Below are 55870 nucleotides of genomic sequence, written 5' to 3' on the forward strand. Positions count from 1 at the left end.
TGAGCGCCAGACGCAGCGTGCGGCCGAAGCCAAGCGCATCGATCCGCTGGCCGGTGCCCGCGCTCCCAGCCGTGGCGATGCCTTCGAACAGCTTCTCACGCGCCCTGCCGCGCACCATGACGGCATGGGGGGTCCGCCAGAGATGGGTGAGGATGAGCGGCTGGCCCAGCGCGCGCAGCGTGCGCACCATCTCCAGCGCAGCGTGCGCGGGCGTGGCGAAGTCGCTTATCTGGCTGATCAGGATTGTCGAGGTCGCCGCCAGGTGCTCGATCAGATCGGCACGGTGGCGCAGCAGCGACGGATCGCCAGCATAGCGCTCCGCCAATTCGACGACCGCTCCTGCCTGTTCCGCGCGGTCGGCAAGCGCCAGAACAGCGTTCGCATCGGTCATGCCCGGGTCGGCGATTATGACGGCGCGGGCCCCCGCATCGATCGCCGCCACCCCACGTGTCGGCCAGTCCCCTTCCCCGGCGATCAGCATCGCCGTGGGGGAAGCCTCCTCCGTTTGCATGCGGAAGGAGACCGGCAAAGTGGCAAGCGTTTTGCTCAGCCGTTGCTGCAGACCAGGCGCTTCGGCGGCGATCGTCAATGGCACGGTCATGACAGCTCTCCGATAGCGGTTGCGCTTGCCTTGTTGGCGACGTCGATCGCGAAGTCGAAATCCTCAGCGACCGTGTCGAGCGTTGGCGCCGCACGCCTGTCTCCATGGGCGGCGGCGTGAAGCGCGCGCCATTCATCAACATAGCCGTTGCGATCAAATGGGCCGATCTGCCGGATCGCGCCGGATGCATCGGTGATCGTCGCCACCGCGGACCCGCCATGCACATAGGACGGCGTGAACCGAATGCGCAGCACCTGCGCATCGGTCACCGCCTCCAGGTCCCAATAGGCTTCGCCATGGAGGTGCATCGTTCCTGCGAGCTGCACCGCGCGGCCGCCTGCCTGGCCAGCGATCAGATAGCCAAACGGCGCAAGTTGACGTGCCGACCATATCTCCAGATCGCGCCAGTCCGGCAGAAGGCCGCGGACGAGCGGGAGGTCATGGACCGCCAGCCCCAGGATAAGGCTGTGGAACATCTGGCGGATCACCTCCGGCGTCATCTCGCCGGGCATGGAGAAGGCCATCTCGGGACGGCCGGTGACTTCAGTCGCCCAGTTCTCGAACCGGTCGTTGAGCGGCAGCACGATGCTGGACCGGATGCTGCGTACCCGCGCAGGGAAATCGCCAAGCGTCTCCTGCACCGCCCTCCATGCCGGGTCGAACACATGCATCGCGCCAACGATCACGGGGATACCCGTCTCCGCTGAAACATCCGCAATCGCCCGCGCTTCCTCCGCGCTGTTGGCTAGCGGCTTTTCGCACAGCACGGCCTTTTTACCCGCGCGCATCGCGGCGATCGCCTGCGCGGCATGGAACTGCTGAGGGCTGCATATGGCGACGACATCGACCGCCGGATCGGCAAGCATCGTTTCCAGCGAGCCGGTATGGCGCGCACTGGCGCCGGCCGCCACCGATGCCGCCAGATCGACATTCACATCCATCACGCAGGCTGGCGTGAAGAGATCCGGAAGATGAGCGAGCGTCGGCAGGTGAATGGCCTGCGTCACTGGTCCGGCCCCTGCGAAGCCGACGCCGAGGGCTTTGGTCGCGCTCATGCCGTGGCTCCGGTGAAATAGGGATGAGAGGCGAGGAAGTCGTAGGAGGACTGGCTGCTTTCCAATGGCGACGGCAGGTGCGGCACATCGACCTCGACGACGAACCAGCCATCAAAACCGGCGGGCAGCGCGTCGAACACGGCGTCGAAATTAACGATGCCCCGGCCCGGCTCGGTCCAGATATGGCGGGTGCCAGTCGCCGTTACATAATCATCTTCATAACGCATCACCTGACGGAACCCGGCGGGATCGACATCTTTCAGGTGCAGCCCCACCATTCGGTCAGCATAATCGGCGATGATCTGTTCGGGCGCCATCCCGGCCCAGAGCAGATGACCGGTGTCAGGTCCAAAGCCCAGGCTGGACCCGGCCGTCATATCGAGCACAGCGCGGGTTTCCTCTTCGGTCTCGACGATCATGGCGACATGCGGATGAAGGGCGAAGCGCACGCCCTCCGCAAAGCCCGCATCCGCAAGGAGGCCGAGTGTTTCGGCCATCCGCTTCGTCCGTTCCGCCGACGCATTTTCGCCCACGGCGGGGTTGGCGAAGCGCGCCATGTCGATGTTGCCCGCGACGAAGGTGCTATCGACGCCGAGCGCCGCCAGCGTTCCCGCATGCGCCTTGGCCTGTTCGATGATTGCGCTCTGCTTCTCTGGGCGATGGAAATCGCCCGCGAAGTAGCCGGGCGCCGGAGCAAAGCCGAACTCGTCCAGTATCGCCTTGTACTGCGGAACCGCCATGCCCGCGGGCACATCGGTATGAAGGGCGCGAAATCCTGTTTGCGCAAGATCCGCCAGAGCTTCGCGCAGATTCTGTTCGGTGACGCAGGGCCCCATGGGGCCGAACACCCAGGGTAGCGGATTGATCGCAAGGCGCTTCAACGAATATCCTCCCGCAGACGTACTCTGCTGCTTCCCTCCAACTTATAGTGATGCTAAAGATTTAGGAAAGCTATAAATTCGATGGCGGAAACGGTAGTGAGACGGAATGAGCAAGCGCGGACCCTATGCGAAAGGACAGGAAAAGCGGGATGAAATCCTGCGCGCCGCGGTCGAGATTATCAGCCGCGACGGCTATCGCGGCGCCTCGCTCAGCCAGATCGGGCGGAGCATCGGCATCGATAGCGCACACATCATCTACTATTTCTCATCGCGTGAAGTGCTGCTGCAGGAAGTGCTGCGCATCTGGGACGAAGGCAATGCCGCCCACACCGCAGCAGACGCGGATATCTTTGCATGGATGGTGGAAGCGGCCCGGCGCAACACGAACACGCCGGGCCTGGTCCAGCTTTATACCGCCTTCGCAGCCGAAGCCGCCGATCCAGCGCATCCGGCGCATGATTTCTTTCGCGCGCGTTTCACTGCGCTGCAGGGGTACATCGCAGACGCAATCCGCAAGCGGCAGGTCGCAGGCAACGTCGCGCCGGCACTCGATGCCGATCATGCCGCGATGATGCTGATCGCGCAGGCCGACGGCCTTCAGGTGCGCTGGCTGGTCGATAGGTCGATCGATATGGCGGCTGCCCTCGCAACCGAGATCGATCTCCTCCTTGGGAACGGGGGCGGACGAAAATGAGCGACCCATATCGTGCCTTGTTCGATGGCAGCACGCTCGCCGGATGGCGAGCCATTCCTCGCGTCTACGGCGACTGGAAGCCCGGCGGCCCGGCGGTAGCCGACCTGATGAAGCAATATGGGATGGAGACGCCGCCCCATCCGGAGGCGCATCCGGCGGTCTGGCAGGTCGAGGACGGCGCGATCGTGGGCCGGCAGGCGAAACTCGGCTATGGCGGCTATCTCCTGTCCGAAGAAACGTTCGGCGATTTCGAACTGCTGCTGGAAATGCGGCCTGATTGGCCCGCCGATACCGGCGTGATGGTCCGGCGCCAGCGCGAGACCTGGGCAGGCTTCCAGATCCTGGTCGATCACCGGCCTTCGGGCAGCATTGGGGGTTTCTACGGCAACGGCCTCGCGGGCTTTTCCGCCGTGCCATTCGCCGTGGATGCGGTGCTGAACCCGGACGGTAGAGCGGCCGGCCTCAGGCCCGACGATCCGGCCACCAGCGTGGAACCGATGACGCCGGACAAGATCGCTCGCCTTTCCCATGCCGCGACTGTGGACGATTTCCTTGCCGTCTGGCGTTGGGGGGATTGGAACGAGCTGCGCGTCCGCTGCGTCGGCGGCGCGCTGCCGGTGATCACCACCTGGGTGAACGGCCTTCGCATCGCGCAGGTCGATGCCGGGGCGGTGCAATCGCCTGGCTACGATCCCGTCGCTGTCGCCGCTCTGTTGGGCGAGCGCGGCCACATCGCCTTTGAAGTGCATGATCATGACTCGCATTTTGGCGAGGCGCGCTGGGGACGCAATGCCGCCTGCCGCTGGCGGAACATCAGGATCAGGGAGCTCTAGATCAGTGACGAACGACAGAAATGAACGGCGCCTGCGCTTCGCTCTGATCGGTGGAGGCCCCGGCTCCTTCATTGGCGGCGTACACCGTATCGCCGCCGAACTGGACCGCGAGATCGAACTGGTCGCGGGTGCCTTCAGCAGCGATGCCGATCGCTCGGCGCAAGCGGGCGCGGCGTACCGGATCGATCCGGCGCGCGCCTATCCGGACTTGGCCACCATGCTTGCGGCGGAAGCCGCGCGGCCCGACGGCATAGATTTCGTGACAATCGCCACCCCCAATCACCATCACCTGCCCGCTGCACGCGCCGCGCTGGAGGCGGGGATCGCGGTGATGAGCGACAAGCCGGCTACCGCCACGCTGCAAGAAGCGCGCGACTTGGCGGATATCGTCGCCGGCGCTGCCGTGCCCTATGCGCTGACATACACGTATTCCGGCTATCCGCTGGTGCGCGAGGCACGAGCCCGAATCGCGGCGGGTGAGATCGGGCAGGTGGTCAAGGTGATCGTCGAATATTCGCAGGGCTGGCTCGCCGGCGCGGTCGACAGCAAGCAGGCGGCGTGGCGGCTCGATCCCGGCCGCGCGGGGGCCGGCGGATGCATCGCCGATATCGGCGTCCACGCCTTTCATCTGGCGGAGTTCGTCACCGGGCTTCACGTGACGCAACTGCTCGCCGATCTGGGATCGGTCGTGCCCGGCCGCACGCTGGACGACGACGCCCAGTTGTTGCTTCGTTTCGATAACGGCGCGCGCGGCGCGCTCCTGGCCTCGCAGGTCATGATCGGCGAGCGTAATGGCCTGCGGCTGCGCATCCACGGCACGCGCGGAGGGATGGACTGGCGACAGGAAACGCCCAACAGGCTGGTCATCCACCATGGCGATGGCCGGACCGAGATCGTGCAAGCGGGCGACGCGTCGCTGGGTTCGGACGCGATGGCAGGCCTGCGCACGCCAGGGGGACATCCGGAAGGCTATCTTGAGGCCTTCGCCAACCTCTATCGGGATTTCGCCACGCTGCTGCGCGGCGGCGCGGCCCCGCTGCTGCCGGGCATCAGCGATGGCCTGCGCGGTATGGCGCTGATCGAAACCGCCGTTCACGCCAGCCGCGAGGATAGCGGCTGGGTGCATCTCATCGTCTGAAGGAACACTCTATGCGCACGATCAAGGGACCGGGCATTTTCCTGGCGCAGTTCATCGGGAATGACGCGCCGTTCAACTCGCTGGACGCCATTGCGGATTGGGCGGCAGGCCTGGGCTACAAGGGGCTGCAGATTCCCTCCAACGATCCGCGCTTCCTGGATCTTGCGAAGGCTGCGGACAGCCAGGACTATTGCGACGAGATTGCGGGCAAGCTCGCGGACAAGGGCCTGTCCATCACCGAATTGTCGACGCACCTGCAGGGCCAGCTGGTCGCGGTGCACCCCGCTTATGACACGCTGTTCGACGGGTTCGCCGCGCCGGAGGTGAGGGGGCGGCCCGATGCGCGCCAACAATGGGCCGTGGCGCAGTTGAAGCTCGCCGCACGGGCCAGCCGCCGGCTCGGCCTCGCGGCCCACGCCACATTTTCAGGGGCGTTGGCATGGCCCTATTTCTACCCTTGGCCGCAACGGCCGGCAGGCATGATAGAAGAGGCCTTTGATGAACTGGCACGCCGCTGGCGGCCGATCCTTGACGCGTTCGATGAAAATGGGGTGGACTTGTCATTCGAGATCCATCCCGGCGAGGATCTTCACGACGGCGCGACGTTCGAGATGTTCCTTGATCGCGTCGATCACCATCCGCGCGCGAACATCCTCTACGACCCCAGCCATTTCGTGCTGCAGCAGCTCGATTACCTCGCCTTCCTCGACATCTATCATGCGCGGGTAAAGAGCTTCCACGTCAAGGATGCCGAGTTCCGCCCTTCCGGGCGCGTAGGCGTCTATGGGGGCTATCAATCATGGGTGGACCGACCCGGTCGCTTTCGCTCGCTCGGTGATGGTCAGGTGGATTTCAAACAGATATTTTCCAAGATGGCCCAATATGACTATCCGGGCTGGGCGGTTCTTGAATGGGAGTGCGCGCTGAAACACCCACAGGAAGGCGCTGCCGAAGGTGCGCCCTTCATCGCAAGTCACATCATCCCGGTCACCGACCGAGCGTTCGACGATTTCGCCAAAGGCGGTTAAGAATTGCGCTGTGCGCCCTCTACAGCGAGGGTGAGACCGGAACCGCGTGCATAAGTTATCATGGGTTCATTCAGCGCGGAGGATCGCGCGCAAACAATGGCCGGTTCAGGCGATGAGGCGCCAACCTATCACCGCCAGTATCACGGCCAGCAAAGGTTGAAGGACGCGATCGGAAGCTCGGGTCGCCAGCAGCGAACCGATGATTATCCCCGGGATAGATCCGATCAGCAGGTTGAGCAGCAGCCAGCTATTCACATTGCCGATCCACAAATGGCCCAGGCCCGCGACCAGCGTGAGCGGCACGGCATGGACGATGTCCGTCGCCACCAGCCGCTGCAGACGCATGCGGATGGGATAGAGCGCCAGCAACAGCGTAGCCCCGATCGCTCCCGCCCCGACGGAGGTCAGCGTTACCATCGCCCCCAGCAACGCGCCGGCCGCCACCGTCATTGCGGGCTGGATCCGTGTGAAGCGGTCGGCCGTGCTGACGCGGCGGGCAAGCGCCCATCGGTGAAAACGACCCCGCAACAAGGTCGCGATCGCCGTTGCGATCAACACCGCGCCCAGCGCCGTGGTCACGATGCCGCTCTTGATCTGTTCGACATGCGCCTGTGACAGGATCAGCAACGTGATGAGCGCGGCGGGCAGACTGCCCATGCACAGCCGCTTGACGACCTCATAATCGGGTCCGCCGTCCGGGCCGCCATGGCGATGGTGGATCGCGCCACCCACCGATTTCGTGATGGCGGCGAACCACAGATCGGTGCCGACCGCTGTTGCGGGCGCGACGCCGAACAGCAGAATGAGTATGGGCGCCATCAATGATCCGCCGCCAACGCCCGTCAGCCCGACCATCAATCCGACGAACAGGCCTGCTACCCCGTGCAGCCAATCCATATCGTGCCCCCGTTCGCCCTATTGCAGGCGACGGCTTACGACCCCGCAGGCGGCGCATCCAGCCCCATGGCCGAGAAAATTTTCTCCTGCCGCGGGCGCCTGTCACATGGCCGCAAGGCCCGCCGCTCTCGACTTCCCTTCCCCGCCCCGTCTAAAGAAGGTGAATGATGAAGTTGTTCATAGGCAATAAGGCTTATTCGAGCTGGTCGCTGCGCGGCTGGCTCGCCTGCAAGCTGAGCGGTCTGCCGTTCGAGGAGGTCGTGGTCCCACTCTATGACGAGGCGTGGGAAAAGCGGCGGGAGGGCGACGAATTCGCACCGTCCTCGGGCAAGGTGCCTATACTGTGGGACGGCGACGACACGGTGGTCTGGGACAGCCTGGCGATCATCGAATATCTGAACGAAAAAACCGGCGGCGAGAAATTCTGGCCTACGGACGCGGCTGCCCGGGCGATGGCCCGTTCGATGGCGGCGGAAATGCATTCGAGCTTTGCCGCGCTACGCCGCGAGCACAGCATGAACATCCGCCAGATCTACCCGGCCGTACCGCCGTCCGAAGCCGTGGCCCACGACATTGCCCGGATCATGCAGCTTTGGGCCCAGGCGCGCGCGCGCCATGGCGGCACCGGCGATTTCCTGTTCGGTGAGTTCGCCGCTGCGGACGTCATGTTCGCGCCTGTCGTGACGCGCTTCATAACCTATCAGCTACCCGTCGCCCGCTTCGCCGAAGCCTATATGCAGGCGGTCATCGCTCATCCATGGATGCAGGAATGGATTGGCGGCGCGCAGGCGGAGGAATGGGTGATCGACCGGTTCGAGGCTCCCGCGCAACCGGGCTGAACCCCGAAAGAAAACGAAAGAAAAAGGGCCTGAAAGCGGTTCGCCTTCGGCCCCTTGTTCTTTAATGCGACCGGCTAAAAATCAGCCGACGATTTCTTCCGGCTTGAAGAAATAGGCGATTTCGATCGCGGCATTTTCTTCGCTATCCGAACCATGGACCGAATTGGCTTCGATCGATTCGGCATATTCCTTGCGGATGGTGCCTTCGTCCGCATTGGCGGGGTTGGTGGCGCCCATGATGTCGCGATTGCGCTTCACGGCGTCTTCGCCTTCCAGAACCTGGACGACGACCGGGCCGGAAATCATGAAGGCAACCAGATCAGCAAAGAAAGGGCGTTCCTTGTGAACGGCATAGAAGCCTTCGGCCTGTTCGCGGCTCATGCGGATGCGCTTGGATGCGACGACGCGCAGGCCCGCTTCTTCCAGCTTCTTGGTCACGGCGCCGGTCAGGTTGCGGCGCGTGGCATCGGGCTTGATAATCGAAAAAGTGCGGGTCACGGCCATGAGGCTCAAAAGCTCCGGGTTGTTGGAATTGGCGCGCCCTTTAGACCGCGCCGCCCCACACCGCAAGGGGGCGTCGATCACCCGTGCGGGTCACGGCCCCTGTACCCATTTGCCTTGCTCCTGCCGCCAAAAGCGCGGAGTGACGCCATCCCGCCGGGATAACGCCCGCCAGCTTTCGCGCGCCGCATCGATGGAAACGGCGTCAAAGAAATAAAAGGCGCGTTCAAAATCCAGCGCCTCGTCGCGCCAATGACCGTCGGCAAGCGCAATATGACGCGCACCGTTGGCCGCGACGCAATCCTGCGCAAGCAGCACGGGCTGCACCGAATCCTGCCCCTGCCCCACGCGGCCATGGGCCAGGTAGCTTTCCGGCGGCCCCGCCCACAGGCCGGCGGAAATGCGGTCAAGCTGCGCCTCGTCCTGCGCCACCACCAGCAGTCGTTCGCCCAGACCGAGCACGCGCGCGGCGATGGCGGGCAGCACCCGATCGACGGGGTCTCGACTGAGCTGGTAGAAATCGACCTGCATCAGCGCTCAAACTTGTCCGCCACCAGCCGATCGATCAGGCGGACGCCATAACCGGTCGCGCCCTTGTCCCAGGTCGCGCCGGGCTTGTCCGCCCAAACCATGCCCGCAATGTCGAGATGCGCCCATTTGACGCCGTCATCGACGAAGCGCTTTATGAACTGCGCTGCGGTGATGGACCCGGCATAGCGCGCGCCCATATTCTTCATGTCGGCGATGGGGCTATCGATCAGCTTGTTATAGGCGTCGGACAGCGGGAAGCGCCAAAGCTGGTCGCCGCTCGCCTTGCCGGCTGCGATCAAATCCTCGGCCAACCCTTCGTCATTGGCGAAAATGCCCGCATATTGGTCGCCCAGCGCCACGATCATCGCGCCGGTCAGGGTGGCGAGATCAACGATAACCTCCGGCGCATAGGTCTTCTGCGCCCAGGTGATGACATCGCATAGCACCAGCCGTCCTTCGGCGTCGGTGTTGATCACCTCGATCGTCTGGCCCGACATGGACGTGACGATGTCGCCCGGCCGCTGGGCGTTGCCGTCAGGCATGTTCTCGACCAGGCCGCAGATGCCCACGACATGCGCTTTCGCCTTGCGCCCGGCAAGCGCCTTCATCACGCCTGCAACCGCGCCTGCGCCGCCCATGTCCCACTTCATGTCCTCCATGCCCGCGCCGGGCTTCAGGGAAATGCCGCCAGTGTCGAAGGTCACCCCTTTGCCGACGAACACGACCGGCTTGTCCGCGCTACCCCCGGCGCCGTCCCATTCCATCGCCAGCACGCGCGGCTCGCGCCTTGATCCTTGCGCGACGCCCAGCAGCGCGCCCATGCCAAGCTCCGCCATCGCCGCCTGGTCGAGGACGGTCAGCTTCACGCCCAACTGTTCCAGATGGCGGCAGCGCTCGACGAAACTTTCAGGATAAAGAATGTTGGCAGGCTCCGACACAAGCTCGCGGGTAAATGCGACGCCCTCGGCAACGGCGGCCAACCGCTGCCATTGCGCCTCGGCGCCATTGGCGACCAGGCTGATCTTCGTCAGCGTCGGCTTGGCCTTTTCCGGCTGCCGGGTGCGGTAGGTGTCGATCCGCCAGCCACGCATCAGAGCGCCGAACGCGAAATGCGCGGCCTTCTCGCCGCTCGTTCCGCCGAAAAATTCGATTGCGGCATGGCTTGCCCCGCTCGTCAGCAGCCGAGCGACAAGAGCCGCGCCCGCGCGTTCAAGGTCGGCCTCGGCGCCAGCGCCAGTGCCGATGAGCACGATGCGCATCACCTTGCCGCCCTCCTCCACGAAGCTTTCAAAGCTCGCGCCCGCTTCACCGGTAAACCGGGCAGCCGTCGCGCCTGCCGCCAAAGTCGCCGCCGCCGCAACGGGCAAGGCATCGAAGCCGCCCTTGGGAATGGCAAAGACCAGGGTGTCGGCGTCGGGACGCACCGGGCTGAACGCGATTTCCATCAAGGGTCCTTCTTCTTTTCTGATCGTTGAGCGCTGGGAACGCGCCATGTCAGATAATGTCGCTTGTCCCATCTGGCAAAGCCGTTCGACCGATTTCCCGCAAAAGAAGCGTGACGAAAGATTGCGGCGCGGGCAAAGCAATGCGATAGGCGGGCAATCAAGCGCCCCCGAAGAGGCACGATCCCCTTGCAGATTTATCCCCGTTCCTTGCGTGTGAAACATATGCTGGCCGCTGGCGCTGCGCTCGTTTGCATGGGCGCGGTCCCCTATGCGTCCGCGCAGGATTTGCAGACGCCGCAACCCCCGGCCGGCGCGCAGGATGCCCCCGCTCCCGCAAGCGACGAACAAATCGGCTTTGCCGCCGACAGCCTTGAATATGACAGCAATTCGGAAGTCGTCACAGCCAGCGGCAATGTCCAGCTGCTGCGGCAAGGCAACCGCCTGCGCGCTGACGAGGTGGTGTGGAACCGCACCACCGGCCAGGTCGAAGCGCGCGGCAATGTCTCGGCCACCGATACCGAAGGCAATATCGCCTATGGCGACCGGTTCCAGGTCACCGATACGCTGAAAGACGGCACCATCGAAAACATGCTGCTGGTGCTGCAATCGGGCGGCAGGCTGGCTGCGGCGCAGGCCGTGCGCACGAACGGCGTCTATACACTGCGCAAGGCCGCCTACACCGGCTGCGCGGTGGAAGACAGCGAAGGTTGCCCCAAGGAACCCACCTGGCAGATCAAGGCCGTCAAGGTCGTCTACGATCCGGTCGCCGCGCGCGTCAGATATCGCAATGCGAATATCGAACTGTTCGGCCTGCCGCTGATCCCGCTGCCGGGCTTTTCCCATCCGGTCGGCGATACAGGCGGCAGCGGGCTGCTGGTGCCCAACATTCGCTACGACCGCACCAACGGCGTTGAAGTCGCGCTGCCCTATTATATCAAGCTCGCTCCCAATCGCGACCTGACGATCACGCCGCATATCTATTCCGACACGCTGCCGATGCTGGAGGCGAATTTCCGCCATCGCTGGGATCGCGGCGCTTACCAGATCACCGGCTATGCCACGCATGCCACACGCGCCCCCGCCAGCAGCACCCTGCCCGGATCGACCACGCCCGCCGACACGGAAAAGGACTTTCGCGGCTATCTCGACGCCAGCGGCGGCATGCAGCTATCGCCGGAATGGAGCATCAACGGATCGATCCGTGTCGCCAGCGACCGCACCTTCCTGCGCCGCTACGACATCAGCCGCGACGACCGTCTGCGCTCAACCCTCGGCGCGCAGCGCATTGGGGAAAACAGCTATTTCTCCATCGCCGGCTGGGCGGTGCAGACATTGCGGAGCGGCGACCCGCAAGGCCAGACGCCGATCGCCCTGCCGGTCATCGACTATCGCCTGCGCCTTCTCGACCCGCTGCTGGGTGGGCGCATCCAGTTGCAGGCCAACGCGCTGGCCATCACCCGCACCGATGGACAGGATACGCAGCGCGCCTTTGCCGCGTTCGAATGGAACCTGCGCAAGCTGACAGGCATGGGGCAGGAGGTGAATTTCACCACTTATCTGCGGGGCGACGTCTATCATAGCAGCGACAATCTGCTGAACAATATCCCCCGCTATGCCGGCGATCCGGGCTGGAAGGCGCGGGGCATCGCGGCGGCGGCGATCGATGTCCGCTGGCCCTTCATCGGCAAAGCATTCGGCGGCGTTCAGCGTATTGCTCCGCGCGTGCAGATCGTCGCCGCGCCGCGGATCGCCAACCTCTCCGTCCCCAATGAGGACGCCCGCGCGATCGATCTTGAAGACAGCAATCTCTTCGCGCTCAACCGTTTCGCGGGCTATGACCGGTTCGAGGATTCAAGCCGCATCACCTACGGCCTGGAATACAGCCTCTCCGTGCCCGACCTCTCGCTCGAGGCCGTGATCGGCCAAAGCTATCGCCTCGACAATCGCGAAAGCATTCTTCCCGATGGCACCGGCCTGTCCGACCGCATGTCGGACATCGTTGGCCGCACGACCGTCCGGTACAAGGATTTCATCAGCCTGATCCACCGCTTCCGTCTGGACAAGGACGGGCTGTCAGCGCGCCGCAATGAGATCGACGCCACCGTCGGCACGCGCAAGACCTATGCGATGGTCGGCTATCTGCGACTCAACCGCAATGCCGCAATAGGACTTGAAGATTTGCGGGACCGCGAGGAGCTGCGCCTGGGCGGCCGTGTCCAGTTCGCGCGCTTCTGGTCGGTCTTTGGATCGACCGTCATCGACCTGACCGACCAGAAGGAAGATCCGCTAAGCGCAGCCGACGGCTATGAGCCCGTCCGTCACCGGCTCGGCGTCGCCTATGAGGATGACTGCCTGACGCTGGGATTGACCTGGCGGCGTGACTATGTGGCGGCCGGCGACGCGCGAAAGGGCAACAGCTTCCAACTACGGCTGGCTTTTCGGAATATCGGCATATAAGGATCAGCCTTCCCGCCATTCCGCTCAGGACCGGTTAAGGCGGACCGGCGCATCAGGCGCCGGACCGTATTGGAGAGTTTTGCCGACGATGCAGCCTGTCGTTTCCCCGTCTTCCCGCCTTGGCCAGTCCTTCCGGACCAGCGTGCGCGCCCTGCTTCTGTCCTCGATCCTGCTGGGGTCGAGCTTCAGCCATGTCACCGCGCAGACCGTCGGTGACGATGACAATGTCGCGACGCAGCAGCTGAACCTGCCCAAGGACGTGACCGTATTCGGCAAAGCCGATCCCAACGTCCGCAGGGCGACCGCAATCGTCAATGGCCGCATCATCACGGGCACTGACGTCGATCAGCGCCTGGCGCTGATCATCACGGCCAATGGCGGCAAGGTGGCGGCAGAGGAGAAGGAACGGCTGCGCGTCCAGGTGCTGCGCAACCTGATCGACGAAGCGCTCCAGATTCAGGAGGCGGCCGCCAACGACATCAAGATCGACAAGGCGGAAATCGACCAGAGCTATCAACGGGTTGCGGCGAATTTCCGCCAGTCGCCCGCCCAGTTCGACCAATATCTTCGCGCGCAGGGCAGCGCGCCTGCCAGCATCCGGCGTCAGATCGAGGGCGAACTGGCCTGGAGCCGCCTGCTTCGCCGCAATATTCAGCCCTTCGTTAACGTATCCGCCGACGAGGTGAAGTCGGTGGTCGACCGCATGAACGCGGCCAAGGGCAGCGACGAATACCGCATCGGTGAGATCTACCTGTCGGCGACCCCCGAAAATCAGGCGCAGATCGCCACGAACGCGCGCAACATCATCGAACAGATCAAACAGGGCGGCAGCTTCGCCGCCTATGCACGGCAATTTTCGGAAGCCTCGACCGCCGCAGTCGGCGGTGATCTGGGCTGGGTTCGCCCTGCCCAATTGCCGGACGAACTCGCGCAGGCCGCAAACGAAATGCAGGTTGGGCAGCTCGCAGGCCCCATCCCCGTTCCGGGCGGCATGTCGGTCATCTACGTCATGGACAAGCGCAAGGTGCTGACCGCCGATCCGCGCGACGCGCTGCTCAGCCTCAAACAGCTGTCGGTCAGCTTCCCGGCCGGCACGACCAAGGATCAGGCCAGCGCCAAGGCGGCGGCTTTCGCCGCGCAGACCAAATCGATCAAGGGCTGCGGCCAGGCCAATGAACTGGGCGGCAAGATCGGCGCAGACGTCGTGGATAACGATAATGTGAAGGTTCGCGACCTGCCGCCGCAGTTGCAGGACATCCTGCTTGGGCTGCAAGTTGGTGAAGCCACGCCGCCCTTCGGATCGATCAATGATGGCGTGCGCGTTCTGGTCGTCTGCGGCCGTGACGAAGCCGGGGGGGCTGCGGCTCCCAATCCTGACCAGATCATGGCTCAATTGGAAGAAGAACGGGTCAACAAGCGCGCTCGCATCTATTTGCGTGATCTTCGCCGCGATGCCGTCATCGACTATAACTGATCCCGGCTCGGCTCGCACGGAGCTGCCGCCCTTCGCGGTTTCGCTCGGCGATCCGGCGGGGATAGGCCCGGAAATCGTCGCGAAGAGCTGGGCGATGCGAGAGGCGCGCGGCCTGCCCGCCTTCTTCGCGGTCGGAGACGCGGCTTCGCTGCGTCGCGTCTGGCAAGGCCCGGTCACGCTCATCACGACGCCCGAGGAAGCAGGGGCGGTGTTCGATAGCGCCCTCCCCTGCCTGCAGGTTGCCGAGGCCGGAGAAATCATTCCGGGCACCCCCAGCCTCGATGGCGCGCGCACCGCATTTCAGGCGCTGGAAGCGGCTGTCGGCGTCGCCCGAACCGGATCGGCGGCGGGGATCGTGACGGCCCCGGTCGGCAAGGAACAGCTTTACGGCGTCGGCTTCACCCATCCCGGTCAAACGGAATTTGTGGCGGAGCGATGCGGGGTAGCGGCGCACAATGCCGTGATGATGCTCGCTGGCCCTTCGCTCAAGGTCGTGCCGGTCACCATCCATATTCCGCTTGCGGATGTATCCGCGGCTCTGACGATCGACCTCATCCGGGCGCGGGCGATCACCACGGTCAAGGGGCTGCAACGCAATTTCGGTGTCGCCAGGCCGCGCATCGTCGTCGCCGGACTTAACCCGCACGCCGGCGAAGGCGGGGCGCTGGGCCGTGAGGAAATCGACATCATCGGGCCCGCGATCAGGTCGTTGCGCGAAGATGGCATGGACATTGTCGGCCCGCTGTCCGCTGATGGCCTGTTTCATGCGCGCGCCCGTGAAACCTATGATGCGGTCCTGTGCATGTATCATGATCAGGCGCTCATCCCGCTAAAGACGCTGCATTTCGACGAAGGGGTGAATATCACGCTAGGCCTGCCGATTGTCCGCACCTCACCCGACCATGGCACCGCCTTCGGGATAGCAGGCACCGACAGCGCCAATCCCGGCGCGATGATGGCCGCGCTCAAAATGGCTGCCGAAGCCGCCCGGTCACGGATGGCGCATGGCGCCTGAGGCACAGCCAGTGCTACCACCGCTGCGGGACGTCATTGCGGCACACGGCTTGCAGGCGAGCAAAGCGTTGGGGCAGAATTTCCTGCTGGACGAGCAATTGCTCGACCGTATCGCTGCGATTCCCGGCCCCCTAAAGGACCAGCCCGCTTTTGAGGTCGGCCCCGGCCCCGGAGGCCTCACCCGCGCGATCCTGCGGGCGGGTGCGCGGCTTGTCGCGGTAGAGCGGGATCATCGCTGCCTTCCTGCTCTGGCAGAATTGTCGGAAGCATTCCCGCAGCAACTCCGCGTCATTTCCGGCGACGCGATGCAGATCGACGCGCGGGCGGAGGCTGGCGATAACGCCCACATTATCGCCAACCTGCCCTATAATGTCGGCACCGCCCTGCTGGTTGGCTGGCTTTCGACAGAGTGGAATCCGCTGCCCTGGTGGTCCTCGCTCACCCTCATGTTCCAGATGGAAGTGGCCGAACGCATTGTCGCAAAGCCCGGCGGCGACCATTATGGCCGCCTCGCCATCCTGTCCCAATGGCGCAGCGACGCGCGTATTGCGATGAAGGTCCACCGCAGCGCCTTTACGCCGCCGCCCAAGGTGATGTCCGCCGTGGTCCACATCACGCCCAAACCCGCCCCGGCAGACGTGCAGCTAAAACTGCTTGAACGGTTGACGGCTGCCGCCTTCGGTCAACGCCGCAAGATGTTGCGCCAAAGCCTGAAGGGGCTTCCCGGCGCACTGGATGCCTTGCACATTGTCGGCATCGATCCTCAACGACGCGCGGAAACCGTCAGCGTCGAAGAATTTGTGGAAGTGGCGCGAGTGCTGGGGCGCTCTTGATCGGGCAGGCTAGCAGGCGCGCACGGCGGCTTGCTAACCGCCAGAGCAAAAGACGCAGAAAGCCAGGCAAAAGCTGAAATTCAACCGTCAAACTGCCTGACGGCTCAGCGATAATGGCCCGATGCCATCTCCGCGGCTCCGCGTGAAAAAATCCGCTGCCATGAGATACAGGCGGCCGACCTAAACGACCCCGTCCCCCGAATCGTAAAATCCAGCCTCAGGGCGTTTCGGTTACCGGAGCCTTCGGCGCCGCCACGCCGTCCTTGGCGCTCAGCACCGTCGCGGGTGGCCCCTTCTCGATCGCCGCCGCCAGCTTGCCGACAGCCGCACAATCGGACTTACAGGCGTTGCGGGCCTGAACAAGATTTTCCTTGGCCTTGGCGACGGCGCCCTTTTCGACCATCGCTTCGCCCTGACCGACCAGTGCATTCACGTCAGATGGGTCGAGCAGCAGCGCCTCGCGATAAAAGCGGATCGCCTTGCCCTGAAGCCCCTGCGCGCGCGCCACCTCTGCCAGCTCAATATAGGCCGAGCGATTGCGAGGATCGATTACCAGCGCCGTTTCCAGTGCGTCGTTGGCCGCGCTCAAATTGCCCGCCTTGCGCGCAACCGCCCCGGCCTGCTGCCATTCAACCGACAGCGGCGAAATCTGCGTGTCCGGTCGCTGGGTCATGCCCACGCTTGACACGGTGGTCAGCACGGCGGCCAGGGCGATCGAAGCGGGGGTAAAACGCATGCACAACTCCAGCCATGTTTCAGGCGTTGATTCTTTCCAACTGTCGTCATTTTGGCGGGGCTTGTCCATCGCCTCTTTCATGCCGTGCGCGCAAGCCTGGCGAAATAGAAACCGTCCGTCGCATCATGGCCGGGTGTCAGCAGTAGGCCATCGCCATGGTCGCGACCTTGCCCAATGCCCAGCGGCTCTGCCGTCCATCCGTCATGACGTTTCAGGAACCCCCGCACCTGCCCTGCCCCCTCCCGGTCCGTCAGCGCGCAGGTAGCGTAAACCAGCGCGCCGCCCGGCGCCAGCAGGGGCGCGGCGAAATCCAATATGCGCGCCTGTTCCTGCACCAGCCGATCGAGCCGGGCGGGCGTCATGCGCCAGCGTGCCTCCGGGTTGCGCCGCCAGGTGCCGGTGCCTGAACAGGGCGCATCGACCAGCACCACATCCGCTCGGCCTTTCAGACCATCCAGCGCGCGCGCCTCATGCCCCTGGTCCAGCAACAGCGTCTCGATAAAGGTCGCCCCCGCCCGCTCGGCGCGCGGCGCGAGGCGAGAAAGCCGGGACCGGATCGTATCGGCCGCGATCAGCCGACCCCTGCCCGCCATCGCCGCGGCGAGCGCCAGCGTCTTGCCCCCCGCCCCGGCGCACAGGTCGATCACGGTCATGCCCGCCTCAGCCCCGCAGGCCGCCGAGATCAGCTGACTCCCGGCATCCTGCACCTCGACCAGCCCCTGCTTCCACGCATCGCTCTGCTCGACCGGCCAGCCTTCCGGCAAGCGTAGAGCATCCGGCAAACCGTCGATCGCAACCGCCTCAGGGAAAAATGTCGAGACCTGATCCGGCGTCGCCTTCAACCGGTTCACGCGCAAATCGACCGGCGCCCTGCCCAACAGTCCATCCTGCTCGACCGGCTCCGCCAGCAGCGGCGTCAGCCAACCCGGCACGGCGCCTGAAACGGCCCCCGGTTCATCGGGCGCAATTGGCGCAGGCGCATGAGGCGACCCGTCGAACAGCGCGGCGATCTCCGCCCGTTCACGCGCGAGGCCCACCATCGCCGCGCGACCGCTTTCCGGTCGATCCGCCGCCCGGCGCACAGCGTCATAGACATGATCGCGCACAGCCCGCCGATCGCGCGATCCGGCGTAGCGCCGTTCCTTGAAATAGCGGGCGATCAGCGTGTCTGCGGCGGGACCGCCATCACGCGCCGAAGCGATGATGGCGTCGAGCAATTCTATCGCGGCCTGCACCCGCGCCGCAGGCGTCATCCGACCAGGCTCTTAACGGGTCGGATAATTGGGCGCTTCCCGCGTAATGGTGACATCATGCACATGGCTTTCGGACAGGCCCGCATTGGTGATCTGCACGAAACGCGCCCGCTCCTGCAGGTCCTTGATCGTGCGGCTGCCGGTATAGCCCATTGCCGCCTTCACGCCGCCGACCAACTGATGAATAACATCCTTGGCCGGACCCTTGAACGGCACCTGGCCCTCAATCCCTTCGGGCACCAGCTTCATCTGGTCCTTGATGTCGGCCTGGAAATAGCGGTCGGCCGATCCGCGCGCCATCGCGCCGACGCTGCCCATGCCGCGATAGCTCTTATAGGCGCGGCCTTGATACAGGAACGTCTCGCCCGGCGCCTCTGCCGTCCCGGCCAGCAATGACCCGACCATGACGCATCCCGCGCCCGCCGCCAGCGCCTTCGCCAGATCGCCGGATGTGCGCAGGCCGCCATCGGCGATTACCGGCACGCCCTGCTTGGCTGCTTCGGCCGCAGCATCCATGACGGCGGTCAACTGCGGCACGCCCACGCCCGCGACGACCCGCGTGGTGCAGATCGAACCGGGGCCTATGCCGACCTTCACACAATCCGCGCCAGCATCGATCAGTGCCTTGGCCGCCTCTGCGGTCGCGACATTGCCCGCCACGACCTGAACATGGTTGGACAGCCGCTTTACCGCTTCCACCGCAACCGAAACCTGCTTGCTATGGCCATGCGCGGTGTCGATGACGATCAGGTCGCATTCGGCGTCGATCAGCGCCTCGCTCCGCTCAAGTCCCTTATCACCAACGGTCGTCGCCGCAGCGACGCGCAGACGGCCCGATCCATCCTTGGTGGCCTGCGGATAGGTGACAGCCTTCTCGATATCCTTGACGGTGATCAGGCCAACGCAATGATAGTCGTCATCAACCACCAGCAGCTTTTCGATCCGGCGCTGGTGCAGCAGGCGCTGCGCCTCGTCCTGACCGACGCCCAGCTTGACCGTGGCCAGATTGTCCTTGGTCATCAGCTCGCTGACCGGCTGGGCCGGATTCTCCGCAAAGCGGGTGTCGCGATGTGTGAGGATACCGACCAGCTTGCCGCTCTGCTCTACCACCGGGATGCCGCTGATCTTGTGCCGCTGCATCAGCATCTGCGCATCGGCCAGCGTGGCGGTCGGCAGGATGGTGATGGGATTGACCACCATGCCGCTCTCAAACCGCTTGACCGCGCGCACCGCATCCGCCTGCTCCTCGACAGACAGGTTGCGGTGAAGCACGCCGATACCGCCCAGCTGCGCCATGACGATCGCCATGTCGGCCTCCGTCACCGTATCCATCGCGGACGACAGGATAGGGATGTTCAGCTTGATCTGCTTGGTCACATAGGTGCTGGTGTCCGCCTGGCTGGGCAACACATCGGATTCGCCGGGCTGCAACAGCACGTCGTCAAAGGTGAGGCCAAGGCGGATATCCATGGAAAAAGCCACTTTCTGCTGGGGGACCGCGGACAAGCCCCCGGGGATTTGTGGCGGCCCATGTAACCATTTCGTGCCCAAACGGCCAGACCCCCGGAGCATTTTATTGCAGCGCGGCGAGCATCGGCTTTCCGGCGCCGCGATGCGCCGGGTTGGGCAGCGCGTAGATCACTGTCCTGACGCAAGCGATCCTCGCCCGTCGGCGGCAAATTCCGCCCTGCCCGCGATTTGACGGCCCCTCGCGAGCGGACGAAAAAGGGGCCCGACCATTGGCCGCGCCCCTCCCCAGGTCATTGTCGCGCCTTTACGCCCCGGCAGGCGTCGGGTCTCCGAACGGCCCCTTGCGCTTGCGCGTCTTGGGGATCGAAGAACCCGCCGTCGGGATCGCCGAAGGCTTGATCGTCGTGCCATCCTCGCGCGTGATCTCGCCCTTGTCGAGCAGCGTCTTGATCTCCTCGCCGCTCAGCGTTTCATATTCCAGCATCGCGTTGGCGAGCAGATGCAGCTGGTCCTCATGACCCTTCAGGATATCCTGCGCCCGAGCATAGCCCTGCTCCACCAGCCCGCGAATTTCCTTGTCGATCAGCTTCGCCGTCTCGTCCGACATATGGACGCGCTGGCTCTGCGAATAACCGAGGAAGGTTTCGCCCTGCTGTTCTTCATATTGCAGCGGACCCAGCTTGTCCGACATGCCCCATTGCGTGACCATGTCACGGGCCAGCTTGGTGGCGTACTGGATGTCGCCCGACGCGCCCGATGACACCTTGTCATAGCCAAAGACAATCTCCTCGGCCACGCGTCCGCCCATGGCGACGGCCATGTTCGCGTGCATCTTGTCGCGGTGATAGCTGTAGCTGTCCCGCTCCGGCAGGCGCATGACCATGCCCAGCGCACGACCGCGGGGAATGATCGTCGCCTTGTGGATCGGGTCGGACGCCGGTTCATGAACAGCGACGATGGCATGGCCCGCCTCATGATAGGCAGTCATCTTCTTCTCATCGTCGGTCATGACCATCGAGCGGCGCTCGCTGCCCATCATGACCTTGTCCTTGGCCGCTTCAAACTCGTCCATGGCGACCAGGCGCTTGCCACGCCGCGCCGCCATCAGCGCCGCTTCGTTGACCAGGTTGGCGAGGTCAGCGCCCGAGAAGCCCGGCGTACCGCGCGCGATGGTGCGCGGGTTGACGTCCGGCGCCAGCGGCACCTTCTTCATATGGACGGCCAGGATTTTCTCGCGGCCCTCGATGTCGGGGCGGGGCACCACGACCTGACGGTCGAAGCGGCCCGGACGCAGCAGCGCGGGGTCAAGCACGTCAGGGCGGTTGGTCGCCGCGACGATGATGATGCCCTCATTCGCCTCGAAACCGTCCATCTCGACCAGCAGCTGATTCAGCGTCTGCTCGCGCTCGTCATTGCCATTGCCCAGGCCCGCGCCACGATGGCGGCCGACAGCGTCGATTTCGTCGATGAAGACGATGCAGGGTGCGTTCTTCTTGGCCTGCTCGAACATGTCGCGCACGCGGCTCGCGCCCACGCCCACGAACATTTCAACGAAGTCCGAACCCGAAATGGTGAAGAAAGGCACGCCCGCTTCACCCGCAATCGCACGAGCCAGCAACGTCTTGCCGGTGCCGGGCGAGCCGACCAGCAGCGCGCCTTTGGGAATCTTGCCGCCGAGACGCGCGAACTTGGTTGGGTCTTTCAGGAACTCGACGATTTCCTGCAATTCCTCGCGCGCTTCGTCGATGCCGGCGACGTCATCGAATGTCACCTTGCCATGCTTTTCGGTCAGCAGCTTGGCCTTGGACTTGCCAAAGCCCATCGCGCCGCCCGCGCCGCCGCCCTTCTGCATCTGACGCAGCACGAAGAAAGCGATGCCCAGAATCAGCAGGAACGGCAGCGACTGGTAGATCAGGATCATCCAGAAGCTGGGCTGTTCCTCGGTCTGGCCGGAATATTTGACGTTAAAATCGTCCAGCAGCCCGGTCAGGCCCGGATCATTGACGGGCACGGTGTTGAACCGCTGCCCGCTCGATAGCGTGCCGGTGATCTTGTCAGGAGCGATGGCGACGTCCTTGACCTGCCCTTCCTGCACCTTGGACCGGAATTCGGAATAGGCGATGCCGCTGCCCGCCTGCGAAGCGGTGCGGCTGTCGAACATGGAGACGAAGAGAAGCAGCGCGACAATCACGCCCGCCCAAATCATCGCACTCTTGATCCAGGGGTTACCCTGCGGGTCCTTCTCGTCGTTCATCATCACTCTCTTTCACCTGGCAAGATAGGATGCTCCGGCGAAATCGCAAGCTGGGCGATCAAACCCCAGGGGGATCATCCGCCGACGAATTGCGACAGGGCGATATAGGCCAGGATCACCGCGACACCCGCCGACACACCACACAGCAGATAACCGGCGGAAAGCAGCATCGGCGGATGCGGCTGGGCCAATTTGCGGTTACGTTGCGCTGCCGAAAGGATCACGCTGGTCAGCACGCCATAGGTCAGCGCCGCAAATTCGAACATAACTCACTTTCCATGCTTGGAGGGCAGGCTCAATAAGCATGCACGCTATTAAGGAAAGGTCATTGCGCTGCAACATTTCGACGGAGCGAGGCTATCGCGCGTCAGCCCGTGGAACCTTTCCGTAACGACCTTCCAGAGCGGCCGCGGCAGTCAGCGATGGCCGTCCTCAGCGCCGAGCGGGAGCGAGACTCACCACCCATTCTTCGCCGCCCTCCAGCAGCGCGGACCCGATGCTGGCCTTTCTGCCCTGCGCCGCCAAACCAATTGCGCGATCCAGCGTGTCGCCGCGCGGCGAAGCACCCGGGTCGAATTTGGCAAGCATCCGCAACAGCAGCCGCCGCAACAGTTCGCGCGGAAAATCGGTGCGGTCCAGCAACCAAACGGCGCCTCTCGCGCGGACATGCCGGGCTTCCAGCCCATCCACAATCCAGTTCATCGCCTCCTCGCACTCGGCCAGCGCGGCTGCGCTGCGAACGGTTGCCTGCGGATCGATCCAGTCCGCTCCCGCCAGATGCCGGCGAATCATCGCACGATCGAAGCGCGTATCCGTGTTGGAAGGATCGTTGACGAAGGGAATTTGCCGCGACTGCGCATATTCCAGAAGCTGCGCCCGCCGCGCGCCTAGCAACGGGCGCAATATATGCCCCTGCCGCGCCCGGATTCCGGCCAACCCGCTGACACCCGCTCCACGATTCAGACGCATCAGCACCGTTTCCAGTTGATCGTCGGCATGGTGGGCGGTGAACAGCCAGTCTATGTTTCGTCTCGTCCGCCAAAGCTCCAGCGCCGCATAGCGCTGCAACCGCGCCCATCGCTGGACATTGCCGGTCAGGGGGTTGGCCGGGTGCAGCACTTCATGCGGGATGCCCCGATCGCGGCACCATTGGGCCACCATCGCCGCTTCGTCGGCGGACTCCTGCCTTAACCCATGATCGACCGTCGCGGCCTCCACGCGACCCGGAAAAACATGGGCAGCCAAATCCAGCAGCGCCATGCTGTCAGGCCCGCCGGAAACCGCGACGCCAAAACGCAGCTTGCCATGCTCGCCCGTCAAAGCCCGGACGGCCCGCCCCAGCAGCGCGTCGAGACCCGGCTCAACCGATGGCGGCGCGGCCATGCTGCTTTAGCTGCACTTCGCCTTGGCGCGGCCCTTGTCCATCATGCTCCGCTGCGTGCCCGACAGGCTCGCGCCATAGACCTGCTCCAGTTCCGCATAAACCTTGCATGCGTCGGCCGGCTTTTTCAGCTGCATCAACGCTTCGCCCAGCCATGTCAGACTGTCGGCGGCACGGTCGCCATTGGGCCGTTTCTGGTAATTTTCGTAGAAAGTGACCGACGCGAGCGCAGGCTTGCCATCGTCCAGATAGGCGCGGCCGAGCAGGTTGGCCGCACGGCTCGCCACCGGCGCAGAGCCATATTTATCGACCGTCGCCTTCAGCTGCGCCTGCGCTTCGGGATAGAATTTGGCATCCCACAACCGGAAGCCGTAAGTATAGGCGTCGCCAGCGGCATCGCCCGTCGATGGCCGCTCGATCGCCGCGACCGCTGCCTTGCGCGCTTCGCTGGCCGCGCCGTTGGCGCCCGGCGTGGGCCTCGGGGGCGTCGATGCCACAGGTTCTGTCGATACGCCCGGTCGCACGGGCGGCGGAGCCACCACTTCGGCGCGGCTCTGCGCCTCGGCCTTATATTTGTTGAACGCGTCTTCCAGCTGCCGGATCTTGAAGCTGTTTTCCTCAACCTGCCCGGTCATGGACGCAAGCTGCGATTCCAGCGCGCCCACCCGCGCCATCAGGTCGGAAACCGGCGAGGATGATGGCGTTCCCGGCGCAACGGTGGGGGGCGCGGGAGGCGTGATCTCCGCCTGCAGCGGCGCGCCTGCGGGAAAAACCTTGCGCTGCACGGCGCGCATTTCCTTTTCCAGCCGGTCTACGCGCACGTCCAGCGCGACATTCTGGGCCGCAGCTGCCGGTGCAATCGCAACCAGCCCCGGCGCACCCAGCAGCAAGGCGGTCGTCGCAAATAAGGCGTAACGCATGATCTTCCCCGACTTGAACATTTCCCCGGACGATGCGGCCATGAACCGCACCTCTCACCCTTAACCATAAGGCGATATTCGCCGCCGTAAAGCGCGACCTGCGACGGCTCAACACCCGATGGCGGCGTGTCCTTACTCTGGGGCGGCGGGCGGAGCGGCAGGCGCCGGAGCCGCCTCCGGTATAGCGGGCGCGACGCTTCCGGTGACGGGCTGGACCGGCGGCGCCTGCCTCGCGGCGGGAGCGGGCGATGGCGCAGCGGCGGGAGCGGCGGCAGGAGCAGCGCGCGCCAGCAGCGCAGCGGCGGAAACCGGAACGTCTGAAATCGTCCGGTCTGGCGCACCCAATGGCGCGACCGGCTTGCCGCCGACAGTCACCGCCAGGGCCTGCGGACGGCCGGTCAGGATCATCGGATTGCGGGCGCTGTCGGGCAGGGTAAAGCTCTCACCCTTCTTCATCAGCCCGTCCTTCAGGCGCTCGCCCGCTTCGTCATAGATACGCAACCAGACGTCATCGGTCGCCGTAAACACCACCGTCTGCGCCACTGGGGCTGGAGCAGGCGCACCAGGCGCGGGCCTGTCGGCAGCGGCGGGCCTCGCCTGCTCTGCCACGATCTGCTGCTCCGTGGGCGGCGTCAGCATCTGCGTACGCCAGATGGTAAACCCTGCAACCAGCAGGACAACGATCGCGGCCGCAGTCCACGCCAGCGCGCGGGAAGGCACGCGGGCCGGATCGGCAGGTTCAAAGGCTTCATAACGGTTGGCGCCCAAATCGGAATTGTGGACGGCGTTACGCACATCGGCGGCTATGGCCACCTCGTCCAGACCGATGGAGCGGGCATAGGCACGGGCAAAACCCACGGCATAGGGAATGCCCGGCAGGGCCGAATAATCGTCGCGCTCGATCGCTTCCAGCTGGCGTTGGGCGATGCGGGTGCGGGTCGCCACATCCTGTATCGACAATCCCTGCGCCTCGCGCGCGGCGCGCAGCTTCGCGCCGGGGGTGCTGGCCTGCGCATCCGACGCCACAGCGCCGGTTTCCAGTTCGGGTTGTTCTGCCATGCTGCTCCGCGATCTTTGAAGCCGGTCTTGTCTCATTCCGGTACGGGGATTGTCAACGCCGCCGCAGCGGCATACCGCCCATTTACCGGTTTAATTCAGTTCGATGCCCCGCTCGGTGGCCCATTGCGTCAATACGCCGCGCACATCGACCACCCCCTTGTCCAGCAGGTCGCGCATCAACGCCTGCAACTGCGCTGCGTCGATGGCGCGGATCATCGCCTTGACCGGCCCGACAGAAGCCGGGGTGATCGACAGCCGCCGCACGCCCAGGCCCACGAGCGCCATAGCCTCCAGCGTGCGTCCGCCCATCTCGCCACATACGCCCACCGGCACCTTATAGGCCTCGCATGTCCGCACCACCCGGTCCAAAAAGCGCAGGATCGCGATGCTGAGCCAGTCATAACGCTCCGCGAGCTTGGGATGCGCGCGATCCGCCGCGAACAGGAATTGCGTCAGGTCATTGGTACCGATCGACAGGAAATCCAGCCGGGGCAGCAGCAGGTCCAGCACCTCGGCCAGCGCCGGCACTTCCAGCATCGCGCCATAGCGCACGCCGGTCGGCACCTTCTTGCGCTGCGAAACCAGCCATTCGCGCTGATGCTCGACCAGAGCGCGCGCCTGCTCATATTCCCATGGTTCCGACACCATGGGGAACATGATGTTGAGTATCTTGCCCGCCGACGCCTCCAGCAGCGCGCGGGCCTGCGCCTTCATCAATCCATCGCGGTCGAGCGCCAGCCGCAACGCGCGCCAGCCCATTGCCGGATTGTCCTCCAGCTCCTCTTCCTCATCGCGCTGCATATAGGGCAGCGCCTTGTCGCCACCGATATCGACCGTGCGGAAGATGACGGGACGGTCACCCGCCGCATCCAGCACATCCTTGTAAAGCCGCTGCTGCTTTTCCCGCTGCGGCAGCGTTGCCGACACCAGGAACTGAAATTCGGTGCGGAACAGCCCGATGCCGTCCGCACCCACCAGATCAAGCGCCTGCGCATCTTCGCGCAGTCCGGCGTTGACCATCAGCTCGATGCGCTGTCCGTCAAGCGTCACGGACGGCAGGTCGCGCATGGCGGCGAACTCGGCGCGACGCTTCTGCGTCACATGCAGCCTGTTCTCGAACGCCTCGTCCATGTCGGGCGTAGGCCGGATCAGCAGGCTGTTGGCGGCGACGTCCATCAGGATCAGGTCGCCCTCATTCACCTGATGGCGGATATCGCGCACACGCCCCAGAACCGGGACGCCCATGGCGCGCGCGACTATGGTGACATGCGCGGTCAGCGATCCTTCCTCCAGGATCACCCCCTTCAACCGCCGCCGGTCATATTCCAGCAGTTCGGCAGGCCCCAGGTTGCGCGCGATCAGGATCGCGTCCTGCCGCAACCCCATCTGCGCCGCCGTGCCCAACTGGCCCGACACGATCCGCAGCAGCCGGTTCGCCAGATCCTCCAGATCGTGCATCCGGTCGGACAATAGCGGGTCATCGATCTGCCGCATGCGCATGCGCGTGCGCTGCTGCACCCGCTCGATCGCCGCTTCCGCGGTAAGGCCGCTGTCGATCGCTTCGTTGATCCGCCGCGTCCAACCCTCGTCATAGGCGAACATCTTGTAGGTTTCGAGAACCTCCTGATGCTCCCCCTCCATGCCGAATTCGACCGCGCCGGTCATGCGGTCGATCTGCTCGCGCATCTTGGTGAAAGCGGAAATGACGCGCTGGCGTTCGGCCTCGGTATCCTCGGCGACCGTATGTTCGATATGAACGCGCGGCTGGTGGAAAACGGCGTGCCCACGCGCCATGCCCATGACGAGTTGCAGGCCGTTCAGCATGATCGTGCCGGTATCATGCACCCGCGAATCCGCAGGCCCATCGTCGGCCAGTTCGGCATTAGCGATCAGTTCGGACAGCACCATCGCGACCGTCTGCAACGCCTCGATCTCTACCTCTTCATAACGGCGCGGTTCCACATGCTGCACGCACAGGACGCCGATCGCACGCTCGCGCCGGACGATCGGGACGCCCGCAAAGCTGTGGAACAATTCCTCGCCCGTTTCCGGTCGATAGCTATAGTCGGGATGCGCCGCTGCCTCGTCCAGGTTCAGCGTCTCCACATTGGTCGCGATCAGGCCGACAAGCCCCTCGCCCTTCGCCATGCGGGTGACATGTACGGCTTCCTGCTTCAGCCCGCGTGTCGCGAACAGTTCCAGCACGCCCTCGCGAACCAGATAGATGGAGCAGACCTCGCTGGAGAGCGCCTGGCCGATGATATCGACCACCTTGTTCAGCTTCGCCTGCGCGCTCGTGCGCGCGGCCATCACCTCCTGCAAACGGGTCAATATCTGGCGGGCGGCGGCGGCGGGCGTCGTGGGCATATGACAGCGCTATCAGATCGCGCGGTTCCTTTCCAAGGGGAAGTCAGGGTTAATGAAAGGGGAAATCCATCGAAATGATCGAAAAGCGGCAGGACACATTGCGGAAATAGAGCGCCGCTTCGTCTCCCCCCTTGGAAATGCACGCGATTGCTTGAAACAAGGGGACAGACGACATGACCATGATGTTGGAAAAGGACGCCCGCGAAGACCTGCTGGATCGCGGGTATTCCCGCCGTAACCTCGGCAAGATTGCAGCCCTATTGGGTGCGGGCGCAGCCGTGAACTCGATGCTTCTCCAACCCGCTCTCGCGCAGCAGCAGGCTGCGCGCGGGATAAAGGGCGCGGTCCGTATCGGATCGAACGAATGTTGGACCGGGCCTTTTCCTTCCGGCGTGGAAGCCGCGGCCCGCGCCGCCTCTTTCGGCAACTGGTATGATCCCGACAATTATAGAGGCGATCTCGTCTCAACGGTCGCCAAGGTCGAAGGCATTCCCGATTCGCATGTCATGCTGTGGCCGGGTTCCGGCGGGCCGCTGGTCAGCATCGTCGCGGCCTATTGCTCGCCGACCAAGGGCCTGGTCACGGCCGATCCGACGTTTGAATCCGCATGGCGCACGGCCGACTATATGAAGGCGCCAATCGCCAAGGCCGCCCAGCCCATGGGCAAGGGGCACGACGTCAAGGCGATGCTGGCCGCCAATCCCGACGCGGGCCTCTATTATGTATGCACGCCCAACAATCCGACCGGCACGATCACGCCGCTGGCGGACATCAAATGGCTGCTGGACAACAAGCCTGCCGACGCGATGCTGCTGGTGGACGAAGCCTATATCCACTTCTCCGACGCGCCCAGCGCCGTCAGCCTGATGGCGGGCCGCAAGGACATCATCGTCATGCGGACCTTCTCAAAGCTGTTCGGCATGGCGGGCGTGCGCCTGGGCCTTACCTTCGCCGATCCGGAAGTTCAGAAGCGCATCATGCTGTTCGGCCCCAGCGCGGGCGGCCTGTCGATCACCGCCATGGCGTGCGGCAACGCGGTCTATACCGAGTCCGCCCTTATCAAGGCGCGGCGCGATGAATGCGCCGCCAACCGGGCGGAAACCATCGCATGGCTGACGAAGAAGGGCATCGTCGTTCATCCGGGTAGCCAGGCGAACATGTTCATGATGGACTGGAAAAAACCCGCCAAGGACATGCAGGCCGCCATGCTCGCAACGCCTGAAAAGGTGCAGATCGGCCGCGCCTGGGCCATCTGGCCAACCGTTTCGCGCGTCACCGTGGGCTCGGCCGACGACATGGCCAAATTCCGGTCAGCAGTGGAAAAGGTGATGAAGGTCTGATCCTGCCGGCAGACGGGGTTTCAAGAAAGGGCGTCCGCTGATCCGGGCGCCCTTTCCCTGTCCCCTCTTCAGCGATCGGGGGAATTTCGATTCAGGCGGTCGCGGCGGAAGTTTCGCACAACTGCCTGAACTGCTCGGCCATCTGGTTCCATCCCGGATTGAATCCCATTTCCTCATGCTTCTTCATCGTTTCGGCATCCCAGTGGCGCGCCGTGGCGATGAAGCGCGTGCCTTCGCCTTCGTCGGCAAAGCTCCAGATCGACGTCATGAACGGCGTCTGCGGTATCCAGCCGGACGCATAGGCATCGGTCGATACGACCCGCTCGCCCGGCACGACCTCCAATATGATGCCCTCCATCGGGCCGGTATCCTCGCCATCGGGACCGAACATGCGCACCGCGCTGCGGCCGCCGGGGCGCAGATCCTCCTCGATCACTTCCGCGCGCCAGGGCTTTGGGCAAAACCACTGGTCCTTAAGGTCCGTCCACACCTTCCACGCAATCTCACGCGGGGCGGCGATGTGGCAGCTTACCGACAGTTCGAACTGCGCGCCGCTCATACCGTCTCCCCTTCGAAAGCTGCCTTCATCCGGGCGAGATCCAGCTTCTGCATGGTCATCATCTCCGCCATCATCCGCTGTATGCCCGGCCCATTGCCGCTCCGGTGCATCTCCATCACCTCTTCGGGCACGATCTGCCAGGACAGGCCATATTTGTCTTTCAACCAGCCGCACGGCCCCGGCGAACCGCCATCCGCGGTCAAGACGTCGAAATAGCGGTCGACTTCCGCCTGATCCTTGCAGGACACCGACAGCGACACCGCCTCGGTAAAACCGAACTCCGGCCCGCCATTCAGCGCCTGATAGCTTTGCCCAAAGATGGTGAACTCCACCAACAGCACATCGCCCGCATCGAAGGGAGCGGGAACGGGTGAATCGTCAGGATAGCGGCCGACGAAATCCACCGATCCGCCAAAGACCGAGGCATAGAAGCGGGCAGCTTCCTCGGCCTGGCCATTGAACCACAGACAGAGTGAAATCTTGGACATGATCCTTCTCCTCGACGCTCAGGCGTTGCGCATGCCGACAAGCGCGAACATCGCGCCCTGCGGATCGGCGCCCTGGATGATCCAGGCGCCGCCCGGCACTTCCATCGGCCCGTTGAGCACCGTGCCCCCGCCTGCCTTTACTTTTTCAACCGCCGCATCGATGTCGGGCACGACGAAATAGAAAAGCCACATCGGAACGGGCATTTCCTTTGGCCGCGCCATCATGCCGCCCGACATTTCATTGAACGCCGTCGCGCCGGACATGGAAAAAAGCTGGTAGCTGCCCATCGGCCCCATATCCATCGCCTCGCCCTTCCCCCAGCCGAACTGGGATGTGTAAAAGCCAAGGTCGGCATCGAAATCGCCGCTATAAAGCTCATGCCAGCCGACATGGCCGTTCGCCATTGGCGAGGCGGCATCCATTTCGCCGGGGCTATCGCCCTTCAGCAGCATGAAAATCGCGCCGCCCGGATCGCTCATCACGGCAAAGCGCCCGACGCCCGGAATATCCTCCGGCGGGCGCTTCACGCTCGCGCCTGCGTCGGTGAGCCGCTTCGCGTCCGCATCCACATCGGCCGAACCCACATAGCCGCCCCACCAGGGCTGCATGCCGCAATCCTTCGCCTCCGCCGGGATGGCCATGATGCCGCCCACTTCGCCCTGGCTTGCGGAAATCACATGATAGGGATCGCCTTGCAGGTCATCGCCGAAAGCCTTGGCGGTCCACCCCACCACATCGCCATAGAAGCGGATCGCGCCTTCCGGGTCGCTGGTCATCAGCTCATACCAGAAGAACTTACCGGTCAGATCGGTCATCGTCCGCCTCCCTTCAGGCCCGTTGGTCGAGCAGCACGGAAAATCCGCCATAGATCATCCGCTGGCCGTTGAACGGCATTGGGTGGCCTTCCTGCGGCTTCATCCGCTCGTCGGCCATGACCTTCGCCATGCCAGCGTCACGCACCTCCTTCGACGGCCATTCTATCCAGGAAAAGACGACCTCCTCGTCATCCTCGGCGATCACGCTGGTCCGAAAGTCGTTGACCTTGCCCTTTTGGATGTCGTCGCCCCAGCATTCGACCACGCGGGTCGCGCCATGTTCTATGAAGATGGGCGCGGCATAGGCGGCCGCGTCGATATAGGCCTGCTTGTTCCCCTTGGGTACGGGGACTACGAAACCGTCCATATAGCTCATCATCTCTCTCCTCTTGAATCAGGCCGAGCGTGGCGCAGGTCAGGATGCAGCCGCTTCATGGGTCGCCATCGCCGCTTCCATGTCCATCCATGCGACTTCCCAGATGTGGCCATCCAGGTCGGCGAAACTGCGGCCGTACATGAAGCCATGGTCCTGGCGCGGGTTCGGCTCCGTACCGCCCGCGGCCAACGCCTTTTCGGTTGTCGCATCGACATCCGCCCGGCTCGCTTCACTCAGCGCCAGCAGCACCTGCGCGGTTTCGTGCGCGTCGGGGATCTTGCGCGGCGTGAAACTGCTGAACCGCTCATGCGTCAGCAGCATGACATGGATAGCGTCGGAAAAGCTGACCATCTGTGTAGTGGCGTCGGCAAAATCATTGTTCCTGACCGCGCCAACCGCTTCATAAAAAGCGATTGAGGCAGGCAGGTCCCTCACCGGCAAATTGACGAAAATCATCTTCGGAGCAGCATCGGGCATCACATATCTCCTGCGGATTTCATCGGCGGGGCGCCCCTCTCGAACAGGAATGCGCGACTCACCGGCTTGATCTTTGTGCACCCCTAACTTATCTTATGCAACATATAAGTTAGAAAATATAACCAAGGACGCGGGCGTGAAGAAACGGGCTTATCTGGATGGCTGTGCCGTGGCCCATGCGCTGGATCTGGTCGGCGATCGCTGGGCGATGCCGATCATGCGGGAATTGATGCTGGGACCAAAGCGCTTCACCGATCTGCGCGCCAGCCTGCCCGGAATCAGCGCCAACGTGCTGACCCAAAGGCTTGAAGAGCTTGAAGCCGCCAGCGTTCTTGTCCGTCGCCGCCTGCCCCCTCCCGCAGCCAGCCAGATATATGAGCTGACGGACTGGGGCCGCGAGTCGGAAATCCTGTTCCAGGTTCTGGGCCGCTGGGCCTGCCGGTCGCCCACGATGCAACCGGGTCAACCGATGAGCAGCGTGTCGGTGGTGCTATCCATGCGCACCATGATCGACCGCAGCCGCATCGGCGATCTCGACGCCAGCGTCGGCCTGCGCTTCGGCGAGGAGGAATTTCGGGCCCTGCTGAGGGATGGCGACTTCACCATCGACCGGGGGTCCGCGCAGGGCGCCGATACGATATTCAGCGGTGACCAAAATGCCCTCGTCGCGGTCATCTATGGCGGGCAGCGGTTCGATGACGTCGCGGGCGCATTGCAGGTGGAGGGCGACCTGGCGCTGGCGGATCGGTTCGTCCGCCTGTTCCCGCTCCCCCCCAAGGCTCCCGCGACCTACCCGGCCGACAAGCAGGGCTGAGCCGGCTAGCTGGCCGGTTTGGTCAGCGGAAAGGCCGGGACCATTATCGCAGGCGGCGGATTGGGCACGAGCATCTGCCCGCTTTCCTCGCGCGCACGCGGCATCGGCACGCTGCCGGGCGGCGGCACGAAACCTGCCGTGATCTCCTTGGGCGGCGTTGGCGGCGGCGGCAGCGGTGTGGGCGACACCACCACGCTCACCGTCCCGCCGAAACGTGACTGCCATTCCGCCAACCTGCGCAGATAGTCGGCATAGGCTTCGTAAAATTCCTGGAAGGGCGCCTCCAGCGCGGTCAACGCTTCGGGCGCATAGGCGAGCAGCTCGCTCGACGGCATGGCCAGTAGCTTGGCGCCCACCTCGATAGCGGCCTTGCAAAAGGTCGGCTGCACCGGCGGCAGGGAGAAGAAATTATACACAACGGTATTCAGCAACTCGCGCGACTGAAGCCCCCCGCTACCATAGGCCGCCGTATAGTTGCGATCGACGGCGGCATTGGCTTCGCGCAGCGCTGCCTGATGAACATGCAATATCCGATTATATTGCACCTTCGCGATCTCATTCGATCCGTAGCAGGACAGCGCGGCGACGTTCAGGGCCATGCGCACGTGCCACAGCGCGGTATTGGCGGTGACCCCGCGATTGGGCGTCAGATATGTGCCGCTTTCGTCAACATCCGGGATACTCATCTCCTCCACCGCGCCCATCGGCGGCAGAGGCTTTACCGTCCGCACGACGGGCGGCGGCGGCGTGGGCGGAGCCTTGGGGGTAGAACAGCCCGCGACCAGCGCAAGGGTTGTCAAACAGCACAGCTGCCATGAACGGCGATAAGCGGCAGGCAGCGGCAACTTAAAATCCCTCGTCACGAGCATCGACCGGAAAACTCATGGCAAAGCCGCGCGTTCCTGACGATGCATCGCGAACTCGACTCAACGGGAAAGAGATTCCACTCGTCGCACAGTCGATCGGCTTCAGGCCGCGCGACGCTCCAGCGCGACAGCCGCCTCTTCCATCAACTGCGCGATGATGTCGGCCACCGGCTCTTCCTTGCTGACCATGCCGACCGATTGCCCGGCCATCAGCGATCCGCCCTCGACATCGCCGTCGATCACCGCGCGGCGCAGCGCGCCCGCCCAATAATGTTCGATCTGCAACTGCGCCTCACCCATGTCCACCGCGCCGCTGTCGAGCAGGTTGGCGACCTCCCGCTGCTTGACGGTGAAGGCTTCGGTGCCCGCATTCTTGAGCGCGCGGACAGGGATCACTGGCAGGCGGGGGTCGATCTGCACGCTGGCGATCGCATCGCGCGCCGACGCGCGGAAAAATGCCTTTTTGAAATTGGGATGCGCGATGCTCTCGCTCGCACAGGCGAAGCGCGTGCCCAGTTGCACGCCCGCCGCGCCCATTTCCAGATAGCCCGCGATCAATTCGCCCCGGCCAATGCCGCCCGCGACGAACACCGGCAGCTGGCTCGCCATTTCGGGCAGGATTTCCTGCGCCAGCACGCTCGTTGAAACCGGGCCGATATGGCCGCCCGCTTCCATGCCCTCGATCACCAGCGCGTCAACGCCCGACCGCGCGAGCTTCTTCGCCAGGCTGAGCGCCGGGGCAAAGCAGATCAGCTTCGCGCCCTTCTGCTTGATCGCCTCGATGCTGCCCTTGGGCGGCAACCCGCCGGCCAGAACCACATGACCCACCTCATGCCGCGCGCACACCTCGATCAGGTCGAACAGCTGCGGGTGCATGGTAATCAGGTTGACGCCAAAAGGCTTGCTCGTCAGCGTCTTGGTCGCCGCAATCTCCTTGTCGAGCAGTTCGGGCGTCATCGCCCCGCACGCGATCACGCCAAAGCCCCCGGCGTTGGAGATCGCCGCCACCAGATGGCGCTCCGACACCCAACTCATCGCCCCGCACAGGATCGCAACGTCGCAGCCCAGAAATTCGGTGCCGCGAGCCATCAGGGAAGCGAGTTTGGCGTTGGTCATGGTCATGTCCCTAGAATCACAAAGCCCCTCCCCTTCAGGGGAGGGGTTGGGGTGGGGCATCGCCCCAACCGTTATGCTGTGGGGACAAGCCCCCCGGCCCCTCCCCTGAAGGGGAGCGGAGAAAAGGTCAAGCGACCGGCGCGTCCAGCCCATAGGCCGTGTGCAGCACGCGTACGGCCAGCTCCGTTTCATCCTCGTCGATCAGCACCGAAACCTTGATCTCGCTGGTCGAAATGGCGAGGATATTGATGCCGCGGTCGGCCAGCGACTGGAACATGGTGGACGCCACGCCCGCATGGCTCTTCATCCCGACGCCGACGACGCTGATCTTCGCGACCTTGGTGTCCGGGATCACCCGGTTGAAACCGATGGCTTCCTTCTGGCTTTCCAGCACGTCCAGCGCGCGGGCCAGGTCGGCGCCCGGCACGGTGAAGGTCACGTCCGTCTCGCCCTTGTCGCGGCCGACATTCTGGATGATCATGTCGACGTTGATCGCGGCATCGGCCAGTGGGGCAAAGATGTGCGCCACCGCGCCCGGACGATCGGGCACGCGGGTCAGGGTGATCTTCGCCTCATTCTTGTCATGGGCGATGCCGGTGATGAGCTGACGTTCCATCTTGTTTTCCTTGAGCTTGGCTTCCAGTTCCTCTTCGCTGACGATCAGCGTGCCGGGGAGGTCTTCCTGGGTGGGATCATCGAAGGAGGAAAGCACCTGCACGACCACGCCTTCCTTCATGGCGAGGCCGACCGAGCGGGTCTGGAGCACTTTCGCCCCGACCGACGCCAGCTCCAGCATTTCCTCATAGGTGACAAGGTCGAGCTTGCGCGCCCGCGCCACGATCCGGGGGTCGGTGGTATAGACGCCATCGACGTCGGTATAAATATCGCACCGATCCGCTTTCAGCGCCGCGGCCACGGCAACCGCCGAGGTGTCCGAACCGCCCCGGCCCAGCGTGGAGATACGGCCATCTTCCATCATGCCCTGGAAGCCGGGGATCACCGCGACGGTGCCCGAACGCATCGACGTCAGCAGGTCGATCGTGTCGATCTCCCCGATACGCGCCTTGCTATGGGCTTCGTTGGTGCGGATGGGCAATTGCCAGCCCAGCCAGCTGCGCGCATCCACGCCCATGGCCTTCAGCGTCATGGCGAGCAGGCCGCTCGTCACCTGCTCGCCGCTCGCGACCACGACGTCATATTCGGCCGGATCGTAAAGCGGCGACGCTTCCTTGCAGAAGCCGACCAGCCGGTCCGTTTCGCCAGCCATGGCGGACACGACGACCGCGACTTCATGGCCCTGATCGACGACATGTTTTACGCGCGCGGCCACGTTGCGAATTCGCTCCATCCCCGCCATCGAGGTGCCGCCGAATTTCATCACGATGCGCGCCATTTGCCTGTCGAACCTGCCTGCTGATCTGGAAAGAAGAAATTTCCCTTCGGGGAAAAAACGGCGTCGCTATAGCAGCCGCCACGGATATGGCAAGCAAGGCCACCCTCACAGGGAACACGCCCCGCCGTCGTTCATTCCTTGCGCACCAGATAATGGAGGATGGCATGGACGGAAGCATTTGGGCGCTGGTCACCATCGGCGGACCGATCCTGTTCGGCCTTGTGCTCATCTACGTCATGATGAGCAACCGGCGGCACAGAAGCCCTGAGGAAATGGCGCGCACCGAAGAGGCGACGCGCGAACTGCATCGCCAACTCGACGCAGAGGACAAATATCTCGACGGCGAAGCCCCCCCACCCCGGAACCCGCCGCTGAAGAAGTAAATGTGCGTGGCGCCCAATCGCGGAGCTTGATAGTCAGGACGCATGGCCAATCCATCACCCAGCACCATCAACCCCCGCGAGGCCGCGCATTTCGGCGCCATGGCCAAGGACTGGTGGGATCCGAAGGGCAGCAGCGCGATGCTGCACAAGCTCAACCCCGTCAGGCTGCGTTATCTGCGCGGCGCGATCGATCGCCACTGGCATGGCGAGGAAGAAAGTTTCCGCCCCCTCGAAGGCAAACGCGCCCTGGACGTCGGATGCGGCGCGGGCCTTCTGACCGAACCGCTCGCCCGGCTGGGCGCGGCCACCATGGGGCTGGACGCGGCGGAAGAAAATGTCGCCGTCGCGCGCGCCCATGCCCAGGGGCAGAATCTGTCAATCGACTATCGCGCCACACCGGTCGAACAGCTTGACGAACAGGGCTTCGACCTCATCACCTCGATGGAAGTCATCGAGCATGTCGCCGATCCCGCCGCTTTCGTAAAGGCGCTGGCGGCTAGGCTCGCGCCGGATGGCCTGCTCGTCATGTCAACGCCCAACCGCACGCCGCTTTCGCGCCTCGCGATGATCAGCATCGGCGAAAGCATCGGCGGCATTCCCAAGGGGACGCACGACTGGAACCAGTTCCTGACGCCCGAAGAGCTGTCGCGCCTGATTGCCGATGCCGGGTTGCAGGTCACTGACATCAGCGGCCTTTCCTTCGACCCGCGCACGGGCTTCACGCTTTCGTCCAACAAGGCGATCAACTACCTGCTGACCGCACGCCACCCGCGCGACTGACCTCAACAACCTTGCCTCCTGCCCCACGGCCCCTCATCATCCGGCCGACAGATAAGGAGAGGCAGGACCAATGGACGATATGCAGGGGGTCAGCATAGCTGGCCGGATCATCCCTTTCCCCAAATCCATCAGCGCCCAGGCCCGCGCTTTCCTCGCGTCGATGGTCGGGCCGGACGGCCTGCCGCTGAACGCAATGCCCCAACCCACGCCTGACGATCTGGAAGGCTGGGCACGCTCGAAGGAAGTGGTGGGCAAGTTCATGAACGACTTCTCGTCCGCCCTTGCGCCCAACCTGCGATCGACAGTCGAAAGCTTCGACATGGCGGGCGCCCGCGTCCATCTGGCGACGCCTGAGGGCGAGGACATGGATGGCCGCGTCTATCTCGACATTCACGGCGGCGGCCTGATCCATGGCGAAGGCGAATTTTGCCGGACGGGCGCGCAGCGCATCGCCGATCAGCATGGCGTGCCCTGCTACGCGGTGGATTACCGCATGCCGCCCGAACATCCCTACCCCGCCGCGCTGGACGATTGCGTCGCTGTGTACCGGGCGCTGCTGAACAGCCACGATCCGCGCAACATCATCATCGGCGGCAGCTCGGCTGGCGGCAATCTGGCTGCCGCAACCGTGCTGCGCGCCCGTGACGAAGGCCTTGCCCTGCCAGCCGCAGTGATATTGCTGACCCCGGAACTGGACCTGACCGAATCCGGCGACAGCTTCGAAACCAACCAGCTGGTCGACGTCATGCTGCCCCGCCCCCTGATGAACGCCAACCTGCTGTACGCCGCCGGGCACGACTTGGCGCACCCCTATCTGTCACCCTTGTTCGGCGATTTTTCAGCAGGCTTCCCGCCCACCTTTCTTCAGGCGGGCACGCGCGACCTGTTCCTGTCCAACGCGGTCAGGATGCACCGGGCGCTGCTGCGCGCGGGCATTGCGGTCGAACTCCACATTTTCGAAGGCATGCCCCATGGCGGCTTCGGCGGCGGCGCGCCGGAAGATCAGGAAATGGCCAGCGACGTGCGGCGTTTCGCACGCCAATATTGGGGCGCATCTCCGGCTGGCGGCTAGGTCGGACCTAGCGCCTGCCCGTCATTGCCCGGCAGCCCCCGCCCTCGCCACCAGAGCCTTGGCTTCCTCGACATGCATGCTTTCGATCATGCGGCCTTCAAAGCGTTCCGCGCCCCCTGTCGCCGCCTCGATCAAACGCCGCGCATCGGCCACTGCCTGCGCGTCGGGGCCGAACACCTGATTGGCGACCGTCACCTGGCTCGGGTGGATCAGCGTCTTGCCATCGAAGCCGATCGCATGACCGGCGGCGCACTCCGCCTCGAAACCCGCTTCGTCATCCAGCCGGTTGAACACCCCGTCGAACACCGCAACGCGCGCGGCGCGGGCGCTCAAAATCACCGACTGCATGGCGAAGGACAGCCCCTCCCGCCCCGCCGATGGCGGAATCGCCAGATCCTGCCGCAGATCGTTATTCCCCATGAACAGGCCAGCCGTCCCTTCTTCCGCCGCGATCGACGTCGCGGCCAGCACCCCGGCGGCGCTTTCGATCATGGCGATGACGGGCCGCTGGCAAACGCTGAACACATCCTTCACCTGCTTGGCATTCTCCACCTTGGGCAGCACGACATAGTCGGCGCGGGAGCCTTTGGCAGCGACCATGTCCAGCCCATGCCACGGCGTCCCTGCCACATTGATCCGCAGCGCGCACAATCGTCCGCCGAAACCTTCGTCGGCGGCTGCGGCGGCGCTTGCCCGCGCCTCATCCTTGCGGTCGTCGGGAACGGCGTCCTCCAGGTCCAGTATCACCATGTCGCACGGCAGCGTGCGCGCCTTGGCGATCGCCCGCTGGTTCGACGCGGGCAGGAACAGCAGCGATCGGGCGTGGCGCAGCAACATGGCTAGTCTCCTGGGTCGGCCGCATGGCCTGATGACGGTTTGCCTTTTCCCCTTAACGATTTCGCGTCATAGTCAAGTTTCATAGGGGGACAAAATCATGCTGACGACCTTTGCGCTGACGGTGACCTTCCTGGTGCTTTTCTATCTGGCGGTAAGCGTCAAGGTGGTTCGCCAGGGTTATCAATATACCATAGAGCGTTTCGGCCGCTTCACCGAAGTCGCCCGCCCGGGCCTTAATTTCTACCCCGCCTTCTTTTACGCGGTCGGCCGCAAGATCAACATGATGGAGCAGGTGGTCGATATTCCGGGGCAGGAAATCATCACCAAGGACAATGCCATGGTGTCGGTCGATGGCGTCGTGTTCTTCCAGGTGCTGGACGCGGCCAAGGCGGCCTATGAAGTGTCGGAACTCTATGTCGCGATCATGCAGCTTGCGACCACCAACCTGCGTACCGTCATGGGCTCGATGGACCTTGATGAAACCCTGTCCAAGCGTGACGAAATCAACGCGCGCCTGCTGTCGGTCGTCGATCACGCCACCAACGCCTGGGGCATCAAGATCACCCGCGTTGAGCTCAAGGACATCCGCCCACCCGCCGACATCGTCAGCGCCATGGGCCGCCAGATGAAGGCGGAGCGCGAGAAGCGCGCCAACATCCTCGACGCCGAAGGGATGCGCGCCGCCGAGATCCTGAAGGCGGAGGGGCAGAAGCAGAGTCAGATCCTGGAGGCCGAGGGGCGTCGCGAAGCCGCTTTCCGCGACGCCGAGGCGCGCGAGCGTGAGGCGGAGGCGGAGGCAAAGGCAACGCAGATGGTGTCTGACGCCATTTCGGCCGGCAACCCGCAGGCGCTCAACTATTTCATCGCCCAGAAATATACTGACGCGGTGAGCCAGTTCGCCACCTCTCCCAATGCCAAGACCATCCTCTTCCCGGTCGAAGCGACCCAGTTGATCGGCACGCTGGGCGGCATCGGCGCACTGGCAAAGGAAGCATTGGGTGAAGGCGGCGCGCCGCCCCCGCCACCCGCCCCGCCGCGCCGCAGCCCCTTTGCCCAGGGCCAGGGCTGATGGACTGGCTCGCCATGCTGGACGATCATTGGGGCTGGCTGGTCTTCGCCGCGCTGCTCGGCATGGCGGAAGTCGTGATTCCGGGCGTATTCCTGATCTGGGTCGCGTTGGCGGCGGCGGTGACCGGCCTCATCGCGCTCGTCCTGCCCGTATCGGTTCCCGTCCAGCTGCTGATCTTCGCGCTGCTCTGCCTCGCTTCGGTCTGGGGCGGACGGCGCTGGTACGCGGCCAATCCGGTGTCGTCGCAAGACCCGATGCTCAACGACCGCACAGCCCGCCTCGTGGGCGAGATCGTCACCGTCGTCGAACCGATCGACAACGGACGCGGTCGGGTAAAGATAGGCGACAGCGTCTGGTCCTGCCAGGGCCCCGACGCGCCTGCGGGCGCCCGCGTGCGCGTGGTGGGAGCCGATGCCTCGGTGCTTAAAGTGGAGCTGGCTTGAAGCCGCCTTGGGAGGGCCCCACCCAGCCTCCCCTCCCGTCATGCCAGCGAAGGCTGGCATCTCTGTAGTAACGATGCAGCTCTCGCCGGCAAATACCTGCTTCCGCTGAGATGACGGGAAAGGGGTGGATTGTGGACATTCCGTTTAGCGACAATGCGGAGCGAAAGCAGCCCTCAGTAAGATTGAGAGCTAGGCTGTCCTAATGGCCGCCCGCTGGCGAACTCGCTCTATTCTCGATATTGTGCCAAGATGAAAACGAGATTTCGGAAGAAGCCTGGCAGCAACCGCCCCGTCGATCGGATTAGAGATAGCGGTGGCAAGGTGCAGATCGCTCCAGAGCACGGTAAAATCGTTTGCATGAAGTCGATTGGCGACCGTCTCTATCTCCTTGCTGAACGTGGCGTTGTTTCTGGTGAGATGGCCGATGGGATCGATCCGAAACGCACGAACGAGGCTATCCCACCATTTGTGCAACGCACCGAACTGTCCTATGGTGTCGATCATACCTTCATCCAGCAGACGCTGTGCGTCGCTTTCCAACTCCTCGACCATACCTACTTACCGGATACGGTCGATGACGATGAGGCGCGCGCCCACGCTCTTGATGCGGCAATTGCGTTAGCTGCGATAGCCGACGTTATGGAAGAGATGAAGGCCCACCAGAACGAGACCCGAATAAAGCTACAGACTCACGAATTCGACCTTGGGCATCTTCCTCGAACCGCAAATATCAGGGGCAAACTGCACGGCTGCATATCGCACTTACGCGAGGTGGAAATGTCCCTCGCCAAGCTGACGCTGATGTTCCATTCAAAAGTTGTTCACAACGATCCGTGGCAGAAGGCCTTTCGTGTAGCCATTGCCAAAAAGCACGGGGAGAATTCGGAGGAAGTCGAGTATCTGGAAAGGATATTCACGTTCCTCCGCTCAGCCGTCGAGCATCGCAATGCGATGATCCACCCGAAGGCGACGCATAAGGTCGTCCTGCATGATTATGCCATGCGGCCTGATGGAGCATTTTGGGCACCAAGCCTCGAAATTGTGCACCCGGAGTTTCCGCTGGACAGGCAGGATGCGGTGCAGTTTTTCACGAACCAATTGGACAGCATGGGCCATGCGTTCGAAACAGCCCTGAGTTGCCTCTGCAATGTCAACGCGATGTCCTTCAACGAAATGTTCGATACGAGCGTGGCCCGGCTTCCAGAGGGAGAACCGAGCTTTGGGTCGCGGCTAGTGTGGAATACCGTGGTGAGGCCGGAGTATGCGGACAGTTTCCCGCAACAGCTAGTAGGCGCGAAACAGGGAACAGTATCGGGAGCGGACTGAGCAAAATAGCAGAGCCGTTCGGCCACCAGCAACGTCCGTTATCGGGCGACGAAATCACTTACTGGTAAGGCAATTTCTGGTCGATAACGGCTCAAACAAAAAGGGCCAGCGTGACCGCCAGCCCTCTCGCTAAATCAATACCGGAGCAATCAGCCGACAAACGCCCGCTCGATCACAAAGGCCCCCGGCGCTGCATTGGAACCCTCAACAAAGCCCTCGCCTTCGAAATAGGCGGCGAACTGCTTGATCATCTCCATGCTGCCGCACATCATGATGCGGTCGGTTTCGGGGTTGAACTTCCTGTCGCCCGACAGCCCTTCGAACAGCGCGCCATTTTCGACCAGCTTGTCGATCCGAACATTGTTGCGGAAATCTTCGCGTGTGACGGTCGGGACATAGTGGAACTGGTTGGCGGCCTGCTCGGACACCAGTGGGTCTTCCGCCAGCTTGCCTTCCAGCTCGTCATGGAAAGCCAGATCGCTGACCCGGCGCACCGAATGGACGACCACCACTTCCTCGTAAAATTCATAGACGTCGGGATCGCGCGCCAGACTGAGGAAAGGGGCAAGACCCGTCCCCGTCGACAGCATGAACAGCCGCTTGCCCGGCAACAGCGCGTCGGTGACGAGCGTGCCGGTCGGCTTGCGGCCCAGGTAAATCTGGTCGCCCGGCTGGATCATCTGCAGCTTGGACGTCAGCGGGCCGTCCTGCACCTTGATCGACAGGAACTCCAGTTCCTCGTCCCACGACGGGCTGGCAACCGAATAGGCGCGCAGCAGCGGCTTGCCATTGTCGCCCTGCAAGCCGATCATCACGAATTCGCCCGACCGGAAACGGAAACTTGCCGGGCGGCTGATGCGGAAACTGAACAGATGCTCATTCCAGTGCCGCACCGACAGCACGGTTTCGACACTAAGGGCCCCGGTCGGTTCCAACACCGGCTTTTCGATCGTCACGTCGCTCAAAACCTTTGCCTCCTGCCAAATCCATCCGCGAACGTCCCGATGTGGACGCCAGTTGCGTGGCTTTCGCAATAAGTGATGTGGGCCGAATGCCTTTCAGGCCCGGTGAAGGCAAGGTGAAAAAACTATTGCGCCGGAAAGCTGACGATCATGCCAGCGCATATGCTGGGAAATCGCTCAGCCTTTTCAGCCGAACAGGCCCTTGGCCAACCGGCTCAATTCATTGATGGGATTGCCGTCGCCATCGCCATCGAACAGGCCGCCGATCTTGCTCATAATGGCTTCCGGCCCGCCGAACTGCGCGAACAGTTCCTGCAACTTGTCGGCCGACACACCATGTTCGGCCGCCGTGGTCGCCAATGCCGCCACATCGGTTTCGCCCGCTGCGATCTTGCCGCCGATCTCGGCCATCAGCGCCTGCATCTGCTCGGCGCTCACGCCCAGCTTCGCGGCGACGGCTTCAAGTCCGCCCACACTGTTCAGAAGATGGTCAATCATGTTCATGTCCCGTTGATAGCTAAGGGCAGGATAGCATTGCGCCGCCCCGCCCGAAAGCAAAAGAGCCGGAAGGATCGCTCCCCCGGCTCCTGTGCCAACATGATGATCGTTCAGCGTCAGGCGGCGGTCAGCGCAGCCTCGCGCACGGACGCATCCACATGCTCTTCGAACTGGGCGAAGTTATCGACGAACTGCTTGACCAGCTTGCCGGCGGTCTCGTCATAGGCCGCCTTGTCCGCCCAGGTCGCGCGCGGGTCGAGGATCGTCGCATCGACGCCGGGAACCGCCACGGGAACCTCGAACCCGAAGTTCGGATCGGTCCGGAATTCGGCATTGTTGAGGCTGCCGTCGAGCGCCGCGTTCAGCAGAGCGCGGGTGACCTTGATCGGCATGCGCTTGCCGACGCCATATTTGCCGCCGGTCCAGCCAGTGTTGACCAGCCAGCAGGTGACGCCGCCCTTGTTGATCCGCTCCTTCAGCAAATTGCCATAGACCGACGGATGGCGCGGCATGAACGGCGCGCCAAAGCAGGTGGAAAAGGTCGCGCTGGGTTCGGTCACGCCGATCTCGGTGCCCGCGACGCGCGCGGTATAGCCGGACAGGAAGTGATACATCGCCTGATCCGGCGTCAGCCGCGCGATTGGCGGCAGCACGCCATAGGCGTCGGCGGTCAGGAAGATGATGTTCTTGGGCACCGGGCCAAGATTCTTTTCCGACGCATTCGGGATGAAGTCGATCGGATAGGAACCGCGGCTGTTTTCCGCCAGGCTGTTGTCGTCCAGGTCGATTTCGCGCGTATCTTCATCGATCACGACATTTTCCAGCACCGTGCCGAAACGCTTGGTGGTGGCGAAGATCTCCGGCTCGGCTTCGGCCGACAGGTTGATCATCTTGGCGTAGCAACCGCCTTCGAAATTGAAGACAGCCGTGTCCGACCAGCCATGCTCGTCGTCACCGATCAACGTGCGGCTGGCGTCCGCCGAAAGGGTAGTCTTGCCGGTGCCCGACAGGCCGAAAAAGACTGCGGTGTCGCCATCGGGACCGATATTGGCCGAACAGTGCATCGGCATTACGCCCTTGGTCGGCAGCAGATAGTTGAGGATGCCGAACACCGACTTCTTCATCTCACCGGCATATTTTGTCCCGCCGATCAGGATCAGCTTCTCGCTGAAATTGACCGCGATCACCGTTTCGCTGCGCGATCCGTGACGGGCGGGATCAGCCTTGAACGTCGGCAGGTCGATGATGGTATATTCAGGCGCGAAGTGGGTCAGCTCTTCCGGCTTGGGCCGCACCAGCAGCGTGCGGATGAACAGATTGTGCCATGCCAGTTCGTTGATGACGCGCACCCTGACGCGATGTTCGGGCTGCGATCCGCCGAACAGGTCCGCGACGTAGAGCTTGTCCTTTTCACCCAGCGCCTTGAAGAAATCCTCCTTCAGCGCGGCGAAATGTTCCGGGGTCATGGGGACGTTGGTCTTGCCCCACCAGACGGTCGATTCGGTTTCGGCATCCTTGACGATGAACTTGTCGCTGGCGGACCGGCCGGTGTGCTTGCCCGTCTTGACGACCAGCGGGCCGTCCTTCGACAATATGCCTTCGCCGTTGGCGATAGCGGCTTCAACGAGTGGCGCGGTGCCAAGATTCCAATATTGTTCAGCGGTCGTCGAAATGCCCTGCTGATCCAGGGTGATAGAGGATTTGGCCTGCACGCCTTAGCTCCTGATATGTAAATCCGGTTCGCCAGCAACTGCCCGCGACCCATCCGCCCCTCAGCGCCGCGATCCCTTGTGCGCGGCGTCATTCTTGCAGATGGCAGGGGCAATAAGCCTTTGCATCCCCAGCGTCAAACCCCGGCCGCGCGCCGTTTATCCCAAATCAGGAAGCGCAAACCGCATTATTGCCTGCCTACCCCTTTCTTGCGGGCGAGGCGGGCATCGTCTAACGCTTGAAAGAAAGGCCTGGATTTGGCGGCCACGACCTTTGGAAAGACGTATGACTGCTACCGTCGCCCTTGTGGATGATGACAAGAATATCCTGACTTCCGTGTCCATCGCGCTTCAGGCCGAAGGCTTCATGACGCGCCTCTATTCGGACCCGGATGGCGCGCTGAAGGCGCTGATCGACAATCCCGCCGACCTGGCCGTATTCGACATAAAGATGCCGGGCATGGACGGACTGGAATTGTTACGCCGCTTGCGGGAAAAAAGCCATATGCCGGTGATTTTCCTGACGTCCAAGACCGATGAACTGGACGAGGCGCTGGGCCTCGCCATGGGTGCGGATGACTATATCGCCAAACCCTTTTCGCAACGCCTGCTGATCGCCCGGATCAGGGCCATCCTGCGCCGTTCGGAAGTCAACCGTTCGCCCGAATCCCCCAGCGAACCCGCCGCCGACCCGATTGTGCGCGGCCGTTTGGAAATGGACCCCGCCCGCCATCGGGTGAAGTGGATGGGACAGGACGTCACGCTGACCGTCACTGAATTCCTGATCCTCGAAACGCTCGCCGCGCGACCCGGTGTGGTCAAGAACCGCAATCAGTTGATGGACGCCGCTTATCAGGATGACGTCTATGTCGATGACCGCACGATCGACAGCCACATCAAACGTCTCCGCCGCAAATTCCGCGAGGTTGACCCTGAATTTAATGCAATCGACACCCTCTATGGAGCCGGATATCGCTTCTCCGAGGAATGAGGCGCGCGAAGCGGGATTGCGCTGGTCGGGCCGTATCAGCCTGACGCCGCGCATCCTGGCCGTGAACGTGTTCGCGCTGGCGCTGCTGGCGGGCGGCTTCTTTTATCTGGACAGCTACCGCACGCGCATCGTCGATTCGCGGCTGGAACAATCAGCGCGCGAATTGAAGCTGCTGGCCATCGCGCTGGAAACGGCCCAGCCCGACCGGCAGAATATGCTGATCGCCGCCTATTCCCGCCAGACGGGCGACCGCGTCCGCCGCTATGGGGCGGACGGGCAACTGGTCGCCGACAGTTTCACCATGCAGGCTCCCCGCTATCGCCTGCGCCTGCCTTCGGAGGAAAGCTGGCGGCGCCACGTCGCGCGCTTCCTCGACAAGGCGGTCGATCGCGTCGTTTTCGCCGATCGCCCTCCTGATTTCGATGAACCCGTGATCGACCGGGCCGATGCCTGGCCGGAACTCACGCTTGCGCGCCAGACGGGCAGGCCGCAGGCGGCGAACCGCTATGCGCCCGACCGCACTTTCATGATATCTGCCGCGACCGGCGTGTCGGACGGCACCAGCCTGCTGGCGACAGAAAATGCGCGCGACATCACCCGGATCGTTCGGGCCGAGCGGCTGAGGCTGGGCATCGTCATCGCCGCCGCCGTGCTGGCGTCGGTGCTGCTGTCTCTGTTCCTCGCGCGCACGATTGTCCAACCTTTGCAGCGACTCGCCCGTGCCGCCGTCCGCGTGCGCCTTGGCCGTGCGCGCGAGGTGACGGTGCCGCGCCTGCCCGAACGGCGGGACGAAATCGGCATGCTGGCGCGCGCGCTGTCCGACATGAGCCATGCGCTGCGCCAGCGGATCGACGCCACAGACGCTTTCGCCGCCGATGTCAGCCATGAGCTCAAGAACCCGATCGCCTCGCTCCGCTCCGCGCTCGACGCGCTGGACCGGGTGGACAGGCCTGATCTTCGCGCGCAACTGATGGCGATCGCACAGGATGACGTGCGGCGGCTGGATCGCCTCGTCACCGACATTGCCGAAGCATCCCGCATCGACGCCCAACTGTCCCGCACCCGTTTCGAACCGATCGACCTTGGCCTGCTGATCGAACGCATGATTGTCGCCCGCGAAGCGCGCGGCGTCCCCCGGGACATCCGCATCGCCTTCGCCCGGCCGCGCAAGAATGTGGCGGTGGTGCTGGGTGAGGAACAACGCCTGCTGCGCGTGCTCGACAATCTGATCGACAACGCCATTTCCTTCTCGCCCGACGGCGGGCTGGTCCAGATCGTGGCGACCGTCGCCGACAATGAAGTGCTGGTCAGCGTCGAGGATGAAGGACCGGGCGTCCCGGAATCGCAGCGGGAACATGTGTTCCGCCGTTTCCACAGCGTTCGCCCGGAAGCGGAAAGCTTCGGCAAGCATTCGGGCCTCGGCCTCGCCATCGCACGATCCATCGTCGAAGGGCATCAGGGCAAGATCAGCATCGCCGACCGGGAGGACAACCAGCGTGGCGCCTGCTTCATGCTGCGCCTGCCCATGGCGGTGGAGCGCGATCCGGGCATTGTCTCGGAATAGGACGCGACCCCACCAAATATTTGCAACGATAGCAGCTCTCACCGCCTCAATTCGTTTCCCACCGGCCAGGACAAGGTCTAAGAAGGCGGTGGGTATGGCGCGGGAAGAAACAAGCGAAACACTGCACGCGACGAGCGTCGCCATCGACGGGCGCGCGGTGTTGCTGTGCGGGCCGAGCGGCGTGGGCAAGTCCGACCTCGCGCTGCGGCTCATCGACCGTGGCGCAACCCTCGTCAGCGATGATTATACATTGCTGAAATGGGTCGACGGGCGGCTGGAGGCCACAGCGCCGCAAACCATCACCGGCATGATGGAGGTGCGTGGGCTGGGACTCGTCGACATGCCCTGCATCGACTATGCGCGCGTCGCACTGATGGTCGATCTGTCCGATGACATCGACCGGATGCCCGCCGACCCGGAAGGACGGATGATCGCCGGGGTCACCATTCCGGTGGTCAGGATCGCCCCGCTCGAACCATCCGCGCCGATCAAGGTCGAACTGGCGCTCAAGACCATGGGGCTGGCGTGAGCGCGCCGACGCCCAAGACCATCCTGCTCGTTTCCGGCCTCTCCGGGGCTGGCAAGACGACGGCGCTCAAGACGCTGGAGGATATGGGCTGGGAGGTCGTGGACAACTTGCCCCTCCTGCTCCTCGAACGCCTGCTCGACACGCCGGTCCCCGCGGGCCACGAGGATATAGACGACCGCCCGCTGGCGCTGGGCATCGACGCACGCACGCGCGGTTTCGACGCGCAGGCGATCGTCCGGCGGATCAAGGCGCTGCGCAGCCGCCAGGGCCATGACATCGAAACGCTGTTCCTCGATTGTTCGGACATGGAGCTGGAGCGCCGCTTCGCCGAAACCCGCCGCCGCCATCCGCTTGCATCGGATCGCCCCGCCGCGCACGGGCTTGCGCGCGAACGCGAACTCACCGATCCGCTGCGCCGCTGGGCGACCCATATCATCGACACGACCAGCCTCTCCAGCAACGGCTTGCAGCAGGAAATCCGCAACCGCTTCTCCCGCGACGGCCTGTCGGCTCCGGTACTGACGATATTGTCCTTCGGCTTTTCGCGCGGCGTGCCGCTCAATGCCGACCTCGTCTTCGACATGCGCTTCCTGCGCAATCCACACTGGGAACCCGACTTGCGGCCAAAGACCGGACTCGACCCGGACGTTGCCGCCTATATTACCGAAGATCCCGCTTATGAGGAAACGCTGCGCCGCATGGAGGAATTGCTGGCGCTGCTGCTGCCGCGCTACGCGGAAAGCGGGAAAAGTTATGTCACTGTCGCCTTCGGCTGCACAGGGGGACGCCATAGGTCGGTCCATGTTGCAGAACGCGTAGCCAAATACTTGCAAGATGCGGGCTTTTCGCCCACGGTCTCGCACCGCAATATGGAATCAGCGCCGCAGGACAGCCTGGAGAAGCGCGAACCGGGAGGCCCGAAAGCACAATCATGAAACAATTTGGGCCGGTAATTAGATGATTGGACTGGTACTCGTCACCCATGGTTCGCTGGCGACGGAATTCGTCGTGGCGATGGAGCATGTTGTCGGTCCGCAGCAGCAGATCGAAACCATCTGCATCGGCCCGGAAGACGACATGGAAGTGCGGCGCGCCGACATTGCCGCCGCGGTGGCCCGCGTGAATGACGGATCGGGCGTCATCCTGCTGACCGACCTGTTCGGCGGCACCCCGTCCAACCTCGCCATCTCCCTGCTGAAGGCGGGCGAGATCGAAGTGATCGCGGGCATCAACCTCCCCATGCTGATCCGCCTGGAAAGCGCGCGCAAGGTCATGGACGTGCGCCAGGCCGTCGCCGCCGCGCGCGAAGCCGGGCAAAAATATATCAGCGTGGCATCTGAACTATTGGGTAGCACTACATGAGCGAATTGAGTCAGGAAGTCCGCATCAGCAACAAACGCGGACTTCACGCGCGCGCCAGCGCCAAATTCGTGACGCTGGCCAGCGGACTGCCTGCCCAGATAACCGTGCGCAAGGACGGCAGCGAAGTGACCGGCACATCGATCATGGGCCTGATGATGCTGGGCGCGGCGATGGGCGATTCCATCGTCATCAGCGCCACGGGGCCGCAGGCAGCGGATGCGCTGGGCAAGCTGGTGACGCTGGTCGAGGACAAGTTTGGCGAGGAATAAGGGATGCCGGGTCCGACAAAGCCATAACAAGCGGCCCCGAACGATTTTCGCACGATAAAAACAGAGTCGCACGACGTAGAGCGCTGCGTCACCAATTCAGGTGCCCTGGCAATGATCGATTCCAAATTGGTGGACGAACCGGCGCGCATGGCCGCGCTTGAACGCTATGACATCCTGAACACGCCCCGCGAACCGTCGTTCGACCGCATCACCGACCTGGTTCGCAGCATATTGGGCGTGCCCATTTCAACGGTCTCGCTGGTGGATGCCGACCGGCAATGGTTCAAGGCGGCCTCGGGCCTTGCCGTTGGGGAAACGCCGCGCGACGTCGCCTTTTGCAACCATACCATCCGCGATCGACAGCCCATGGTCGTGACCGATGCCCAACAGGACGCGCGTTTCCGCGACAATCCCCTGGTCAGGGGCGATCCCAATATCCGCAGTTATGCCGGCATTCCGCTGGAGACGCCCGACGGCTATAATATCGGCTCGCTCTGCGCGATCGACACGGTCCCGCGTCAGTTCGATCCCAGCCAGATCGCCATCCTTCGCAATCTGGCGGCGCTGGTGGTCGAGCAACTGGAACTCCGCCGCATTGCGGAGCGCGATCATCTGACCGGCGCTCTCACCCGGCGCGCCTTCCTGAACGAGATGAACCGCGCCATCGGCCTGTTCCAGCGCCACCAGCGGCCCGCCAGCCTGTTGCTGCTCGACATCGACCATTTCAAGCGGATCAACGACAGCTATGGTCACCCCGCTGGCGATCAGGTGATCCGCGGCATTGCCGGGCTTTGCACGAGCTTGCAGCGGCCCAGCGACTCGTTTGGCCGGCTGGGCGGAGAGGAGTTCGGCATCCTGCTGCCCGAAACGGGTGAGGAAGATGCGGCCAGGGCGGCGCAACGCTTCTGCGAAGCCATCGCCGCGACCGAAATCCCCGGTTCGCCCCCACTGCGCGTCACGGCGAGCTTCGGCGTAGCGGAACTGCGCCACGCCTGGCCGACCAGCGACAGCTGGCTGGCTGCGGCTGACATGGCGCTCTATGAGGCGAAGCGCTCGGGCCGCAACCGCGTCTCCATCGCCCGGCATAAGGCCCATAGCGCGACCTGACGCGCCCTCTACCCTTTTGCGCGATCCCCCTATAGAGAGGCCGCTTCGGCGGACTTCCAAAAGGCTCAAGACAGGATCGTGGCACGCGAAATCACCGGATTCTCCAACCCGCTGGTGAAGCGTGTGCGGTCCTTGCGCGAAAAGAAATTCCGCAAGGCTGAAGGACTGTTCCTTGCCGAAGGGCTACGCATCCTAACCGAAGCGCGCGAGGAAGGCGTGCTGCCGGAAATGCTGTTCCATGCAGGATCGACGCACCCGCTGGCCACAGACCTGATCGCGGCCATGGAGGCGGCGGGCGGCGACGTCATCGAAACCACGCCCGACATCCTGTCCAAGATCAGCGGCAAGGATAATGCGCAGGCCGTCGTCGGCGTCTATCGCGACCGGCTGACCCCGCTGACGAAGCTGGACCGCGGCAAGGCGGATATCTGGATCGTCGCCCAGTCGCTGCGCGATCCCGGCAATCTCGGCACCATCCTGCGCACGGGCGACGCGGTCGGCGCAGGCGGCCTCATCCTGATCGACGATTGCGTCGATCCCTTTTCGGTAGAATCCGTGCGCGCCAGCATGGGCGCGCTCTTTACCCAGTCCATCACCCAGGCGCGCTGGGGCGAATTCATGCACTGGCTGCGTCAGGGTCCGGGCGAACTGATCGGCACGAGCCTCAATGCCACCCAGGATTATCAGGAGCCGCGCTACCAAAGCCCCAGCTTCCTGCTTGTCGGCAATGAAGCGCAGGGCCTGCCCGAATCCTATGAAGCGGAATGCGACCTGCTGGTCAAAATGCCGATGCTGGGCAAGGCGGACAGCCTGAACGCCGCCGTGGCCTGCGCGGTGATGGCCTATGAATTACTGAACCAGAAAAGAAAGTCGTAGAAAATGGCGCGAGGGGGCGTGCAGGCGATGGAAGCGAACGGGATCGATGCGATGCTGCGGCACAAGCGGGTGCTGGCGGCCAGCCTCATCGGCACGGCGGTCGAATTTTACGACTTCTATATCTACGCCACCGCCGCCAGCCTGGTGTTCGGTCCCCTGTTCTTCCCCGCCTCCTCGCCTTCCGCGCAGCTCATGGCCGCCTATGGCAGCCTGGCGCTCGCCTTCTTCGCCCGGCCGCTCGGCGCTGCGGTGTTCGGCCATTATGGCGACCGCATCGGTCGGAAGGCGACGCTGGTCACCTCGCTCATGCTGATGGGCGCATCGACATTGGCTATCGGTTTCCTGCCTACGTACCAGATGATCGGCTGGTGGGCGCCGCTGATCCTGTGCATCCTGCGCTTCGGGCAGGGCTTTGGCCTTGGCGGGGAATGGGGCGGGGCGGCGCTGCTCGCCGTCGAAAACGCCCCGCCGGGATGGCGCGCGCGCTTCGGCATGTTCCCCCAACTGGGCGCGCCGGTCGGCTTCCTCGCGGCCAACGGGCTGTTCCTGATCCTGGGCATGTTCCTCACCGACGAAGACTTTTTCGCCTGGGGCTGGCGTCTCCCGTTCCTTGGCAGCGCGGTGCTGGTGTTCCTGGGCCTCTGGGTTCGCCTGAAACTCAGCGAGACCCCGGAATTTGCCGCCGCCCAGGCCGAAGCGCCGCCGCCCGCCCTGCCCCTTGCCACCCTCTTCTCCCACCATCTGGGCGCAGCGATTGCGGGCACCTTCGCGGTCGTCGCCTGCTTTGCCGTCTATTATATCGCCACCGCCTTCGCGCTCGGATACGGCACCACCACGCTCAACATCGGCCGCGAAACCTTCCTCGCGATCCAGCTCGGCGCGATCCTGTTCATGGCGCTCAGCATCATCATCGCGGGCTGGTGGGCGGACAAGACCAGCCCCACCCGCGTTCTGGTGGCGGGCTGCATCGGCACGGTTCTGATGGGCGTCATCTTCGGCCCCGCCATGGGCACGGGCCAGTTGCTGCCGATCTTCCTGATACTCAGCCTGGCCCTGTTCCTGATGGGCTTTGTCTACGGGCCGCTGGGCGCTTATCTGCCGCACCTGTTCCCCGTCCAGCTTCGCTACACCGGCGCGTCATTCTCATTCAATCTGGGCGGGATCCTCGGCGGCGCGCTGGCCCCCATCGTCGCCACATGGCTGATCCAGGTGCAGGGCGTCGAACTGGTCGGCCTCTACATGTCAGCTGCGGCCGCGATCAGCCTTGGCGGGCTATGGTTCACCAGCCGTAATCCCGCCTGACGGGATCAGGCCGGGATCACCAGACTGGCCTCCAGCCCACCGCCGGTCCGGTTCGCCAGCCGCAGCGCGCCGCCATGCTCCGCTATGATCGCGCGGACCAGCGCCAGCCCCAGCCCCGCGCCGCCAGTCTCCCGGTTGCGCGACCCTTCCATCCGGGTGAACGGCTCAATCATCTCTTCCATGCGGTCATCGGCGATGCCCGGCCCGTCATCGGCGACGACCAGACGGATCGCCCCATCTTCCCGCACCACGGACACATGCGCGCGCTCGCCATAGACGATGGCGTTTTCGATCAGGTTGCGCAGCGCCCGGCGGATCTGCTGCGGCCTTACCGAAGCCACCGCGCGGGCGCTTTCCGCCATGTCGACGGCTGATCCCAGTTCGATAAAGTCCTCGACCACCGCATCGGCCAGCGCGGACAGATCGACCTTCTGCGCGGCTTCCGTGCTGCGTCCCGCCCGCGCCAGCGACAAAATATCCTCCAGCATCCGGTTCATCTCGTCGATCGTCTCGGACATGCGCGCGCGCTCGCCTTCATCCTCGACCGATTCCGCCCGCACCCGCAGCGACGCGAGCGGCGTCCGCAGGTCATGGCCGATCGCGCCCAGCATCCTGTCCTTCTCGTCCAGCATCGCGACGATGCGGCTGCGCATCGCGTTGAATGCGGTGGTCAATTCGCGCACGTCGCCCGGCCCCCGCTCCTCGACCGCGTCGGCCGAACCGGTGCGGGCGAACTGCTGCGCCGACCGCGTCAACTGCCCCAGCGGCCGCGCCAGTCTCCGCCCGACCCACAGCAGCGGGGCCAGCACGATCACGTAAAGGATCAGCGTCTGCCAGGCCAGCCAGCCGCCATAGCGCGCCGGGCGATCGCCTATGCGCGACTGCGTGACGATCCATTTTCCCTGTTCATATTCCGCCGCCATGACCAGCCGGCGGCTTCGCGGACCGCCGCGCTGATCGCCCATCGCGCGCATGCGCACCCGTTCCCACCGGCGCAGGGGCGGCGCGCGGTCCTGCTCGAACACCTGCACCGACAGGACCGGCAAGCCGATGTCGGCGAACATCGCTCGCGCCCTTCTCTCAATCTCCGGCCGCCTGTCGCCGTCCAGCACGGGCATGGCGTCCAAAAAGCGCGCGCGCTGCGGCCGGTTGGCGGCGGGCGGCTCACCCCGGCTGTCCAGCGCGTCGGCGATGCGATAGACGCCGGGCGCCGTCTGCGCCGTCAGCGTCAGCCGGTTGCGCTCCTGCAACAGCAGCCCGAAATTGATCGCCTGCGCCACGAACAGCGCGATGGCGACCAGCATGATGATCTGCCCGGCCAGGCCCTGCGGCCAGAATCGGATGCGCTTCACAGCTTTCTCACATCCGCAGCCAGCGTATAGCCGCCGCCCCACACGGTCTTGATCAGCGTCGGGGTCTTGGGGTCCGGCTCGATCTTCTTGCGCAGACGGCTGATCTGGTTGTCGATCGCCCGGTCGAACGCGTTGGCCTCCCGCCCCTGCGTGATGTCGAGCAACTGGTCGCGGCTCAGCACCTGGTTGGGCCGCGTGGTAAAGGCCAGCATCAGATTATATTCGGCGGTCGACAGCGGCAGGACGACGCCTTCCTGATCCACCAGCACGCGCTCATGCGTCTTTAGCAACCACCCCGCAAAGGCGTAGGTCGCGCCATCGGGCGCGGTCACGCGCTGGCCGCCAGTGGCGACGCGGCGGAAAATCATCTTGATCCGCGCCACCAGCTCGCGCGGTGAAAAGGGCTTCAGCACATAATCGTCCGCGCCCATTTCAAGGCCCACGATCCGGTCCGTCTCCTCGGACTTCGCCGTCAGCAGGATGACGGGAATTTCGCCCGTCTCGCGAATATGGCGGCACAGCGACAGCCCGTCCTCGCCCGGCATCATGATGTCCAGGATGACGAGGTCGATCGCGCTGGCGTTCAGGCGCAGCCGCGCTTCCGCCGCGCTTTCCACGGCGGTCACGCGAAAGCCGTTGCGCGACAGATATTGCGCCAACGGCTCGCGGATCGAACGCTCGTCATCGACGAGCAGCAGATGGGGTTTTTCGCTCATGGGGGATATCTGTCACGACTGTCATCGGCTTGGAAGGGTGGAGGACGCCCCCCACCCCGCCTTGCCCGTTATTTCGTCGGCGCGGCGTCCATGCCGCGACGCTGCTGCCACGCATCGCGCCGAGCCTGCTGCGCCGCCTTCATTTCCTCGGCGGTTACAGAGCCGTCCTTGTTGGCGTCGGCCTTGTCGAACATGGCCATCGGCCGGGCCATGAATTCTGCGCGGGTCAGCACGCCATCCTTCGCGGCCTCGCCCTTCATCCCGCCACGGCCGAACATCATGCCGCCGCCAAAGCCATGATGACCGCCCCGGCCAAAGCGCTTGCCATGGCCTTCCCCGCCACGGCGGTCGGACCGCGCCTGATGAGCGGCGTCGAACTCAGCCTTGCTGATCTGGCCGTTCTTGTCGCTGTCCATCGCGGTGAAGCGCTGGTCCATCCGCGCCTTGCGGGTGATCTCGCGATCTTCCTTCGTCAGCTTGCCGTCGCGATTGGCGTCCATCTTCGTGAAACGCGCATCAAGGGCGGCAGTGAACTCCGCCTTGCTGACCTGGCCGTCCTTGTTGGCGTCGGCCATCGCGATCATGCCGCCGTGGCGGCCTTTGTGGGCACCATCGCCGGGCTGCGCCAGCGCCAGATGCGACACCGCCAGTCCGCCGACGACAAGCGAGCCGACCGCGACCGTGCCAAAAAATTTGCGGATCATTTGATCTTCCTTCCAAAAGGTGACGAACGGCCATCGCCGCTCCTGCAACCCTTATGGGGAAGACTTGTCCCGCAACCTTGTCATGTCACGGCCTAAATTGTCGTAATTTGTAA

General features: G+C 63.9%; 57 protein-coding genes (1 of these 57 cut by a window edge). 26 read left to right on the forward strand and 31 right to left on the reverse strand.

Annotated features, from left to right (window positions below):
* The 3 genes in view from B6S01_RS04695 to B6S01_RS04705 are tightly spaced (each overlapping or abutting the next) and all read right to left on the reverse strand, a layout consistent with a single transcriptional unit that may run on beyond the window.
* Window positions 1-601 carry the 5' portion of a hypothetical protein gene (locus B6S01_RS04695; protein WP_037461531.1) on the reverse strand. Its footprint begins 194 nt before the window's first position, so only the first 601 of its 795 coding nucleotides appear in the window; its start codon is at window positions 599-601; the stop codon falls past the left edge of the window.
* The gene (locus B6S01_RS04700) at window positions 598-1656 is read right to left on the reverse strand and encodes a Gfo/Idh/MocA family protein (protein ID WP_037461526.1); all 1059 of its coding nucleotides are present in this window, start codon (window positions 1654-1656) and stop codon (window positions 598-600) included. Before B6S01_RS04700 ends, B6S01_RS04695 begins: the two co-directional genes overlap by 4 nt.
* Entirely contained in the window at window positions 1653-2537 is an 885-nt protein-coding gene (locus tag B6S01_RS04705) for a sugar phosphate isomerase/epimerase family protein (RefSeq protein WP_037461523.1), read from the reverse strand. The genes B6S01_RS04700 and B6S01_RS04705 overlap by 4 nt, the downstream gene beginning before the upstream one ends.
* Window positions 2538-2643: 106 nt before the next feature.
* Here B6S01_RS04705 and B6S01_RS04710 point away from each other — a divergent pair, with 106 nt between their 5' ends.
* From B6S01_RS04710 to B6S01_RS04725, 4 genes are read left to right on the forward strand one after another with little or no spacing between them, the layout of a single operon-like run.
* Entirely contained in the window at window positions 2644-3231 is a 588-nt protein-coding gene (locus B6S01_RS04710) for a TetR/AcrR family transcriptional regulator (protein ID WP_037461522.1), read from the forward strand.
* Complete coding sequence (locus B6S01_RS04715) at window positions 3228-4064, forward strand: 3-keto-disaccharide hydrolase (RefSeq protein WP_037461519.1); 837 nt, start codon at window positions 3228-3230, stop codon at window positions 4062-4064. The genes B6S01_RS04710 and B6S01_RS04715 overlap by 4 nt, the downstream gene beginning before the upstream one ends.
* A gap of 4 nt (window positions 4065-4068) precedes the next feature.
* On the forward strand, window positions 4069-5202 hold the full coding sequence (locus B6S01_RS04720) for a Gfo/Idh/MocA family protein (RefSeq protein ID WP_051907904.1): 1134 nt from the start codon (window positions 4069-4071) through the stop codon (window positions 5200-5202).
* Between the two features lie 11 nt (window positions 5203-5213).
* Window positions 5214-6230, forward strand: coding sequence for a sugar phosphate isomerase/epimerase family protein (locus B6S01_RS04725; RefSeq protein WP_051907902.1), 1017 nt, complete (start codon window positions 5214-5216; stop codon window positions 6228-6230).
* Between the two features lie 105 nt (window positions 6231-6335).
* On the opposite strand, the gene B6S01_RS04730 is transcribed toward B6S01_RS04725, so the two are convergent.
* Window positions 6336-7127 (reverse strand): sulfite exporter TauE/SafE family protein, encoded by a 792-nt coding sequence (locus B6S01_RS04730; RefSeq protein ID WP_037461518.1) that lies wholly within the window; start codon window positions 7125-7127, stop codon window positions 6336-6338.
* 164 nt (window positions 7128-7291) lie between these two features.
* Between B6S01_RS04730 and B6S01_RS04735 the strand changes: the two genes are divergently transcribed.
* Window positions 7292-7966: a glutathione S-transferase family protein gene (locus B6S01_RS04735; protein WP_081570288.1), complete on the forward strand. Its 675-nt coding sequence runs from the start codon at window positions 7292-7294 to the stop codon at window positions 7964-7966.
* A gap of 81 nt (window positions 7967-8047) precedes the next feature.
* On the opposite strand, the gene ndk is transcribed toward B6S01_RS04735, so the two are convergent.
* The 3 genes from ndk to B6S01_RS04750 all read right to left on the reverse strand — a co-directional run bounded on the left by ndk (window position 8048) and on the right by B6S01_RS04750 (window position 10443).
* On the reverse strand, window positions 8048-8470 hold the full coding sequence (gene ndk / locus B6S01_RS04740; RefSeq protein WP_037461517.1) for a nucleoside-diphosphate kinase: 423 nt from the start codon (window positions 8468-8470) through the stop codon (window positions 8048-8050).
* Between the two features lie 90 nt (window positions 8471-8560).
* Window positions 8561-8998, reverse strand: coding sequence for a DNA polymerase III subunit chi (locus tag B6S01_RS04745; protein ID WP_037461516.1), 438 nt, complete (start codon window positions 8996-8998; stop codon window positions 8561-8563).
* Window positions 8998-10443, reverse strand: a complete 1446-nt coding sequence (locus B6S01_RS04750; protein ID WP_037462227.1) for a leucyl aminopeptidase — start codon at window positions 10441-10443, stop codon at window positions 8998-9000. The genes B6S01_RS04745 and B6S01_RS04750 overlap by 1 nt, the downstream gene beginning before the upstream one ends.
* A 222-nt stretch (window positions 10444-10665) precedes the next feature.
* Here B6S01_RS04750 and B6S01_RS04755 point away from each other — a divergent pair, with 222 nt between their 5' ends.
* From B6S01_RS04755 to rsmA, 4 genes are all read left to right on the forward strand, one after another.
* Window positions 10666-12900: an LPS-assembly protein LptD gene (locus B6S01_RS04755; protein ID WP_051907900.1), complete on the forward strand. Its 2235-nt coding sequence runs from the start codon at window positions 10666-10668 to the stop codon at window positions 12898-12900.
* Between the two features lie 88 nt (window positions 12901-12988).
* A complete protein-coding gene (locus tag B6S01_RS04760) occupies window positions 12989-14374 on the forward strand; it encodes a peptidylprolyl isomerase (protein ID WP_037461512.1) in 1386 nt (461 codons plus the stop codon).
* Window positions 14352-15389, forward strand: coding sequence for a 4-hydroxythreonine-4-phosphate dehydrogenase PdxA (gene pdxA / locus B6S01_RS04765; protein ID WP_037462224.1), 1038 nt, complete (start codon window positions 14352-14354; stop codon window positions 15387-15389). Before B6S01_RS04760 ends, pdxA begins: the two co-directional genes overlap by 23 nt.
* Window positions 15379-16221 (forward strand): 16S rRNA (adenine(1518)-N(6)/adenine(1519)-N(6))-dimethyltransferase RsmA, encoded by an 843-nt coding sequence (gene rsmA, locus B6S01_RS04770; protein ID WP_037461510.1) that lies wholly within the window; start codon window positions 15379-15381, stop codon window positions 16219-16221. Before pdxA ends, rsmA begins: the two co-directional genes overlap by 11 nt.
* 217 nt (window positions 16222-16438) lie before the next feature.
* On the opposite strand, the gene B6S01_RS04775 is transcribed toward rsmA, so the two are convergent.
* From B6S01_RS04775 to ptsP, 9 genes are all read right to left on the reverse strand, one after another.
* A complete protein-coding gene (locus B6S01_RS04775; RefSeq protein WP_037462221.1) occupies window positions 16439-16957 on the reverse strand; it encodes a hypothetical protein in 519 nt (172 codons plus the stop codon).
* A 77-nt stretch (window positions 16958-17034) separates the two neighbouring features.
* Complete coding sequence (locus B6S01_RS04780) at window positions 17035-18210, reverse strand: RsmB/NOP family class I SAM-dependent RNA methyltransferase (protein ID WP_037461508.1); 1176 nt, start codon at window positions 18208-18210, stop codon at window positions 17035-17037.
* Between the two features lie 12 nt (window positions 18211-18222).
* The gene (gene guaB, locus B6S01_RS04785) at window positions 18223-19680 is read right to left on the reverse strand and encodes an IMP dehydrogenase (RefSeq protein ID WP_037461506.1); all 1458 of its coding nucleotides are present in this window, start codon (window positions 19678-19680) and stop codon (window positions 18223-18225) included.
* A 304-nt stretch (window positions 19681-19984) separates the two neighbouring features.
* The gene (ftsH, locus tag B6S01_RS04790; RefSeq protein ID WP_037462218.1) at window positions 19985-21934 is read right to left on the reverse strand and encodes an ATP-dependent zinc metalloprotease FtsH; all 1950 of its coding nucleotides are present in this window, start codon (window positions 21932-21934) and stop codon (window positions 19985-19987) included.
* A gap of 74 nt (window positions 21935-22008) precedes the next feature.
* Window positions 22009-22200: a hypothetical protein gene (locus B6S01_RS04795; protein WP_037461503.1), complete on the reverse strand. Its 192-nt coding sequence runs from the start codon at window positions 22198-22200 to the stop codon at window positions 22009-22011.
* 166 nt (window positions 22201-22366) lie between these two features.
* A complete protein-coding gene (gene tilS / locus B6S01_RS04800; protein WP_037461501.1) occupies window positions 22367-23317 on the reverse strand; it encodes a tRNA lysidine(34) synthetase TilS in 951 nt (316 codons plus the stop codon).
* Between the two features lie 6 nt (window positions 23318-23323).
* Window positions 23324-24235, reverse strand: coding sequence for a tol-pal system YbgF family protein (locus tag B6S01_RS04805; RefSeq protein WP_037462215.1), 912 nt, complete (start codon window positions 24233-24235; stop codon window positions 23324-23326).
* 132 nt (window positions 24236-24367) lie between these two features.
* Window positions 24368-25294: a helix-turn-helix domain-containing protein gene (locus B6S01_RS04810; RefSeq protein WP_037461499.1), complete on the reverse strand. Its 927-nt coding sequence runs from the start codon at window positions 25292-25294 to the stop codon at window positions 24368-24370.
* 90 nt (window positions 25295-25384) lie between these two features.
* Window positions 25385-27661: a phosphoenolpyruvate--protein phosphotransferase gene (gene ptsP, locus B6S01_RS04815; protein ID WP_037461497.1), complete on the reverse strand. Its 2277-nt coding sequence runs from the start codon at window positions 27659-27661 to the stop codon at window positions 25385-25387.
* A 173-nt stretch (window positions 27662-27834) separates the two neighbouring features.
* On the opposite strand from ptsP, the gene B6S01_RS04820 reads away from it, so the two are divergent.
* Entirely contained in the window at window positions 27835-29001 is a 1167-nt protein-coding gene (locus B6S01_RS04820) for a pyridoxal phosphate-dependent aminotransferase (RefSeq protein ID WP_037461495.1), read from the forward strand.
* A gap of 91 nt (window positions 29002-29092) precedes the next feature.
* Here the strand turns inward: B6S01_RS04820 and B6S01_RS04825 are convergent, their stop codons facing one another.
* From B6S01_RS04825 to B6S01_RS04845, 5 genes are read right to left on the reverse strand one after another with little or no spacing between them, the layout of a single operon-like run.
* Window positions 29093-29560, reverse strand: coding sequence for an SRPBCC domain-containing protein (locus B6S01_RS04825; protein ID WP_037461493.1), 468 nt, complete (start codon window positions 29558-29560; stop codon window positions 29093-29095).
* Window positions 29557-30048, reverse strand: coding sequence for a VOC family protein (locus B6S01_RS04830; RefSeq protein WP_037461491.1), 492 nt, complete (start codon window positions 30046-30048; stop codon window positions 29557-29559). Before B6S01_RS04830 ends, B6S01_RS04825 begins: the two co-directional genes overlap by 4 nt.
* Before the next feature lie 18 nt (window positions 30049-30066).
* Window positions 30067-30864: a VOC family protein gene (locus B6S01_RS04835; RefSeq protein ID WP_037461489.1), complete on the reverse strand. Its 798-nt coding sequence runs from the start codon at window positions 30862-30864 to the stop codon at window positions 30067-30069.
* Window positions 30865-30877: 13 nt separating this feature from the next.
* Window positions 30878-31240: a DUF1428 domain-containing protein gene (locus B6S01_RS04840; RefSeq protein WP_037462213.1), complete on the reverse strand. Its 363-nt coding sequence runs from the start codon at window positions 31238-31240 to the stop codon at window positions 30878-30880.
* 39 nt (window positions 31241-31279) lie between these two features.
* The gene (locus tag B6S01_RS04845; protein ID WP_037461487.1) at window positions 31280-31717 is read right to left on the reverse strand and encodes a VOC family protein; all 438 of its coding nucleotides are present in this window, start codon (window positions 31715-31717) and stop codon (window positions 31280-31282) included.
* Window positions 31718-31853: 136 nt separating this feature from the next.
* Here B6S01_RS04845 and B6S01_RS04850 point away from each other — a divergent pair, with 136 nt between their 5' ends.
* Entirely contained in the window at window positions 31854-32531 is a 678-nt protein-coding gene (locus B6S01_RS04850; RefSeq protein ID WP_231567900.1) for a winged helix-turn-helix transcriptional regulator, read from the forward strand.
* 5 nt (window positions 32532-32536) lie between these two features.
* Here the strand turns inward: B6S01_RS04850 and B6S01_RS04855 are convergent, their stop codons facing one another.
* The 3 genes from B6S01_RS04855 to B6S01_RS04865 all read right to left on the reverse strand — a co-directional run bounded on the left by B6S01_RS04855 (window position 32537) and on the right by B6S01_RS04865 (window position 35906).
* Window positions 32537-33331 (reverse strand): hypothetical protein, encoded by a 795-nt coding sequence (locus B6S01_RS04855; RefSeq protein WP_407695192.1) that lies wholly within the window; start codon window positions 33329-33331, stop codon window positions 32537-32539.
* Between the two features lie 168 nt (window positions 33332-33499).
* Window positions 33500-34513, reverse strand: coding sequence for an NAD(P)H-dependent flavin oxidoreductase (locus B6S01_RS04860; RefSeq protein WP_037462207.1), 1014 nt, complete (start codon window positions 34511-34513; stop codon window positions 33500-33502).
* Window positions 34514-34640: 127 nt separating this feature from the next.
* The gene (locus B6S01_RS04865) at window positions 34641-35906 is read right to left on the reverse strand and encodes an aspartate kinase (protein WP_037461484.1); all 1266 of its coding nucleotides are present in this window, start codon (window positions 35904-35906) and stop codon (window positions 34641-34643) included.
* Between the two features lie 164 nt (window positions 35907-36070).
* On the opposite strand from B6S01_RS04865, the gene B6S01_RS04870 reads away from it, so the two are divergent.
* From B6S01_RS04870 to B6S01_RS04880, 3 genes are all read left to right on the forward strand, one after another.
* Window positions 36071-36289: a hypothetical protein gene (locus tag B6S01_RS04870; protein ID WP_231567898.1), complete on the forward strand. Its 219-nt coding sequence runs from the start codon at window positions 36071-36073 to the stop codon at window positions 36287-36289.
* A 42-nt stretch (window positions 36290-36331) separates the two neighbouring features.
* Window positions 36332-37069, forward strand: a complete 738-nt coding sequence (gene ubiG, locus B6S01_RS04875; protein ID WP_037461481.1) for a bifunctional 2-polyprenyl-6-hydroxyphenol methylase/3-demethylubiquinol 3-O-methyltransferase UbiG — start codon at window positions 36332-36334, stop codon at window positions 37067-37069.
* Window positions 37070-37139: 70 nt separating this feature from the next.
* Window positions 37140-38141 (forward strand): alpha/beta hydrolase, encoded by a 1002-nt coding sequence (locus tag B6S01_RS04880; RefSeq protein ID WP_037461479.1) that lies wholly within the window; start codon window positions 37140-37142, stop codon window positions 38139-38141.
* A gap of 21 nt (window positions 38142-38162) precedes the next feature.
* Here B6S01_RS04880 and B6S01_RS04885 read toward each other — a convergent pair whose 3' ends face one another.
* Window positions 38163-38978: an HpcH/HpaI aldolase/citrate lyase family protein gene (locus B6S01_RS04885; RefSeq protein ID WP_037461475.1), complete on the reverse strand. Its 816-nt coding sequence runs from the start codon at window positions 38976-38978 to the stop codon at window positions 38163-38165.
* Window positions 38979-39075: 97 nt separating this feature from the next.
* On the opposite strand from B6S01_RS04885, the gene B6S01_RS04890 reads away from it, so the two are divergent.
* The 3 genes from B6S01_RS04890 to B6S01_RS04900 all read left to right on the forward strand — a co-directional run bounded on the left by B6S01_RS04890 (window position 39076) and on the right by B6S01_RS04900 (window position 41816).
* A complete protein-coding gene (locus tag B6S01_RS04890; protein WP_037461472.1) occupies window positions 39076-40047 on the forward strand; it encodes an SPFH domain-containing protein in 972 nt (323 codons plus the stop codon).
* Window positions 40047-40490 (forward strand): NfeD family protein, encoded by a 444-nt coding sequence (locus tag B6S01_RS04895; RefSeq protein ID WP_037461470.1) that lies wholly within the window; start codon window positions 40047-40049, stop codon window positions 40488-40490. The genes B6S01_RS04890 and B6S01_RS04895 overlap by 1 nt, the downstream gene beginning before the upstream one ends.
* 249 nt (window positions 40491-40739) lie before the next feature.
* Window positions 40740-41816: a hypothetical protein gene (locus tag B6S01_RS04900; RefSeq protein ID WP_037461468.1), complete on the forward strand. Its 1077-nt coding sequence runs from the start codon at window positions 40740-40742 to the stop codon at window positions 41814-41816.
* A 149-nt stretch (window positions 41817-41965) separates the two neighbouring features.
* Here B6S01_RS04900 and B6S01_RS04905 read toward each other — a convergent pair whose 3' ends face one another.
* From B6S01_RS04905 to B6S01_RS04915, 3 genes are all read right to left on the reverse strand, one after another.
* Entirely contained in the window at window positions 41966-42781 is an 816-nt protein-coding gene (locus B6S01_RS04905; protein ID WP_037461465.1) for a ferredoxin--NADP reductase, read from the reverse strand.
* A 183-nt stretch (window positions 42782-42964) separates the two neighbouring features.
* Entirely contained in the window at window positions 42965-43282 is a 318-nt protein-coding gene (locus B6S01_RS04910) for a hypothetical protein (RefSeq protein WP_037461462.1), read from the reverse strand.
* A 110-nt stretch (window positions 43283-43392) separates the two neighbouring features.
* Window positions 43393-44988, reverse strand: coding sequence for a phosphoenolpyruvate carboxykinase (locus B6S01_RS04915; RefSeq protein ID WP_037461459.1), 1596 nt, complete (start codon window positions 44986-44988; stop codon window positions 43393-43395).
* Window positions 44989-45271: 283 nt separating this feature from the next.
* Here B6S01_RS04915 and B6S01_RS04920 point away from each other — a divergent pair, with 283 nt between their 5' ends.
* From B6S01_RS04920 to B6S01_RS04960, 9 genes are all read left to right on the forward strand, one after another.
* A complete protein-coding gene (locus B6S01_RS04920; RefSeq protein ID WP_037461456.1) occupies window positions 45272-45976 on the forward strand; it encodes a response regulator transcription factor in 705 nt (234 codons plus the stop codon).
* Window positions 45945-47540: a sensor histidine kinase gene (locus B6S01_RS04925; protein WP_037461454.1), complete on the forward strand. Its 1596-nt coding sequence runs from the start codon at window positions 45945-45947 to the stop codon at window positions 47538-47540. The genes B6S01_RS04920 and B6S01_RS04925 overlap by 32 nt, the downstream gene beginning before the upstream one ends.
* Before the next feature lie 94 nt (window positions 47541-47634).
* A complete protein-coding gene (locus B6S01_RS04930; RefSeq protein ID WP_037461448.1) occupies window positions 47635-48069 on the forward strand; it encodes an HPr kinase/phosphorylase in 435 nt (144 codons plus the stop codon).
* Window positions 48066-49004, forward strand: coding sequence for an RNase adapter RapZ (gene rapZ / locus B6S01_RS04935; RefSeq protein ID WP_037461447.1), 939 nt, complete (start codon window positions 48066-48068; stop codon window positions 49002-49004). Before B6S01_RS04930 ends, rapZ begins: the two co-directional genes overlap by 4 nt.
* Window positions 49005-49026: 22 nt before the next feature.
* Entirely contained in the window at window positions 49027-49431 is a 405-nt protein-coding gene (locus B6S01_RS04940; protein ID WP_037461446.1) for a PTS sugar transporter subunit IIA, read from the forward strand.
* The gene (locus tag B6S01_RS04945; RefSeq protein WP_037461445.1) at window positions 49428-49700 is read left to right on the forward strand and encodes an HPr family phosphocarrier protein; all 273 of its coding nucleotides are present in this window, start codon (window positions 49428-49430) and stop codon (window positions 49698-49700) included. The genes B6S01_RS04940 and B6S01_RS04945 overlap by 4 nt, the downstream gene beginning before the upstream one ends.
* A gap of 111 nt (window positions 49701-49811) precedes the next feature.
* Window positions 49812-50807 carry a sensor domain-containing diguanylate cyclase gene (locus B6S01_RS04950; RefSeq protein ID WP_037461443.1) on the forward strand — a complete coding sequence of 332 codons (996 nt, stop codon included), beginning with the start codon at window positions 49812-49814 and terminating at the stop codon, window positions 50805-50807.
* A gap of 78 nt (window positions 50808-50885) precedes the next feature.
* A complete protein-coding gene (locus tag B6S01_RS04955) occupies window positions 50886-51683 on the forward strand; it encodes a TrmH family RNA methyltransferase (protein ID WP_037461441.1) in 798 nt (265 codons plus the stop codon).
* Between the two features lie 3 nt (window positions 51684-51686).
* Window positions 51687-52985 (forward strand): MFS transporter, encoded by a 1299-nt coding sequence (locus B6S01_RS04960; RefSeq protein WP_037461438.1) that lies wholly within the window; start codon window positions 51687-51689, stop codon window positions 52983-52985.
* Between the two features lie 5 nt (window positions 52986-52990).
* Here B6S01_RS04960 and B6S01_RS04965 read toward each other — a convergent pair whose 3' ends face one another.
* The 3 genes from B6S01_RS04965 to B6S01_RS04975 form a co-directional block, all read right to left on the reverse strand.
* Window positions 52991-54337 (reverse strand): sensor histidine kinase, encoded by a 1347-nt coding sequence (locus B6S01_RS04965; protein WP_037461436.1) that lies wholly within the window; start codon window positions 54335-54337, stop codon window positions 52991-52993.
* Window positions 54334-55053 (reverse strand): response regulator, encoded by a 720-nt coding sequence (locus B6S01_RS04970; protein WP_037461433.1) that lies wholly within the window; start codon window positions 55051-55053, stop codon window positions 54334-54336. Before B6S01_RS04970 ends, B6S01_RS04965 begins: the two co-directional genes overlap by 4 nt.
* A gap of 68 nt (window positions 55054-55121) precedes the next feature.
* On the reverse strand, window positions 55122-55757 hold the full coding sequence (locus tag B6S01_RS04975) for an EF-hand domain-containing protein (protein WP_037462204.1): 636 nt from the start codon (window positions 55755-55757) through the stop codon (window positions 55122-55124).
* Between the last annotated feature and the right edge of the window lie 113 nt (window positions 55758-55870).

The sequence above is a fragment of the Sphingobium herbicidovorans genome (assembly GCF_002080435.1).
Taxonomy (GTDB): Bacteria; Pseudomonadota; Alphaproteobacteria; order Sphingomonadales; family Sphingomonadaceae; genus Sphingobium; species Sphingobium herbicidovorans.

Bases quoted from the DNA above. Each gene is read 5' to 3' on its own strand.
- B6S01_RS04750 (WP_037462227.1), bottom strand. From the start codon at position 10,443: ATGGAAATCGCGTTCAGCCCGGTGCGTCCCGACGCCGACACCCTGGTC.
- B6S01_RS04900 (WP_037461468.1), top strand. From the start codon at position 40,740: ATGAAAACGAGATTTCGGAAGAAGCCTGGCAGCAACCGCCCCGTCGAT.
- B6S01_RS04930 (WP_037461448.1), top strand. From the start codon at position 47,635: ATGGCGCGGGAAGAAACAAGCGAAACACTGCACGCGACGAGCGTCGCC.
- B6S01_RS04730 (WP_037461518.1), bottom strand. From the start codon at position 7,127: ATGGATTGGCTGCACGGGGTAGCAGGCCTGTTCGTCGGATTGATGGTC.
- ndk (WP_037461517.1), bottom strand. From the start codon at position 8,470: ATGGCCGTGACCCGCACTTTTTCGATTATCAAGCCCGATGCCACGCGC.
- B6S01_RS04970 (WP_037461433.1), bottom strand. From the start codon at position 55,053: ATGAGCGAAAAACCCCATCTGCTGCTCGTCGATGACGAGCGTTCGATC.
- B6S01_RS04885 (WP_037461475.1), bottom strand. From the start codon at position 38,978: ATGTTGCTGCGCCACGCCCGATCGCTGCTGTTCCTGCCCGCGTCGAAC.
- B6S01_RS04925 (WP_037461454.1), top strand. From the start codon at position 45,945: ATGGAGCCGGATATCGCTTCTCCGAGGAATGAGGCGCGCGAAGCGGGA.
- B6S01_RS04700 (WP_037461526.1), bottom strand. From the start codon at position 1,656: ATGAGCGCGACCAAAGCCCTCGGCGTCGGCTTCGCAGGGGCCGGACCA.
- B6S01_RS04945 (WP_037461445.1), top strand. From the start codon at position 49,428: ATGAGCGAATTGAGTCAGGAAGTCCGCATCAGCAACAAACGCGGACTT.
- B6S01_RS04940 (WP_037461446.1), top strand. From the start codon at position 49,027: ATGATTGGACTGGTACTCGTCACCCATGGTTCGCTGGCGACGGAATTC.
- B6S01_RS04795 (WP_037461503.1), bottom strand. From the start codon at position 22,200: ATGTTCGAATTTGCGGCGCTGACCTATGGCGTGCTGACCAGCGTGATC.
- B6S01_RS04910 (WP_037461462.1), bottom strand. From the start codon at position 43,282: ATGAACATGATTGACCATCTTCTGAACAGTGTGGGCGGACTTGAAGCC.
- B6S01_RS04710 (WP_037461522.1), top strand. From the start codon at position 2,644: ATGAGCAAGCGCGGACCCTATGCGAAAGGACAGGAAAAGCGGGATGAA.
- B6S01_RS04840 (WP_037462213.1), bottom strand. From the start codon at position 31,240: ATGAGCTATATGGACGGTTTCGTAGTCCCCGTACCCAAGGGGAACAAG.
- B6S01_RS04725 (WP_051907902.1), top strand. From the start codon at position 5,214: ATGCGCACGATCAAGGGACCGGGCATTTTCCTGGCGCAGTTCATCGGG.
- B6S01_RS04880 (WP_037461479.1), top strand. From the start codon at position 37,140: ATGGACGATATGCAGGGGGTCAGCATAGCTGGCCGGATCATCCCTTTC.
- B6S01_RS04870 (WP_231567898.1), top strand. From the start codon at position 36,071: ATGGACGGAAGCATTTGGGCGCTGGTCACCATCGGCGGACCGATCCTG.
- B6S01_RS04830 (WP_037461491.1), bottom strand. From the start codon at position 30,048: ATGTCCAAGATTTCACTCTGTCTGTGGTTCAATGGCCAGGCCGAGGAA.
- B6S01_RS04820 (WP_037461495.1), top strand. From the start codon at position 27,835: ATGACCATGATGTTGGAAAAGGACGCCCGCGAAGACCTGCTGGATCGC.
- guaB (WP_037461506.1), bottom strand. From the start codon at position 19,680: ATGGATATCCGCCTTGGCCTCACCTTTGACGACGTGCTGTTGCAGCCC.
- B6S01_RS04760 (WP_037461512.1), top strand. From the start codon at position 12,989: ATGCAGCCTGTCGTTTCCCCGTCTTCCCGCCTTGGCCAGTCCTTCCGG.
- B6S01_RS04810 (WP_037461499.1), bottom strand. From the start codon at position 25,294: ATGGCAGAACAACCCGAACTGGAAACCGGCGCTGTGGCGTCGGATGCG.
- B6S01_RS04825 (WP_037461493.1), bottom strand. From the start codon at position 29,560: ATGAGCGGCGCGCAGTTCGAACTGTCGGTAAGCTGCCACATCGCCGCC.
- B6S01_RS04735 (WP_081570288.1), top strand. From the start codon at position 7,292: ATGATGAAGTTGTTCATAGGCAATAAGGCTTATTCGAGCTGGTCGCTG.
- ftsH (WP_037462218.1), bottom strand. From the start codon at position 21,934: ATGAACGACGAGAAGGACCCGCAGGGTAACCCCTGGATCAAGAGTGCG.
- rsmA (WP_037461510.1), top strand. From the start codon at position 15,379: ATGGCGCCTGAGGCACAGCCAGTGCTACCACCGCTGCGGGACGTCATT.
- B6S01_RS04865 (WP_037461484.1), bottom strand. From the start codon at position 35,906: ATGGCGCGCATCGTGATGAAATTCGGCGGCACCTCGATGGCGGGGATG.
- ubiG (WP_037461481.1), top strand. From the start codon at position 36,332: ATGGCCAATCCATCACCCAGCACCATCAACCCCCGCGAGGCCGCGCAT.
- B6S01_RS04835 (WP_037461489.1), bottom strand. From the start codon at position 30,864: ATGACCGATCTGACCGGTAAGTTCTTCTGGTATGAGCTGATGACCAGC.
- B6S01_RS04745 (WP_037461516.1), bottom strand. From the start codon at position 8,998: ATGCAGGTCGATTTCTACCAGCTCAGTCGAGACCCCGTCGATCGGGTG.
- B6S01_RS04845 (WP_037461487.1), bottom strand. From the start codon at position 31,717: ATGCCCGATGCTGCTCCGAAGATGATTTTCGTCAATTTGCCGGTGAGG.
- B6S01_RS04775 (WP_037462221.1), bottom strand. From the start codon at position 16,957: ATGCGTTTTACCCCCGCTTCGATCGCCCTGGCCGCCGTGCTGACCACC.
- B6S01_RS04860 (WP_037462207.1), bottom strand. From the start codon at position 34,513: ATGACCAACGCCAAACTCGCTTCCCTGATGGCTCGCGGCACCGAATTT.
- B6S01_RS04780 (WP_037461508.1), bottom strand. From the start codon at position 18,210: ATGACGCCTGCGGCGCGGGTGCAGGCCGCGATAGAATTGCTCGACGCC.
- B6S01_RS04755 (WP_051907900.1), top strand. From the start codon at position 10,666: ATGCTGGCCGCTGGCGCTGCGCTCGTTTGCATGGGCGCGGTCCCCTAT.
- B6S01_RS04920 (WP_037461456.1), top strand. From the start codon at position 45,272: ATGACTGCTACCGTCGCCCTTGTGGATGATGACAAGAATATCCTGACT.
- B6S01_RS04890 (WP_037461472.1), top strand. From the start codon at position 39,076: ATGCTGACGACCTTTGCGCTGACGGTGACCTTCCTGGTGCTTTTCTAT.
- B6S01_RS04950 (WP_037461443.1), top strand. From the start codon at position 49,812: ATGATCGATTCCAAATTGGTGGACGAACCGGCGCGCATGGCCGCGCTT.
- B6S01_RS04805 (WP_037462215.1), bottom strand. From the start codon at position 24,235: ATGCGTTACGCCTTATTTGCGACGACCGCCTTGCTGCTGGGTGCGCCG.
- pdxA (WP_037462224.1), top strand. From the start codon at position 14,352: ATGCCGTCATCGACTATAACTGATCCCGGCTCGGCTCGCACGGAGCTG.
- B6S01_RS04975 (WP_037462204.1), bottom strand. From the start codon at position 55,757: ATGATCCGCAAATTTTTTGGCACGGTCGCGGTCGGCTCGCTTGTCGTC.
- ptsP (WP_037461497.1), bottom strand. From the start codon at position 27,661: ATGCCCACGACGCCCGCCGCCGCCGCCCGCCAGATATTGACCCGTTTG.
- B6S01_RS04960 (WP_037461438.1), top strand. From the start codon at position 51,687: ATGGCGCGAGGGGGCGTGCAGGCGATGGAAGCGAACGGGATCGATGCG.
- B6S01_RS04715 (WP_037461519.1), top strand. From the start codon at position 3,228: ATGAGCGACCCATATCGTGCCTTGTTCGATGGCAGCACGCTCGCCGGA.
- tilS (WP_037461501.1), bottom strand. From the start codon at position 23,317: ATGGCCGCGCCGCCATCGGTTGAGCCGGGTCTCGACGCGCTGCTGGGG.
- B6S01_RS04895 (WP_037461470.1), top strand. From the start codon at position 40,047: ATGGACTGGCTCGCCATGCTGGACGATCATTGGGGCTGGCTGGTCTTC.